The 57,671-nt window shown below is 36.0% G+C and carries 59 protein-coding genes and 2 other annotated features (1 of these 61 running past the window's edge); of the genes, 48 read left to right on the forward strand and 11 right to left on the reverse strand.

The features are described from left to right. Positions 1 to 19 precede the first annotated feature (19 nt). Together I7822_RS24195 and I7822_RS24200 are read right to left on the reverse strand one after the other, a co-directional pair. A complete protein-coding gene (locus tag I7822_RS24195) occupies positions 20 to 529 on the reverse strand; it encodes a helix-turn-helix domain-containing protein (protein WP_207981639.1) in 510 nt (169 codons plus the stop codon). Between the two features lie 89 nt (positions 530 to 618). Then, complete coding sequence (locus I7822_RS24200) at positions 619 to 1,107, reverse strand: LiaI-LiaF-like domain-containing protein (RefSeq protein WP_207981640.1); 489 nt, start codon at positions 1,105 to 1,107, stop codon at positions 619 to 621. A 467-nt stretch (positions 1,108 to 1,574) separates the two neighbouring features. Here I7822_RS24200 and hemA point away from each other — a divergent pair, with 467 nt between their 5' ends. The 8 genes from hemA (at position 1,575) to ysxE (ending at position 10,749) form a co-directional block, all read left to right on the forward strand. Continuing rightward, positions 1,575 to 2,933: a glutamyl-tRNA reductase gene (gene hemA, locus I7822_RS24205; protein ID WP_207981641.1), complete on the forward strand. Its 1,359-nt coding sequence runs from the start codon at positions 1,575 to 1,577 to the stop codon at positions 2,931 to 2,933. 62 nt (positions 2,934 to 2,995) lie between these two features. After that, a complete protein-coding gene (locus I7822_RS24210) occupies positions 2,996 to 3,826 on the forward strand; it encodes a cytochrome C assembly family protein (RefSeq protein ID WP_207981642.1) in 831 nt (276 codons plus the stop codon). 31 nt (positions 3,827 to 3,857) lie between these two features. Then, the gene (gene hemC / locus I7822_RS24215; protein WP_207981643.1) at positions 3,858 to 4,790 is read left to right on the forward strand and encodes a hydroxymethylbilane synthase; all 933 of its coding nucleotides are present in this window, start codon (positions 3,858 to 3,860) and stop codon (positions 4,788 to 4,790) included. Then, positions 4,790 to 5,575, forward strand: a complete 786-nt coding sequence (locus I7822_RS24220) for a uroporphyrinogen-III synthase (RefSeq protein ID WP_207981644.1) — start codon at positions 4,790 to 4,792, stop codon at positions 5,573 to 5,575. The genes hemC and I7822_RS24220 overlap by 1 nt, the downstream gene beginning before the upstream one ends. Before the next feature lie 13 nt (positions 5,576 to 5,588). Then, positions 5,589 to 6,572 carry a porphobilinogen synthase gene (gene hemB / locus I7822_RS24225; RefSeq protein ID WP_207981645.1) on the forward strand — a complete coding sequence of 328 codons (984 nt, stop codon included), beginning with the start codon at positions 5,589 to 5,591 and terminating at the stop codon, positions 6,570 to 6,572. Between the two features lie 46 nt (positions 6,573 to 6,618). Then, positions 6,619 to 7,905 (forward strand): glutamate-1-semialdehyde 2,1-aminomutase, encoded by a 1,287-nt coding sequence (gene hemL / locus I7822_RS24230; RefSeq protein WP_207981646.1) that lies wholly within the window; start codon positions 6,619 to 6,621, stop codon positions 7,903 to 7,905. Between the two features lie 202 nt (positions 7,906 to 8,107). Continuing rightward, positions 8,108 to 9,277 carry a stage VI sporulation protein D gene (gene spoVID / locus I7822_RS24235; protein WP_207981647.1) on the forward strand — a complete coding sequence of 390 codons (1,170 nt, stop codon included), beginning with the start codon at positions 8,108 to 8,110 and terminating at the stop codon, positions 9,275 to 9,277. 443 nt (positions 9,278 to 9,720) lie between these two features. Further along, positions 9,721 to 10,749, forward strand: coding sequence for a spore coat protein YsxE (gene ysxE / locus I7822_RS24240; protein WP_207981648.1), 1,029 nt, complete (start codon positions 9,721 to 9,723; stop codon positions 10,747 to 10,749). A gap of 268 nt (positions 10,750 to 11,017) precedes the next feature. Here the strand turns inward: ysxE and I7822_RS24245 are convergent, their stop codons facing one another. Then, positions 11,018 to 11,209 (reverse strand): YszA family small membrane protein, encoded by a 192-nt coding sequence (locus tag I7822_RS24245; RefSeq protein ID WP_207981649.1) that lies wholly within the window; start codon positions 11,207 to 11,209, stop codon positions 11,018 to 11,020. 236 nt (positions 11,210 to 11,445) lie between these two features. Then, positions 11,446 to 11,685, forward strand: a binding site (T-box leader). A 286-nt stretch (positions 11,686 to 11,971) separates the two neighbouring features. On the opposite strand from I7822_RS24245, the gene I7822_RS24250 reads away from it, so the two are divergent. From I7822_RS24250 to I7822_RS30505, 3 genes are all read left to right on the forward strand, one after another. After that, entirely contained in the window at positions 11,972 to 14,620 is a 2,649-nt protein-coding gene (locus I7822_RS24250) for a valine--tRNA ligase (RefSeq protein ID WP_207981650.1), read from the forward strand. A gap of 66 nt (positions 14,621 to 14,686) precedes the next feature. Then, a complete protein-coding gene (locus I7822_RS24255) occupies positions 14,687 to 16,006 on the forward strand; it encodes a bifunctional folylpolyglutamate synthase/dihydrofolate synthase (protein WP_207981651.1) in 1,320 nt (439 codons plus the stop codon). A gap of 85 nt (positions 16,007 to 16,091) precedes the next feature. Beyond that, the gene (locus I7822_RS30505; protein WP_207981654.1) at positions 16,092 to 17,801 is read left to right on the forward strand and encodes a GGDEF domain-containing protein; all 1,710 of its coding nucleotides are present in this window, start codon (positions 16,092 to 16,094) and stop codon (positions 17,799 to 17,801) included. Between the two features lie 173 nt (positions 17,802 to 17,974). Here the strand turns inward: I7822_RS30505 and I7822_RS24265 are convergent, their stop codons facing one another. From I7822_RS24265 to I7822_RS24280, 4 genes are read right to left on the reverse strand one after another with little or no spacing between them, the layout of a single operon-like run. Further along, positions 17,975 to 18,301 carry a hypothetical protein gene (locus I7822_RS24265; protein WP_207981655.1) on the reverse strand — a complete coding sequence of 109 codons (327 nt, stop codon included), beginning with the start codon at positions 18,299 to 18,301 and terminating at the stop codon, positions 17,975 to 17,977. A 1-nt stretch (position 18,302) separates the two neighbouring features. Further along, positions 18,303 to 19,253 (reverse strand): hypothetical protein, encoded by a 951-nt coding sequence (locus I7822_RS24270; RefSeq protein WP_207981656.1) that lies wholly within the window; start codon positions 19,251 to 19,253, stop codon positions 18,303 to 18,305. A gap of 38 nt (positions 19,254 to 19,291) precedes the next feature. After that, entirely contained in the window at positions 19,292 to 19,744 is a 453-nt protein-coding gene (locus I7822_RS24275) for a PulJ/GspJ family protein (protein ID WP_207981657.1), read from the reverse strand. Between the two features lies 1 nt (position 19,745). Further along, positions 19,746 to 20,201, reverse strand: coding sequence for a type IV pilus modification PilV family protein (locus tag I7822_RS24280; protein ID WP_207981659.1), 456 nt, complete (start codon positions 20,199 to 20,201; stop codon positions 19,746 to 19,748). 227 nt (positions 20,202 to 20,428) lie between these two features. Between I7822_RS24280 and I7822_RS24285 the strand changes: the two genes are divergently transcribed. From I7822_RS24285 to pheA, 28 genes are all read left to right on the forward strand, one after another. After that, positions 20,429 to 20,977 carry a hypothetical protein gene (locus tag I7822_RS24285; RefSeq protein WP_207981660.1) on the forward strand — a complete coding sequence of 183 codons (549 nt, stop codon included), beginning with the start codon at positions 20,429 to 20,431 and terminating at the stop codon, positions 20,975 to 20,977. After that, positions 20,978 to 22,306, forward strand: a complete 1,329-nt coding sequence (locus I7822_RS24290) for a VanW family protein (RefSeq protein ID WP_207981662.1) — start codon at positions 20,978 to 20,980, stop codon at positions 22,304 to 22,306. A gap of 15 nt (positions 22,307 to 22,321) precedes the next feature. Then, on the forward strand, positions 22,322 to 23,980 hold the full coding sequence (locus I7822_RS24295) for a GspE/PulE family protein (protein ID WP_207981663.1): 1,659 nt from the start codon (positions 22,322 to 22,324) through the stop codon (positions 23,978 to 23,980). A gap of 4 nt (positions 23,981 to 23,984) precedes the next feature. After that, the gene (locus I7822_RS24300; protein WP_207981665.1) at positions 23,985 to 25,040 is read left to right on the forward strand and encodes a type IV pilus twitching motility protein PilT; all 1,056 of its coding nucleotides are present in this window, start codon (positions 23,985 to 23,987) and stop codon (positions 25,038 to 25,040) included. After that, entirely contained in the window at positions 25,027 to 26,232 is a 1,206-nt protein-coding gene (locus I7822_RS24305; RefSeq protein WP_207981666.1) for a type II secretion system F family protein, read from the forward strand. Before I7822_RS24300 ends, I7822_RS24305 begins: the two co-directional genes overlap by 14 nt. A 108-nt stretch (positions 26,233 to 26,340) precedes the next feature. After that, positions 26,341 to 26,724, forward strand: a complete 384-nt coding sequence (locus I7822_RS24310) for a type IV pilin protein (protein WP_207981668.1) — start codon at positions 26,341 to 26,343, stop codon at positions 26,722 to 26,724. Continuing rightward, the gene (locus I7822_RS24315) at positions 26,714 to 27,472 is read left to right on the forward strand and encodes a prepilin peptidase (protein WP_207981738.1); all 759 of its coding nucleotides are present in this window, start codon (positions 26,714 to 26,716) and stop codon (positions 27,470 to 27,472) included. The genes I7822_RS24310 and I7822_RS24315 overlap by 11 nt, the downstream gene beginning before the upstream one ends. Positions 27,473 to 27,485: 13 nt before the next feature. Then, entirely contained in the window at positions 27,486 to 28,424 is a 939-nt protein-coding gene (gene pilM, locus I7822_RS24320; protein ID WP_207981670.1) for a type IV pilus biogenesis protein PilM, read from the forward strand. Between the two features lies 1 nt (position 28,425). Next, positions 28,426 to 29,052 carry a PilN domain-containing protein gene (locus I7822_RS24325; RefSeq protein ID WP_207981672.1) on the forward strand — a complete coding sequence of 209 codons (627 nt, stop codon included), beginning with the start codon at positions 28,426 to 28,428 and terminating at the stop codon, positions 29,050 to 29,052. Further along, positions 29,024 to 29,779, forward strand: a complete 756-nt coding sequence (locus tag I7822_RS24330; protein ID WP_207981674.1) for a hypothetical protein — start codon at positions 29,024 to 29,026, stop codon at positions 29,777 to 29,779. The genes I7822_RS24325 and I7822_RS24330 overlap by 29 nt, the downstream gene beginning before the upstream one ends. Positions 29,780 to 29,904: 125 nt before the next feature. Further along, positions 29,905 to 30,957 (forward strand): SPOR domain-containing protein, encoded by a 1,053-nt coding sequence (locus I7822_RS24335; protein ID WP_207981675.1) that lies wholly within the window; start codon positions 29,905 to 29,907, stop codon positions 30,955 to 30,957. A gap of 192 nt (positions 30,958 to 31,149) precedes the next feature. Then, on the forward strand, positions 31,150 to 31,728 hold the full coding sequence (locus I7822_RS24340; protein WP_207981676.1) for a Maf family protein: 579 nt from the start codon (positions 31,150 to 31,152) through the stop codon (positions 31,726 to 31,728). Between the two features lie 133 nt (positions 31,729 to 31,861). Then, positions 31,862 to 32,551, forward strand: a complete 690-nt coding sequence (gene radC / locus I7822_RS24345) for a RadC family protein (protein ID WP_207981677.1) — start codon at positions 31,862 to 31,864, stop codon at positions 32,549 to 32,551. A gap of 355 nt (positions 32,552 to 32,906) precedes the next feature. Beyond that, entirely contained in the window at positions 32,907 to 33,929 is a 1,023-nt protein-coding gene (locus I7822_RS24350; protein WP_207981678.1) for a rod shape-determining protein, read from the forward strand. A gap of 98 nt (positions 33,930 to 34,027) precedes the next feature. After that, positions 34,028 to 34,957, forward strand: a complete 930-nt coding sequence (gene mreC, locus I7822_RS24355; RefSeq protein ID WP_207981679.1) for a rod shape-determining protein MreC — start codon at positions 34,028 to 34,030, stop codon at positions 34,955 to 34,957. After that, positions 34,954 to 35,472 carry a rod shape-determining protein MreD gene (mreD, locus tag I7822_RS24360; protein ID WP_207981680.1) on the forward strand — a complete coding sequence of 173 codons (519 nt, stop codon included), beginning with the start codon at positions 34,954 to 34,956 and terminating at the stop codon, positions 35,470 to 35,472. Before mreC ends, mreD begins: the two co-directional genes overlap by 4 nt. Before the next feature lie 132 nt (positions 35,473 to 35,604). Then, the gene (gene minC / locus I7822_RS24365) at positions 35,605 to 36,285 is read left to right on the forward strand and encodes a septum site-determining protein MinC (RefSeq protein ID WP_207981681.1); all 681 of its coding nucleotides are present in this window, start codon (positions 35,605 to 35,607) and stop codon (positions 36,283 to 36,285) included. Between the two features lie 2 nt (positions 36,286 to 36,287). Then, a complete protein-coding gene (gene minD / locus I7822_RS24370) occupies positions 36,288 to 37,091 on the forward strand; it encodes a septum site-determining protein MinD (protein WP_207981682.1) in 804 nt (267 codons plus the stop codon). Positions 37,092 to 37,422: 331 nt separating this feature from the next. Beyond that, entirely contained in the window at positions 37,423 to 38,208 is a 786-nt protein-coding gene (locus I7822_RS24375; protein WP_207981683.1) for a M23 family metallopeptidase, read from the forward strand. Further along, on the forward strand, positions 38,201 to 39,067 hold the full coding sequence (locus I7822_RS24380; RefSeq protein ID WP_207981684.1) for a M50 family metallopeptidase: 867 nt from the start codon (positions 38,201 to 38,203) through the stop codon (positions 39,065 to 39,067). Before I7822_RS24375 ends, I7822_RS24380 begins: the two co-directional genes overlap by 8 nt. Positions 39,068 to 39,201: 134 nt before the next feature. Continuing rightward, positions 39,202 to 40,656: an Rne/Rng family ribonuclease gene (locus I7822_RS24385; protein ID WP_207981685.1), complete on the forward strand. Its 1,455-nt coding sequence runs from the start codon at positions 39,202 to 39,204 to the stop codon at positions 40,654 to 40,656. A gap of 256 nt (positions 40,657 to 40,912) precedes the next feature. Next, positions 40,913 to 40,992 (forward strand) — a sequence feature (ribosomal protein L21 leader region). 11 nt (positions 40,993 to 41,003) lie between these two features. Beyond that, on the forward strand, positions 41,004 to 41,312 hold the full coding sequence (gene rplU, locus I7822_RS24390) for a 50S ribosomal protein L21 (RefSeq protein ID WP_066334322.1): 309 nt from the start codon (positions 41,004 to 41,006) through the stop codon (positions 41,310 to 41,312). An 11-nt stretch (positions 41,313 to 41,323) separates the two neighbouring features. Next, positions 41,324 to 41,659 carry a ribosomal-processing cysteine protease Prp gene (locus I7822_RS24395; RefSeq protein ID WP_207981686.1) on the forward strand — a complete coding sequence of 112 codons (336 nt, stop codon included), beginning with the start codon at positions 41,324 to 41,326 and terminating at the stop codon, positions 41,657 to 41,659. A gap of 16 nt (positions 41,660 to 41,675) precedes the next feature. Continuing rightward, positions 41,676 to 41,966 (forward strand): 50S ribosomal protein L27, encoded by a 291-nt coding sequence (rpmA, locus tag I7822_RS24400; protein WP_066334328.1) that lies wholly within the window; start codon positions 41,676 to 41,678, stop codon positions 41,964 to 41,966. Positions 41,967 to 42,140: 174 nt separating this feature from the next. Continuing rightward, the gene (locus I7822_RS24405) at positions 42,141 to 42,692 is read left to right on the forward strand and encodes a sporulation initiation phosphotransferase B (RefSeq protein ID WP_207981687.1); all 552 of its coding nucleotides are present in this window, start codon (positions 42,141 to 42,143) and stop codon (positions 42,690 to 42,692) included. Positions 42,693 to 42,707: 15 nt separating this feature from the next. Continuing rightward, positions 42,708 to 43,991 carry a GTPase ObgE gene (gene obgE / locus I7822_RS24410; protein ID WP_207981688.1) on the forward strand — a complete coding sequence of 428 codons (1,284 nt, stop codon included), beginning with the start codon at positions 42,708 to 42,710 and terminating at the stop codon, positions 43,989 to 43,991. A gap of 420 nt (positions 43,992 to 44,411) precedes the next feature. Beyond that, on the forward strand, positions 44,412 to 44,855 hold the full coding sequence (thrR, locus tag I7822_RS24415; RefSeq protein WP_207981689.1) for a transcriptional regulator ThrR: 444 nt from the start codon (positions 44,412 to 44,414) through the stop codon (positions 44,853 to 44,855). A gap of 14 nt (positions 44,856 to 44,869) precedes the next feature. Then, complete coding sequence (pheA, locus tag I7822_RS24420; RefSeq protein WP_207981690.1) at positions 44,870 to 45,754, forward strand: prephenate dehydratase; 885 nt, start codon at positions 44,870 to 44,872, stop codon at positions 45,752 to 45,754. A 112-nt stretch (positions 45,755 to 45,866) separates the two neighbouring features. Here the strand turns inward: pheA and I7822_RS24425 are convergent, their stop codons facing one another. Next, entirely contained in the window at positions 45,867 to 46,406 is a 540-nt protein-coding gene (locus tag I7822_RS24425; RefSeq protein WP_372442219.1) for a transcription repressor NadR, read from the reverse strand. Positions 46,407 to 46,442: 36 nt separating this feature from the next. Then, positions 46,443 to 47,573: an IscS subfamily cysteine desulfurase gene (locus tag I7822_RS24430; protein ID WP_207981692.1), complete on the reverse strand. Its 1,131-nt coding sequence runs from the start codon at positions 47,571 to 47,573 to the stop codon at positions 46,443 to 46,445. Positions 47,574 to 47,696: 123 nt separating this feature from the next. Between I7822_RS24430 and nadB the strand changes: the two genes are divergently transcribed. The 6 genes from nadB to I7822_RS30015 all read left to right on the forward strand — a co-directional run bounded on the left by nadB (position 47,697) and on the right by I7822_RS30015 (position 54,495). After that, positions 47,697 to 49,250 carry an L-aspartate oxidase gene (nadB, locus tag I7822_RS24435; protein ID WP_207981693.1) on the forward strand — a complete coding sequence of 518 codons (1,554 nt, stop codon included), beginning with the start codon at positions 47,697 to 47,699 and terminating at the stop codon, positions 49,248 to 49,250. A 3-nt stretch (positions 49,251 to 49,253) separates the two neighbouring features. Next, positions 49,254 to 50,084, forward strand: a complete 831-nt coding sequence (gene nadC / locus I7822_RS24440; RefSeq protein WP_207981694.1) for a carboxylating nicotinate-nucleotide diphosphorylase — start codon at positions 49,254 to 49,256, stop codon at positions 50,082 to 50,084. A gap of 13 nt (positions 50,085 to 50,097) precedes the next feature. Beyond that, entirely contained in the window at positions 50,098 to 51,207 is a 1,110-nt protein-coding gene (nadA, locus tag I7822_RS24445) for a quinolinate synthase NadA (protein WP_207981695.1), read from the forward strand. A 559-nt stretch (positions 51,208 to 51,766) separates the two neighbouring features. Next, the gene (gene safA, locus I7822_RS24450; protein ID WP_207981696.1) at positions 51,767 to 53,068 is read left to right on the forward strand and encodes a SafA/ExsA family spore coat assembly protein; all 1,302 of its coding nucleotides are present in this window, start codon (positions 51,767 to 51,769) and stop codon (positions 53,066 to 53,068) included. A 227-nt stretch (positions 53,069 to 53,295) separates the two neighbouring features. Continuing rightward, positions 53,296 to 54,045: a YhcN/YlaJ family sporulation lipoprotein gene (locus I7822_RS24455; protein WP_207981697.1), complete on the forward strand. Its 750-nt coding sequence runs from the start codon at positions 53,296 to 53,298 to the stop codon at positions 54,043 to 54,045. Between the two features lie 261 nt (positions 54,046 to 54,306). Then, complete coding sequence (locus tag I7822_RS30015) at positions 54,307 to 54,495, forward strand: DUF8096 family protein (RefSeq protein WP_243459664.1); 189 nt, start codon at positions 54,307 to 54,309, stop codon at positions 54,493 to 54,495. Between the two features lie 82 nt (positions 54,496 to 54,577). On the opposite strand, the gene I7822_RS24460 is transcribed toward I7822_RS30015, so the two are convergent. Together I7822_RS24460 and I7822_RS24465 are read right to left on the reverse strand one after the other, a co-directional pair. Continuing rightward, the gene (locus I7822_RS24460; protein WP_207981698.1) at positions 54,578 to 54,763 is read right to left on the reverse strand and encodes a hypothetical protein; all 186 of its coding nucleotides are present in this window, start codon (positions 54,761 to 54,763) and stop codon (positions 54,578 to 54,580) included. Between the two features lie 425 nt (positions 54,764 to 55,188). Further along, positions 55,189 to 55,389 (reverse strand): cold-shock protein, encoded by a 201-nt coding sequence (locus tag I7822_RS24465; protein ID WP_066334390.1) that lies wholly within the window; start codon positions 55,387 to 55,389, stop codon positions 55,189 to 55,191. 372 nt (positions 55,390 to 55,761) lie between these two features. On the opposite strand from I7822_RS24465, the gene I7822_RS24470 reads away from it, so the two are divergent. The 3 genes from I7822_RS24470 to ruvB form a co-directional block, all read left to right on the forward strand. Further along, a complete protein-coding gene (locus I7822_RS24470) occupies positions 55,762 to 56,295 on the forward strand; it encodes an intercompartmental signaling factor BofC (protein WP_207981699.1) in 534 nt (177 codons plus the stop codon). Between the two features lie 375 nt (positions 56,296 to 56,670). Continuing rightward, positions 56,671 to 57,279 (forward strand): Holliday junction branch migration protein RuvA, encoded by a 609-nt coding sequence (gene ruvA, locus I7822_RS24475; protein ID WP_207981700.1) that lies wholly within the window; start codon positions 56,671 to 56,673, stop codon positions 57,277 to 57,279. A 10-nt stretch (positions 57,280 to 57,289) separates the two neighbouring features. Next, positions 57,290 to 57,671: the 5' portion of a Holliday junction branch migration DNA helicase RuvB gene (gene ruvB / locus I7822_RS24480; RefSeq protein ID WP_207981701.1), read on the forward strand. It continues 623 nt past the right edge of the window; only the first 382 of its 1,005 coding nucleotides appear in the window; its start codon is at positions 57,290 to 57,292; the stop codon falls past the right edge of the window.

Below are 57,671 nucleotides of genomic sequence, written 5' to 3' on the forward strand. Positions count from 1 at the left end.
TCATGCCTTAATTCATAGATTACTTGGGCTTTGTCTTTTTCTGAGACTTTGCCTTTGCTTGAATTAAGGCTTGTAACTTTTTTAAATACGCATTCTCCATACGTAATCGCTCATTTTCAGCTCGTAACGCTTCTTCTGATCCTTCTATTGGATGATTTTTCCTAGATTCTTTTTTCATGGATGGACGCCCCTTCTTTTTCGGTTGAAGAGCGTCGAATCCTCTTGTTTCTACGAGATATTTCCACTTCCAAACTGTTTGAGGGGAAGGAATATTGAATTTCGCAGCTGCTTCTAAATAGGACGCTCCTGTATCGTTCATATAACTAATTACGTCCATTTTAAAGCGAATATCATAGTTTGTATACCTTGAAGTTAATCCTTCCGTACCTTGTTCTTTATACTGTGCTACCCAAGTTTTTAAAGCCGTCAAAGTAACACCAAAGAGATTCGCTGTATCTTTAAAAGAGCTAGTACCCTTCATGTAGTGCTCTACTGATGAAATTTTTGTTTCAAGTGAATACTTTGTCATAAAAAAACTACACCTCCAAATGTTAGTTGTGTCTAACATTTGGGGTGCAGTTCAATTGTTCAGCCTCTTTTTGTGTGGATATAAGTTTATTATTTTTTTCTTTTGAAAAAAACTAGGAATGCTCCTATTAAAATCAATAAAAATGACCAATAGGTTTCAATAAGCTGAACACCATTTTCAACGACAGAGAAAGAGTGGATGATCTTTTGAAAAAAATGAAGAAATAATCCAATCAAAAGTAATACTATTCCTTGAGCATAGCCTGATTTAGTTTTAATAGCAGTAAGTAGCATTCCTAAGGCTAATATAAAAAGAAATGCAGCTGCATGGTCTGGCCAGGAAGGGAACTTAGGTTGATAGATAAAGTGAATGCCAAGCCCGGCTAAAATGATACCAGGTAGGATAGCTGTATTGTCTTTTTCAAAATGTCCACTAATTAAGTAAGCAGTTCCTAATAGAATCAGTAAGGCTTGCCAACTCGTTTGATTTTCAAATAAATGAATATTTAATTTTTGGATAGAATAAAAAGTGCCAATCCCTAGTAAGATAATTCCAGGTAATAAAGATATTTTTTTCATAAGGAACACCTCTTAATATAATGATTTCTGTATGATACTTTGTTTGTATCTTTTATTACGTGAATCCTCTTCTCGAAGTCAGAGGACAAATGTCAATATTAATTGACTAAGTTAACAAACTGATAACTTGATTAGCAGCTTAATATTTGTTATTGTACTGAGTGGAGAGCATGAGGGATCATGTCAAATTGTGTAGATATCCTGTCATATTTTATGACTAATAAATTTACTTTTAATTAACTTAGCAGTACAATTAATAAATCTTAATTATCCTATCATAAATCATAGCATTATGGATGATAGGATAATAAAATGTAAGGCTTCGTCATGAGACATGATCATAAGTCTTAGTTTTTCTAATCATATCATAGGATTCAAATACTGTTCACATTTTATCTGCGTGAATGAAAAATGTGAGTGGTATACTATAACTAAAGAGATCTTTGCATGTGGGGGTGTAAAGGGAAATGCATATACTTGTTGTCGGCTTAAATTATAAAACAGCCCCTGTTGAAATTCGCGAAAGGCTTACTTTTCAACCGAACGAGCTTTCTGATGCGATGAAACAGTTAAAAGACCAAAAAAGTATTTTAGAAAACGTAATTGTATCAACATGTAATCGAACAGAGATTTATGCGGTTGTCGACCAATTGCACACAGGACGTTATTATATAAAAGCGTTTTTAGCAGATTGGTTCGGTATAGATAAAGATGAGATTACACCGTACTTAACCATATTTGAACAAGATGGTGCATTAGAGCACTTATATAAAGTTGCGTGTGGATTAGACTCGATGATACTTGGAGAAACACAAATTCTAGGACAGGTTCGCTCTAGCTTTTTGCTTGCACAAGAAAACGACTCAATAGGTACTATCTTCAATCAACTATTTAAACAGGTTATTACACTAGCAAAGCGCTCCCATTCTGAAACAGATATTGGTGCTAATGCTGTTTCAGTTAGTTATGCTGCAGTAGAATTAGCGAAAAAGATCTTTGGGGACTTAAAAACGAAGCATGTGCTTATTTTAGGTGCCGGAAAAATGGGCGAGCTTGCAGTGCAAAACTTACACGGGAATGGCGTAGGGAAAGTTACTGTTATGAATAGAACGTTGCAAAAAGCTGAAGAGCTAGCTAATCGTTTCAATGGGAAAGCTAAAGGGATCAATGAGCTACAATGTGGATTAGTTGAAGCAGATATTCTAATTAGCTCAACTGGAGCAAAGGATTTTGTAATTTCGAAGGAAATGATGTCACAAGTTGAAAAGCTAAGAAAGGGTCGACCTTTATTTATGGTTGATATCGCAGTTCCTCGTGATTTAGATCCAAAGCTTGCTGAATTAGATGGTGTGTTTTTATATGATATCGATGACTTGCAAGGAATCGTTGAGGCGAACCTACAGGAACGAAAAGTTGCTGCAGAGAAAATTGAGCTAATGATTGAAGCTGAAATTGTTCAATTTAAGCAATGGATTAACACACTAGGTGTTGTACCTGTTATCTCTGCGCTTCGTCAAAAAGCGTTAACGATTCAAGCTGAGACAATGCAAAGTATTGAGCGGAAAATGCCTGATTTAACTGATCGTGAGAGAAAGGTACTTAGCAAACATACGAAAAGTATTATTAATCAATTACTAAGAGATCCCATTGTGAAAGTGAAGGAACTTTCAACTGATGCAAATGCTCAGGAGTCATTAGAGTTATTTATGAAAATATTTAACATTGAAGATGCTGTTGAGGAGCAAGTGCAAAAAGAGAGAGCTGAAAAGCAATTAAATCTTTCAAATGAGCAAATGCCAGATCTTCGAGCTTCACTGCAATCGTAAGTGTGATGTAATTATTCCTTTATTATAGTTGTTGGCGTCAGTACGTCATAGGAGTTTTTTGTATGGAGATGAGTTTAACTAGAATCAATGAAGTAACCATTATTCTTTATGCATTATGTGTACTTTTATATTTTATAGATTTTCTTAATAATAACCGGAAGGCGAAACAAGCTGCCTTCTGGTTACTTTCTATTGTTTGGCTTTTGCAAACAATTTTTTTATTTGCTCGTATGTTTGAAACGGGAAGATTTCCGGTATTGAATGTGTTTGAAGGATTATATTTTTACACATGGGTACTTGTCACTCTATCTCTAGCATTAAATAAATTTTTACGAGCAGAGTTTATTATATTTTTTACAAACGTAATTGGCTTTATCATGATGGCATTACATACCTTTGCACCAGCACAATATGAGTCGGCAGCGGTTTCAAGTAAGCTTGTTTCTGAATTGTTATTGATTCATATCACAATGGCAATACTTTCATATGGTGCCTTTTCACTTTCGTTCGTTTTTTCAATTTTATATACGATTCAATATAATTTATTGAAAAAGAAGAAGTGGGGAAAACGTCTTCTGCGCTTAGAAGATTTATCTAAACTTGATTATATGTCATATGTATTAAATGTCATTGGTGTACCGATGCTGTTATTAAGCCTTATATTAGGAATTATTTGGGCTTACATTAAAGTTGAAAAATTTCATTGGTATGATGCAAAAGTTCTTGGGTCTTTTATGGTGTTAATCACATATAGCGTTTATTTATATATTAGAATTGTTAAAGAATTGCAAGGGAAATCGGTCGCATTATTGAATATTGCCTCCTTTCTTGTCTTATTAATTAATTTTTTCTTATTCGGCAGCTTATCAAGATTCCATTTTTGGGATTCATAAAATCATCAGTAGAATGTAGTAGGAGGATATCATGCGTAAAATTGTTGTAGGTTCAAGACGAAGTAAACTGGCATTAACACAAACGAACTGGGTGATAAATCAACTAAAATCCTTTGGTTTACCTTTTGAATTTGAAGTAAAGGAAATTGTCACAAAGGGTGATCGGATATTAGATGTTACCTTGTCAAAGGTTGGTGGGAAGGGACTGTTCGTTAAGGAAATTGAGCAAGCAATGATCGATGGTGAAATTGACATGGCTGTTCATAGTATGAAGGATATGCCAGGAGTATTGCCAGATGGTTTAACAATTGGCTGTGTTCCTAAGCGAGAGGATCATCGAGATGTGTTAATTTCGAAGGATCATAAAAAGCTTGCAGAGCTACCGCAGGGATCAGTGATCGGTACAAGTAGCTTAAGAAGAAGTGCACAGCTGTTAATCGAGCGACCAGACCTTGAAATTAAATGGATCAGAGGAAATATAGATACACGTCTAGAAAAACTTAAAACAGAAGAGTATGATGCGATTATTTTAGCTGCAGCGGGGTTATCGCGAATGGGCTGGAGCAAGGAAGTTGTTACTGAATTTTTAGAGCCTGAAGTTTGCCTACCTGCTGTAGGACAAGGTGCTTTAGCAATTGAATGTCGTGAAAATGATCATGAATTACTAGACTTATTGGGAAAATTTACAGATAAAGCAGCACAATTAGCCGTAAATGCAGAGAGAACCTTTCTTACGAAAATGGAGGGCGGCTGTCAAGTACCAATTGCAGGATTTGCAACAGTTGACGAAAATCACGAGATTACATTTACTGGTCTAATCGCGTCACCAAATGGTAAAGAAGTATATAAACAGCAACTTACAGGTAAAGACCCTGTCGTATTAGGTGAAGACGTATCAGCTATTTTAACTGAGCAAGGTGCGAAAGCCCTAATTGATCGAGTCAAAGCGGAGCTTGATCAATAATGGCAGCAGGCCTTCCTTTACAAGGCAAGCGAGTATTAATAACAAGGGCACAGGCTCAAGTGCAAGAGTTTATTGACAGAATTGAATCAGCAGGCGGAGTAGCAATTACTGCTCCGCTTTTGGAGATTAGAGCTAATGATTTAAATGAGCAAGTGATTAAGTCAACAATTCAAAATCTCAAGAACTATGACTGTATTGTGTTTACAAGTGCAAATGGTGTGACTTTTTTTCAAAGCTATTTAGATAAATGGGACATTTCTTATAAAAAGTTAGATCATTTACTTGCTGCATCTGTTGGTAGAAAAACAAGTAAGCAAATGGAAAAATTAGGGTTAGCTGTTTCGATTATTCCTGAGGAATATGTCGCAGAAAAACTGACAGAAAGTATAACCAAAAACCTTCCAGCTCATTCTAGAGTTTTGGTTATCCGTGGAAACCTTGCACGCCCTGTACTGGTAACTGGGCTAAAACGAAATGGTTATAATGTGACAGATCTCGTTGTCTATGAAACGATACATAATATGAATGAAGCTGAAAAATTAAGAAAATATGTTCAAAATGATAAACTAGACTTTATTACATTTACTAGCTCTTCAACAGTTGATAGCTTTATGAACGTATTAAAGCAAGATGAGCTACATGAGAACTTAAAGAAGGTGACCTTTGTTTGTATTGGGCCAATAACGAACGATACATTAAAGGAATATGGGTATGAAGGAATAATGCCGGCTACTTACACAATTGAAGATATGGTAAAGCTAATGATCGAGCTTGAACAGAGATGAGGAGGATTTACTAATGGATATTCAATTTGCAAGACATCGTCGCTTACGTAACAGCGCAAATATGAGAGCTATGTTAAGAGAAAATCATCTTCGTGTAGAGGATTTTATCTACCCAATTTTTGTTGTTGAGGGAGAAAAGAAGAAAAACGAAGTCTCGTCTATGCCAGGGGTTTTCCAGATTTCATTGGATTTATTAAATGAGGAAATTGAAGAGGTAGTTTCTTTAGGAATCAAGTCAATTATATTATTTGGGGTTCCAGATTCAGATCATAAGGATGAAGTAGGTTCTGGTGCGTATCATGATCATGGCATTGTTCAATTAGCAACGAGACAAGTGAAAGAAGCTTACCCAGATCTTATAGTTGTTGCTGATACTTGTCTTTGTGAATTTACAGACCATGGCCATTGTGGAATCGTTGAAAATGGTCAAGTACTTAATGACCCATCACTTGATTTATTAGCGCGTACTGCAGTGAGTCAAGTTAAGGCAGGAGCTGATATCATTGCCCCTTCTAATATGATGGACGGTTTTGTTGCAGCGATTCGCCATGGATTGGATGAGGCAGGCTTTGAACATATTCCAATTATGTCTTATGCAGTAAAATATTCAAGTGCTTACTATGGTCCATTCCGTGATGCAGCTCAAAGTGCTCCACAATTTGGTGATCGTAAAACCTATCAAATGGATCCTGCTAATCGTGAGGAAGCATTACGGGAAGCAGGGTCTGATCTTGAGGAAGGAGCAGATTTCTTAATTGTTAAACCAGCCCTAGCTTATTTAGATATCATTCGCGATGTCAAGAATACCTTTAATGCTCCGATTGTTGCTTATAATGTTAGTGGGGAATATTCAATGATTAAAGCAGCTGCTCTAAACGGCTGGGTTGATGAAAAAACAATTGTTATGGAAACTTTAGTAGGGATGAAGCGTGCAGGTGTGGATTTAATTATCACTTACTTTGCAAAGGATGTTGCTCGCTGGTTAAAAGAAGAGTAGGAAAAAACCTTTTATATCATTACGAGAGTGAGAAAGGGGAATACATATGAAAAGCTATGTTAAAAGTGAACAAGCGTTTCAAAAAGCACAGTCGTTAATGCCAGGAGGAGTAAATAGTCCTGTCCGAGCTTTTAAATCAGTAGGAATGAACCCAATTTTCATGGAACATGGTAAGGGTTCTAAAATAACTGATATTGATGGAAATGAATACATCGATTATGTATTATCATGGGGACCACTTATTCATGGTCATTCACACGATACAGTTGTAGAAGCTATTAAAAAGGTTGTTGAATCAGGGACAAGCTTTGGGGCGCCAACATTAATAGAAAACGAATTAGCTAGTCTTGTGATAGAGCGTGTGCCATCAATTGAAATTGTGCGAATGGTTAGCTCTGGAACTGAGGCTACAATGAGTGCATTACGCTTAGCACGTGGATATACAGGACGTAATAAAATAATAAAATTTGAGGGCTGCTACCATGGACATGGTGACTCATTATTAATAAAGGCAGGATCAGGAGTGGCTACACTAGGATTACCAGATAGTCCAGGAGTTCCAGAAGGTGTTGCTAAAAATACAATTACAGTTCCTTATAATGATCTTGAAAGCGTTCGTTATGCATTTGAGCAATTTGGAGAAGATATTGCAGGCGTCATCGTTGAGCCAGTTGCTGGAAATATGGGGGTTGTACCACCACTGCCAGGCTTTTTAGAGGGCTTGCGTGAGGTGACTGAACAATATAGTGCCCTTCTCATATTTGATGAAGTGATGACAGGCTTCCGTGTAGATTACGGCTGTGCACAAGACTACTTTGGCGTAACACCTGATATAACATGCTTAGGGAAAGTAATAGGCGGCGGACTCCCTGTAGGTGCTTATGGCGGTAAACTTGAAATAATGCAGCAAATTGCACCAAGCGGTCCCATCTACCAAGCAGGAACATTATCAGGAAACCCGCTTGCAATGACAGCAGGTTATGAAACATTAAAGCTACTGACTAGGGAATCGTATATAGAGTTTAAGCGTAAAGCTGATCGTCTTGAAGATGGTTTGTCAAAGGCTGCAAACGAATATGAAATTTCTCATACGATTAATCGTGCAGGGTCTATGATTGGCTTCTTCTTTACGAATGAAAAAGTAACAAACTATGAAGAAGCAAAAACCTCAAATCTCGAGTATTTTGCAAGCTACTACAGAAGTATGGCAAATGAAGGAGTGTTCCTACCTCCTTCACAATTTGAAGGCTTGTTCTTATCAACAGCTCATAGTGATGAGGATATTGATTATACAATTGAAGCAGCAAGAAAGGCATTTGCTGCGTTGAAATAGAATGAGAAGGGTTTAACACAAATTAAGGTGTTAGACCCTTTTTTCAGTATTCCAACAAAAGATAGAAAAGCAACCTCACTTCGTCCTAAAAATTTCAATTCATATCCAGAATATAAATAAAATAAACATATTATCCTCCTTTCATACATACATCTGTAATGTCATAGTAATTTGTTAGGCTATTTGAAAGGAGGAATTATTTTTGTCACAGGAACAACAACAACTACGTTTTTCTGTAGAAGAATCAGTCTGGTTTCAAAAAGGACAGGAAGTATCTGAACTTTTAACAATTTCTCTAGATCCTGATATCTCAATTCATGAGCATGATCAGTACATTTCAATTCGAGGTGCACTTCAACTTACGGGTGAATACAAAATAGATACAGAAGCAAATGTGCAGGATCAATTTGAATATGCAAATGTACGGTATGTAAATGAAATTTCTACCCGAGAAGATGGTGTAAGTATAATCAATCACCGTTTTCCAGTTGATATCACGATTCCTAGAAATCGAATCCAAGATTTAGATGAAGTTTATGTATCAATTGAATCTTTTGATTATGAACTCCCAGAACTGAAATGCTTAAAGCTTGTTGCTGACTTATCAATAAGTGGTATTTCAAAAGAAGAAACCGAGCCTACTGCTGCTGATGTAAGTGAAAGACCGGAAGAAATTGAAGAAGAAGTATTTGAACCACTTTACAGAGGGCAACAGTCACAACCATTTGCTAATAAGGATGATACATTTACATCATTCGAACAAAGTGGTGCACATCCTTTCTCATCATATTATCAGGAATCTGATACGGTTGAAGAAGACGTGGACAAATTATCACCTGTTAAAACAGAGGCTCCTAGTCGTGAAGTTGAAAAAGTGAGTGAGGAAGAAAAAGAAGTTGAAGTTGTTTCTACACCAGTCCTTGAAGAAATTGACGAAGTGGACAGTGAAAACCAAGAGGTTCAGGAAGATCAGCAAGATCAACAAGAAGATCTTTACGATCCATTTGTTGTTGAGGTGAGGAAACAGGAAGAGGAGCCTGTTGAACCACAGGAGGTACAATATTCCTTCTTCTCTAAATCTGAAAGTCTTGCAAACGTCAATAACAAAGCGGAAGCAGAAGAAGAGAATGAACGAGAAGAAAATGATCCTAAAGATGCCCATTATTTAACAAGTCTTTTCGCTCGTGATGAAGAAGAGGATTTTTCTAAATTGAAAATGTGTATTGTTCAGCAAGGTGATACAATTGAGCTTATTAGTGAACGATATGAAATTTCAGTTCAACAGCTTCTTCGCGTAAATGAATTTCATGCAGATCAAGATGTTTATGAAGGACAAATTCTATACATCCCTGCATATTCAACGAGCAAATAATCGATATTTTGCATTGCTTTGAAAAACAGCAGAGGGATATTTACCTCAGCTGTTTTTTTGAAAGGCTCTGTTAAATCTCACTGTTGATTTTAGTAAATATTTTTTGAACTTTTTTCTAGCTCTAGCAGTTTTGTCTTTGTGAAAGGCTGTTTTCGGGCAAACTTTGTTACTATTAACCAAGTAAAGCGGTGTGGTTGATTGCAGCGAGAGATGCTCGCTTTCCGCGGGGCGGGCGGTGAGCCTCCTCGGCGTAAACGCCTGTGGGGTCTCACCTGTCCCGCTGCTCCGGCAGGAGTCTCGCACTTCCGCTCCAATCAACCTGAATTAGTTATTGTTTTAAAAGCAACAATATCTTAGAAAAGAGACTTGTTAAAAGTCCTATGCTAAACGAGCAAAACAAGGCACTTGCGCATTTCGTTAGAAGATTTGAGGTGTCATCTACATTGGCGATACAAGTTGATGGAATAAAGCCATTATTAAGAAATTATGATATCCAGCCTGAATATACAGAAGAAATTAGTCGTAAAGCAATAAAAATTTACACAAATAATGGAACATTTGTGTTAAAAAAGCTTTCAAGAAAATTCAATCCTACTTTTGCTGACTTATTATCACACTTAGACCAACAACGATACACTAATTATGTACCAATTAAGAAAAACAGACACCAGCAATTCATTTCACAAAATAGCAATGAATATTTTTATCTTATGCCTTGGCTGCCAAATGAAACAGACGATGAGATAGATGCACGACATCAATATTTATTCAAAGAAGTCGCTAAACTGCATAGCCGTACAGAAAAAGAAATTAAACTGAACGGTCAAGAGGTAGAAAAGCATTATGATGCGATCACAAAGCATTGGGAAGAGACAAAGGTATATTATGAAACATTTGTTGATCAATGTGAACAAAGATTGTATCTTTCACCATTTGAATTACAAGCAGTAACCTATTTTATTGAGGTTAGTCGTGCGATCGATTTCTCCAAAAAGAAATTAAAAGAATGGTCTGAGGAAATGGCAGAAAAGGAGAAGACTCGAATAGTTTTAAATCATGGAAAGATTTCGGCCCATCATTTTTTATATGATGAAAATAACGCAGGGTACTTAACGAATTTTGAACGTGCAAAATATGCTTCACCGATTGATGATTTCCTATTGTTCATGAATCATACAGGAAAGACTTATCCTAATCAATGTAATGACTGTGTAAATTGGTTTTATACGTATCAGAAAAGCTATCCTTATACAGAAGGAGAAATGCTGTTATTTCTTAGCTATCTTGCCTATCCAGATCGAATTTGTCGTATCATTAAGAACTACGTCCATAATGATAAAAGGCAATCTGAGTTAGTAAGAAACAAGCAATTATTAAAGGCTTATTGGCATTTTAAAAACATTGAATACATCGTGATGAAGATATCCGAAATTGAAGAGAAAAAGAAAATGCAAGAAGAATCTTCAAGTTAGGACGATGTGGTAGTATAAAGAGGCTAACACTTTGTGTCAGCCTCTTTTTTAAAAAGAAAAATAGGAGATTAATCTATAGCAACTGTATTTTAATTTAGGTTCTGTTATAACTCACTGTTGATTTTGGACTTTGTTGATTGGAGCGTAGCGTAAGGCGTGAGACTCCTGCGGGAGCCTTCCGGACCGCACTGGAAAGCTACCGCCTGCAGCGGAAATAAACAACCAAGTTTAACAGATCATTAATTTATCCAAAGGAACTATCAAGACTTTAAATCCAATCATAACGAAATGCAATAGCTAACAAAATTAATAGAGCAAGTAAAAGTACATCAAAGGATGTTGGAAAGAAAACTGTTCGAATACCTTGAAAAATTGTTAACGGAATAATAATTTGGATACCAATTTCTCGTACCTGTCTTACCCATGGCGGGAGCGTGTAAGGATTATACCGCCTCTTCATGTCACAACTCCTCCTTGTTTTATGCCTTCTCTAATAAGTAAATTCTTATCTCTCTCTATGGAAAATGAACGAAAAATTAACAACGAAATATGTGTTTATACTTGCAGGAATCTACGTACTATAAAAATATGCATAACAATCGGGATATGTGCCTGTATATTAGCAGATAAAAATGGTGAAGATATTGACGAAAAAAAGATTTTTTTAGTAATATAGAATAGATCAATATAATAAATCGATAAACGTTGAATGGGAAGAGTACAATTGCTATCTCGTTACAGAGAGAGAAATCATTTGCTGGAAGATTTCTTACGTAGATAAATTGGAAGGTCGCCCAGGAGTTGCTTCTTTGAATCGAGTAGGAGAAGCCGGTGTAGACCGTTATAAATCTTGAGTGCATAGACTATGCTTACGTATTTCTTTTTAGTCTATGAAAAAAGGTGGTACCGCGAAAATTTTCTCCTTTCGTCCTTTTAGTGGATGGAAGGAGTTTTTATTTTGTATGAAGGTAAGGCACCAAAAGTGATTTGTACTCGTTTAGGAAATTATAAAATTCTTGAACTGTGGATAAGCGCACGACATCCAGCTCCAGCGCCTAGCCTCTCTTGGGTCTACAGCTAATTTAGAATTGAAGGCAAAGAGCGCCTTCTATTCTAAATCATCTTATTTGCCCGAGGCTGATCAAGGCGTTTGCGCTTTTGTACATAACGTTTTCATTTCAACAAGTTATGAAAAACTTAATTATATTTAGGAGGAAACATAATGGGAAACAATGAACACCAGCATGAATTACCAACAAAGTATGATCCAAATACAATCGAAAAAAACCGCTATTCATTTTGGCTAGAGGGAAAATATTTTGAAGCAACGGGTGATGAAACGAAGCAACCTTATACAATTGTTATTCCACCACCAAATGTTACAGGTAAACTTCATTTAGGTCATGCATGGGATACAACACTACAGGATATTGTTACTCGTATGAAAAGAATGCAAGGCTATGATGTTCTATGGCTTCCAGGAATGGATCATGCGGGGATCGCAACGCAAGCAAAAGTTGAAGCAAAGCTTCGTGAAGAGGGAAAGTCCCGTTATGATTTAGGTCGTGAAAAATTTATTGAAGAAACTTGGAAGTGGAAGGAAGAGTATGCGGAGCATATTCGTGAGCAGTGGGCAAAGGTAGGCCTAGGCTTAGATTATTCACGAGAGCGTTTTACACTTGATGAAGGCCTATCAAAAGCTGTACGAGAGGTATTTGTTACGCTTTATAATAAAGGGCTTATTTACCGTGGTGAGTATATTATTAACTGGGACCCACAAACAAAAACAGCTCTTTCAGATATTGAAGTTATTTATAAAGATGTTCAAGGGGCCTTTTATCATCTGCGGTACCCGTTAGCCGATGGTTCTGGATCAATTGAAGTTGCAACAACACGTCCTGAAACGATGCTAGGTGATACCGCTGTAGCAGTTCACCCTGAAGATGAGCGCTATAAGCATTTAATTGGGAAGAAAGTTGTATTACCGATAGTAGGTCGGGAAATTCCAATTGTCGGGGATGATTATGTTGATATGGATTTCGGTTCAGGAGCAGTGAAAATAACTCCTGCTCATGACCCTAATGACTTTGAAGTTGGTAACCGCCATAACTTAGAACGAATTCTTGTTATGAATGAAGACGGTACTATGAATGCAAAAGCGGGTATTTATAATGGTTTAGATCGATTTGAATGTAGAAAGAACATTGTGAAGGACCTACAAGATCAAGGAGTTCTATTCAAAATTGAAGAGCATATGCATTCTGTTGGACATAGTGAAAGAAGCGGTGCAGTTGTTGAACCTTATCTTTCAACACAGTGGTTTGTTAAAATGCAGCCATTAGCTGATGAAGCAATAAAGCTACAAGAAGATGAAGAAAAAGTAAACTTTGTTCCAGATCGTTTCGAAAAAACATACTTACGCTGGATGGAAAATATTCGTGATTGGTGTATTTCGCGTCAGCTTTGGTGGGGACATCGAATTCCAGCTTGGTACCATAAAGAAACAGGGGAAGTTTACGTAAATCAGGAACCACCAGCAGATATTGAAAATTGGGAACAAGATCATGATGTCCTTGATACATGGTTCAGTTCAGCGCTATGGCCGTTCTCTACAATGGGCTGGCCTGATACAGAGTCAGCTGACTTCAAACGTTACTATCCAACAGATGTTCTTGTAACAGGATATGATATTATTTTCTTCTGGGTATCAAGAATGATTTTCCAAGGTCTTGAATTCACTGGCAAACGTCCGTTTAAGGATGTCTTAATTCATGGCTTAGTACGTGATGACCAAGGTCGTAAAATGAGTAAGTCACTTGGTAATGGTGTCGACCCGATGGAAGTTATTGATCAATATGGTGCTGATTCACTACGTTTCTTCTTATCAACAGGAAGCTCACCAGGTCAGGATTTACGTTTTAGCTATGAAAAAGTAGAATCGACTTGGAACTTTGCGAACAAAATTTGGAATGCTTCACGTTTTGCGTTAATGAATATGGACGGCTTAACTTATGAAGAAATTGATTTAACAGGCGAAAAATCTGTTGCAGATAAATGGATTTTAACACGCTTAAATGAAACGATTGAAAATGTTACAAAGCTTGCTGATAAATATGAATTTGGTGAAGTTGGAAGACTTCTTTACAACTTCATTTGGGATGACTTCTGTGATTGGTATATTGAAATGGCAAAGCTTCCTTTATACGGGGAAGATGAAGCAGCGAAAAAGACAACACGTTCAATTCTCGGCTATGTACTTGATAACACGATGAGATTATTACATCCGTTTATGCCATTTATTACAGAAGAAATATGGCAATCATTACCACATAATGGTGAATCAATTACTGTTGCAGCGTGGCCTACGGTAAACGAGGAGCTAACCGACAATCATGCAGCATCTGAGATGAAGCTATTAGTTGAAGTAATTCGAGCGGTTCGTAATATTCGCTCAGAAGTAAATACACCTATGAGTAAACAAATTGAAATGCAAATAAAGGCAAAAGACGAAGATGTGTTAAATCAACTTGAAACGAATCGTGCATATGTAGAGCGCTTCTGTAACACAAGCACTTTAACAATTGCTACTGATCTTGCGTCTTCTGAAAAATCAATGACAGCTGTTGTCACTGGTGCAGAGATCATTTTACCTATTGAAGGTTTAATTAATATCGAAGAGGAAATTAATCGTTTAGAAAAAGAACGTGAAAAGCTTGATAAAGAAGTAGAACGCGTGCAGAAGAAATTAGGTAATGAAGGCTTCTTAAAGAAAGCTCCTGAAAAGGTGATTGAAGAAGAAAAAGCAAAAGCAAAAGATTATCTTGAAAAACGTGACATCGTTTTAGCGAGAATTAAAGAGTTAAGAGGATAAGTATGATGACTCGGGTGGTTATTTTAAGCTCACCCGAGTTTTTGTATACCTGAAGGAGGTACATAAATGTTTGAGCATTATAGCGAAGCAGTTAATTGGATTCATAGTCGGTTGAAATTTGGAGTAAAGCCTGGCTTGAAAAGAATGGAATGGCTTTTAGCAGAATTAAATCATCCTGAAAAAAACATTCCGATCATTCATGTTGCTGGAACAAATGGTAAGGGCTCTACCATTTCATATATGCTACATATGTTAACAGAGGCTGGATATAAGGTTGGGAGCTTCACGTCTCCATATATAGAAACCTTTAATGAACGAATCAGTGTAAATGGTATTCCGATTTCTGATCAAGAAATGCTTGAACTCGTCAATGAAGTAAAGCCATATGTAGAAAAAATTGAGGAAACAGATCTTGGTGGACCAACTGAATTTGAAATCATCACAACGATGATGTTTGTTTACTTTGGAAAATACAATAAACCAGACTTTTTATTACTTGAAACAGGCCTAGGTGGACGACTTGATTCAACTAATATCGTTTCACCACTATTGTCAATAATTACAAATATTGGCTATGATCATATGAATATACTTGGGTCAACAATTGCTGAAATTGCTGCTGAAAAAGCTGGGATTATTAAACATGGAGTACCAATTATGACTGCAGTAGAAAACGAAAGTGCCTTACACGTAATTACTGAAACTGCACAGCTTCATGCTGCAGATTTATTTACTTTAGGAGAAGAAATTAACATTATTAATAAACAGCATTACAATCATGGTGAGAAGTTTTCCATTCAGACACCATTCAATACTTTTAAGGATTTGGTCATTACAATGAAGGGTCAGCATCAAATAAAAAATGCAGCATTAGCCCTCTCTTCAATTGATTATTTGGTACAAATGAACAAAGTAAGAATGACTGAGGAACAAATTCGCAAAGGGCTGGAGAAAACCGCTTGGAAAGGGCGATTTGAGCTTGTAAATAGCAATCCAGAAGTCATAATCGATGGAGCCCATAATCAAGAAGGAATTGAAAGCTTAATTGAAACTTTATCAAGGCATTATCCCAGAAAGAACATACACATTCTGTATAGTGCATTAAAAGATAAAGAGTATGCTGAAATGATTAACCGTCTATCAAGCATTGCGACATCTATGCATTTCACATCGTTTGATTTTCCAAGAGCAGCAACAGGATATGAATTATATTCTGCTTGCAAGCTAAATGAAAAAACATATTCAGAGTCATGGCAGTCCAAATTGGACGAGCTCCTCACAGCTTATCATGATCAAAAAGAAGATATAGTAGTAGTTACTGGATCATTATATTTCATTTCACATATTCGAGAATATTGTCGAGAAATAAATAGACGTTATAGGTGAAAAGTATGAGGTTGTTTATGACAATACTTTGAAAATTTGCTAAAATAATACGTATCTAACAGAAATAAAGTAAGGGGGCCAGACAGTGGACAAGAAGGTACATGTAGCATTATGGATATGTTGGATCATTGCTACACCCATTTTTTTAACGGTAGCCTTCGATATTTCACCTCCAGCCTTTAAGGGGTATGAGTGGGATATAGCCGCCTTTCTATTATTAATGTGTCTTGTCTCCATTTGGCCAATCATTATAAATGATACCTCTATTTTTTATGTCCAAGGTGTTTCATTGGTTGTGTTTTTATTTTTTGGTTTATTTATAGAAATGATTCTTACACAAATTGCTGTTATTGTTTTGTTGCTAAAAGTGCGCGTGGGTTTTAAAGACCTTTATCGCTATCCTTTGAACGCACTATTGTTTTACTGCATATCCTTAGGTGGGGCTGGTGTTTATTATTTAGTTGGAGGAACACATGGGCTCCTAACATTTAATGAAGATTTTTTAGCCATTATCGCGTATGGATTATCAGTATTTATCATCAACCAATCATTATTAAGTTTCTTTCAAGTTTTTATTTTTAAGATGAAATTTAAATTTTTAACAAGAGGCTTTTTATGGGAGTTATTTACTTCACTCCTTGTGTTTCCGATGGGAATTGGACTATACTTCCTTTATCTTCAGGCTGGAATGAAGGCAATTTTCTTTGTCGGAATACCTTTGCTAGGATTATCTATTTTTCTAGCACTTTATTATAAAACTCAGCGCATAAATCATTATTTACAGCAAGCAAGCGAGATTGGACATCAACTAACAGAAAGATTACAAAAAAAAGATGTTCTAGATATCTTTATGGAAAAAGTAACAAACATGATTCCTTTAGAAGCTGCTTATATTATCGATGTGTATGAAAAGGACAAACTAAGAATCGTTAGGAAATTTGAGAATGGTAAAATCCACGTTAATGTAGAAGAAGCCAAATCTCCTGATCGAGGAATATCAGGACATGTCTATATTATGAGAGAGAGTGTCATATTCCATAGAAGAAAACAATGGAAACATATCCACAAATCACAGCTACCAGAAACTGTGGAGAGTGTTATCGGTGTACCTGTCATTAGAAATCAGGATTTAGTTGGAATTGTAATTCTTGCCTCCAACAAAAAACACGCTTTTGATCGTGCTCAGCTTATGATTATTGATCTATTGTCAGCTTACTTAGGTGTTGCAGTTGAAAATGCAAAAAACTATGAAGAAACACGAAGACAAAGTGAGCACTGTCCACTAACTGGCTTGTATAATTATCGATACTTAGAACATAAGCTTGATCGGGAATTTAAGCATCTGCAACAAAGGAAACTCGATACGCTTACCCTCATTTTATTAGATATTGATCATTTCAAAGCAGTAAATGATACATATGGTCATCACGCAGGAAATGAAGTTCTTATCCAACTATCAAAACGGCTTCTACAGTATGTTAGGAAAAAAGGTACCGTTGCTAGATATGGTGGGGAAGAGTTTGTCATACTCCTCCCAAACTTTGAAAAGCAAAACAGTGTGGCATTTGCTGAAGAACTTCGTCAGTTAATTGCTAACCAGCCATTCGAAATTGAGCATTCATTACAAAACAACAACAGTAGAACTATTTCTGTCTTTATAACGGCAAGCTTTGGGGTGGCTACAGCACCAATCGATGCAGATGATACATTTTCGCTCATTCGACATGCAGATCGAGCAATGTATATTGGTGCTAAGAAAGCTGGAAGGAATAAGGTAGCTGCGTATGTGAGTTAAGGGATACACAGGCTGTAGGGAATAAGTATTATTTCCCATGGAATAATACTCGTTACTGTATTGTATCTAGTTGGATTAATATCACAGTAAAATAATTAAGAAGTTAAACTAGAAAAAGCTGTTAGCACACAATTTGCTAGCAGCTTTTGTAGTAAGGTGGTTTACTAAACAGCTTAATTATTATTGTAATTAACATTTACAAAAATTGATTCTAACTGTACAAGGATATCATCATAAGAAAGCTCGCCAGTACCACTAATACAGTTATTGTTAAATGCTGATAAGCTCGTAGATGGAGAATAAATGTTATAATTTTGATTAGAGGGAAGACCCGATACTAAGCCTCTAACACATATTTTTGCAGATGAATCAAAGCTATTAATATGTTTATTATGAAAATTTGCGTTACCTTGAACATAAATGGTCGAATCACTGAATCCATTTATATTATCATTAAAATCAACAGAACCCTTGATGAAAATTGTTGAATTATTCCTCATATCATTTATGTTCTTTAATTGAGCGTCGCCACCAATATAAAAAAATTGCATTGTTGTCTAATGTAATTGGTTGATTAAAATTAGCAGAACCCATAATTACAAGGGTAGAATCAATGATTTTTTGATTGATATTAGAAAACTCAGCATTGCCTCCTACATAAAGCTTTGAGTAATGAATACCACTTATCGGTTCCTCGAATGATCCATTTCCCTTTATATATAAAGTAGAATCGATAATTCCCTTGTTAAATGTCTTATTACCTTCTAAATGACCATTTATGACAATCAGTTTATTTTCGAAGTCTTGAACTGGATTATTTAAGTGAACAATTGAATCTGTATAAGAGCAATTTTGTGTACCAAACTCAACATTACTAGATATACAAGATAGTAGGTCTTTTGGTTCGGTAATACTAATAGTATAATCAATCCCGTTTCCTAGGTCTCCCTCTGAATCAGTGGGATTAATTGTGAAATTCAAAAGAGAGACATTAACATTACTAGAAATTGTTTTTTTTGAGTTATTCTGACTGCTACCTTCACTATTTAATGTAATACTTAATGAATGATCTGAATTTTTGTTAATATCTTTAATGATAATCGAAAATTTATCTTCCTTAGAAATGTTAAAACTCTTTGTTAATACCGAAGGATTGCTGTTGAATTCTTGAATTTTATCTATGAAAATGTCTATTGTTTTCTCTTTGTATTGCTCTGGTGCTTGTAATTTACCTAACCTCGAATCTTCTACGATTATTTTTTTAACTTCTGTAATAGTTGATTGTGCTAAATTATCTAAAACGACATCATAATATGTAATACCCATCTCAGCTAAATCAACGGTTTTTACGTTTTGTTCGGTAGTGATAATTTGTTTTGTGTTATTGAGTGAAAATCCAAGTACTAATAATCCTAGTATTGTAAAGATGGTGATCGTTAACAAAACAATCATAAGTGCCAATCCTTTAGTATTCTTAATATATCTCAAAATTAATTCACATCCAATTTGGATAATGTCGTTCTTATTTCGTATTTAAGTTCAGGATTATCTGTTGGGGAGATCACTAGCTTAAAAGAAAGTGTATCTGACAAATGAATACTTTGATTAAGTAACTGATCAGTTCCAGTACTTGTATCATAAAAAGAATAACGAAATTCAGGATTTGAAATGATTTCCTCTTTATGATCGGGAAAAATAACTTTTATTGGATTTTGATTAAACATAATTGTATATGAATCATATGATTGATGAATTTTCGTCAATTTTGTAACAATTAAATTTGCCTCTTGTTGTAATAAAACGGTCTCTTGAGCTTTTTTTGAATAATTAAAACCGTTTAACAAAACTCCCCAAATTAGCACCAATAGTGTCGAAAGGATAGCAAGTGTAGCTAATACTTCAATTAAAGTTAATCCGTTTTGATGTTTTAGCGATTTTTGCATCTTATGTTCCTTCCTCTTTTAAGTAAGTATAAGATTCAGTTATTTTCTTATCGTTATGGTAAACTTCGATTGTTGAAGGATATAAGCTTGGGAATTCTGGATCCCTCATTACGGTAATCGAAACTTCATAATCAAGATAGATAAAGGAAAAAACATATGCATTATTTTTTAACGTCACATTTTCAGTATAGGTGGTAATATGTTTACATTTATCGTCTGTAAAAATAGGGTTTTTGAATGCGTTCATATTTTTAATGAAGTTTGGGTTTTCCTTAAAACAATTTTCAACATCATGAATAATATTAACCGACTGTAATTTAGTAGATGACATAGAGTTATACTTAAATGAATTTGTGAAAAATGACATAAACGTTAATAGCACGATAGCTAGAATAGTTATTGATGCAACTAATTCAATTAATGTTAGTCCATGATTATTAAAAAGGTGTTTCTTCAAAATATCACCTACATATCTATTTGTGTTCTAGCAAGAATGATTTTTATAGGATTTTTTTACTATACTTACCTTTTGAAAAGATACAAATATTACATATAATAAACAAAATTTCTTTGTTTTATTAATTATGTACCTATTATACAATGAAAATGTCGAATGATATCTAAAATTGAGCAGATATGTGCATGAAAATATTACTAAGGTGATTTAAATATGGAGGTTTTTCTGTGGAACAATTCATTTTTGGATTTATTGGTTATACTATCGTCCTAATTTTATTGTTTTTATTACCAATAAACGCAACAGCAAAAAATAAATCTATCATTGCAACACTTTCATTATTTATTTCATATGTTGGGATAATAGCATCACAAACAATGAATACCATTTCCTCCTGGGTAATCGTTTTTTTGTTATCAATAGTAGGAGGATATCTTATTTTCAATAAATTGAACTTTTTTTCAAATAGTGTAAATGTTAGCCCATTTGTGGAAGGAAATTTAGAAAATAGTAATACACAACAGTTAACAAAGGATTTTTTTAAAATAGAACCTAATATTCAAAACAAACGAATGAAAATAGAGGATACTAAAACACAGGAACGACCAGAAGAAGAAATTGATTTTTTAAGTAAAAGATTATCAAATAATGCCTTTGAGGATCGTATAAAGGGACATGCTTTTCACAAAAATAGCTCCACAAATCCTTCAGAGGAAATCGAAATTGATTTTGAAAAGATTTTATCCCAAGAGCCTTTTGGCAAAGGAGAGCAATAGATGCAATGGAATAATCAAACGAAGGGACTACTAATTCTCTTGCTGTGTAGTTTGTTTATATATGGATTTTCACAACTTGGGTCTTCTGCAAATAAAGCTTTTTTCAATAAAGGTACATATACAAAAGAGACTAAAGTTGCTTCCATCACAATTGAAGGATTGACAAAGGAACAGGCTTTACAGTCTTTATTCAGTGAATTATCAAAATGGCAGGAAAAAACGACAATTATCCTTGAATACGATCATGAGGCAATACTAGATAGTGCGTTATTTCAGTTTCAACCGGAAACAACGTTAAATCAGGTAAAGGATGGAACAATTACAACTGTCGAAGTAGTCCTCGAAGAAGGAGAACTTGAACGTTTTTTGCAGAGAGAATTTCCTTCAGTGTATAGTGCGATCAATCTTCAACAGCTAACTAATGATATCCAAACTGTAGCGAAAAATCTTGACAGAGGTATTTTTAAGTTTGATTTAAATGAATATATTCAAATGGATCAGTTAGAGAAAACGGTCATTAGTGAAGCAAGCATTTCTGTAGCTGAAAATTCAAATATTGATTTTAAACAAAATGAAATTATCGTTTCGATTGAACCTGGTACAACATTTTCTTTACAAGAATTTCTTACAGAGAATCAGTTTTTAGATATAGATAACGAATCTGTTAGTAAATTAGCGACAGTTCTATACAAAGCGATATTATCCTCACCTTTTGAGGTAATAGAACGGCATATTAGTTCTGAATTACCAGATTACGCAGAGCTTGGAATGGAAGCTGCATTTATACAAAACCAATGGGATTTTAAATTTCATAATTCACAAGATCAAGCATATGACCTTTTTATTACTAAAACGAACGATCAAATTGTTGTTAAGATTAAAGGTTTCCAATCGGAAGAATATAAACTTGAAATGAAAGATGAAAAATCCTATCCAACACGGACGATTGTTCAGTATGATCCATCACTAGCTCCATCACAAATGCAGGTAATGAATAAAGGAAAAGATGGTCGATCCATAACAGTTGTTCGACAAGTGTACGTGAATGGAGAATTTCAAAATGAACTGACAATCTCAGAGGATTACTATCCACCTGTTTATAAAAGTGTAAAACAAGGTCTTAAGTCAGGCTTGAATGAAATCTCTAATGATGAGCAAGAAAATGAGGAAAATAAAACAGAACAACTCATCCCGCCTTCTGAGGACCTAGATACTGATAATGTCCAAACGGATAAGGAAAACGAAGATTCATCAAATAATACGACGGGATCTAATGACAAAGAAAATCAAGATGAAGAGCTATGGGAAACGCCTGAGATTATGAAGTGAGGGGATAAGGATATTATGAATCAAGCACGTAAACGGTTAGGGGATCTTCTTGTCGAAACAGGCTTTATTACTGAGGAACAGCTACAAACGACTTTAAAAGAAAAGACCAACACTCAAAAATTAGGAGATGCCTTGCTCCAACGGGGCTATATCACTGAACAACAATTAATAGAAGTGCTGGAATTTCAGTTAGGTATACCACATGTAAGCTTGTATCGATACCCTTTTGATGTGAAGCTTTTAAACCTTGTACCAAAAGAAGTTGCAAAGCGTAATTTACTTATTCCTATTAAAAAAGAGGAGAATAAGCTTTTTGTTGCGATGACTGATCCATTAGATTTTTATTCAATTGATGATTTACGTCTATCAACAGGGTTTCAAATTGAAACGGTAATTGCCACAAAGGATGATATTTTGCGGGCGATTCATAAATATTATGAACAGGAAGATGATATGGAAGGTTTATTCTTATTTGATGCTCCTGTTGAGGTAAAGGAAGAGCAGATGACTGACGCAGATTCACCTGTTATAAAATTAGTGAATCAAATGATCCAAAATGCTGTTCAGCAAAGAGCAAGTGATATCCATATAGACCCAGATGAGGCGAAGGTCTCAATTCGAATTCGAGTGGACGGGCTTCTTAAAACCGAAAGAGTTTTACCAAAGCATATGCAGAGTATGTTGACAGCAAGAATAAAAATAATGGCGAATATGGATATTACAGAAACTCGGATACCGCAAGATGGTCGGATAAAAACGACAGTTGACTTCCACCCAATTGATTTACGTATTTCAACACTTCCGACTGTTTTCGGAGAGAAGATTGTCATGCGGATTTTAGATTTAGGAAGTACGCTTAATGATATTAACCAGCTTGGTTTTCATAAAGTGAATTTAGAGAGATTTTCTAAATTAATTGAACGACCTTCAGGCTTAGTGTTAATAACTGGACCGACTGGCTCAGGAAAATCATCGACATTATATGCCGCGTTAAATAAATTAAATACCGAAGAAGTAAACATTATTACTGTTGAAGATCCAGTAGAATATCAATTAAGTGGTGTAAACCAAATTCAAGTTAACACAAACGTTGGTTTAACGTTTGCAAAAGGCTTAAGATCGATTTTAAGACAAGACCCTAATATTATTATGGTCGGTGAAATTCGTGACAAAGAAACAGCTGATGTTGCTGTTAGAGCTTCGTTAACTGGTCATTTAGTTTTAAGTACATTGCATACAAATGATTCATTAGGAACAATCACTCGTTTAATGGATATGGGTGTGGAACCATTTTTAGTCGCTACCTCGCTTTCAGGTGTTGTTTCACAGCGACTTGTTCGTAAGGTTTGCCGTGATTGTGCAGTACAAGTGGAACCTACTGTTAGAGAATGTGAAATTTTTGCGAGCAGAGGGATTGTTGCTGATAAAATCACAAGAGGAAAAGGCTGTGGGACCTGCAATATGACTGGCTATCGAGGTAGAATCGCAATTCACGAGCTGCTTGTAATAACAAACGATATGAAACGTGTCATTATGAATGGCGAACCTTTTTCAAAGCTTAGGGAGCTTGCAATTAAAAATAAAACGATTTTCTTAATTGATGATGGTCTTTTGAAAGTGAAGATGGGCTTAACGACAACAGAAGAAATCTTACGTGTAGCAACGATGGAGTGAGGAAATGAAAAATAAAATTGAAGAATTAATGTGTGCAGCATTTCATTTGAAAGCATCCGATATTCATCTTACTGTTGGGATTCAGCCTGCTTTTCGTGTGAATGGTGATTTGAAAAAATATGGAGATGCTGTTTTAACACCTGATGATACGTTGAATATGGCAAAAGCAATTGTTCCTGCAGCTATGTGGGGGAATTTTCAAGAAAAAGGTGAATTGGACTTTTCCTATGGGATTCCAGGGGTTTCAAGATTTCGGATAAACATATATAGGCAGCGAACATGTGTCTCAATGGCGATTCGCATCATTCCAACAATGATTCCAACATTGGATGAATTGCAGCTACCACCTATTTTGAAAAAAGTAGCAGAGAAGCCTCAGGGCTTAGTGCTTGTTACAGGACCAACTGGTAGTGGAAAATCAACAACCCTAGCTGCAATGATTCATTATATAAACCAATCGATGAGTAGGCATATCATAACCTTAGAGGATCCGATCGAATATTTACACAAGCATGGGACAAGCATTATTGATCAGCGTGAGGTTGGCTTTGATACACTGAATTTTTCCAACGGTTTAAGAGCAGCCTTACGTCAAGATCCAGATGTAATTTTAGTTGGAGAGATGCGTGATTTAGAAACGATTCATACTGCAATAACGGCTGCAGAAACGGGACACTTAGTATTTGGAACTCTTCACACTTCAAGTGCGCCAGCGACAATCGATCGTATTGTTGATGTATTTCCGCCAAACCAGCAGGTACAGGTAAGAATTCAATTAGCATCTGTTTTAGTTTCAATTATTTCACAGCGCTTATTTCCAACACCAAACAAAGATTCCAGAAGAGCTGCATTTGAAATTTTGATAAATAACTCGGCAGTGGCGAATTTAATCCGTAATGAAAAAAATCATCAAATTCAGAATGTGATGCTAACAAGCCGTGCCCTAGGGATGATGACACTAGAGGCAAGTATACAGGAGCTTGTCATGAAAAATGCAATATCCAGGGAATTCGCTGCACCTTATTTAAGGGAGAATAGTACTCAATATGGCGAAATTTAAATACGAAGGTAGAGATGCCTCAGGAAAAACAGCTGGGAAACTGACAAGCACATCGAAAAGAGAAGCAATGCTAAGGCTGAAGGAAAAAGGCATTCGCGTTACACATATCGAAGAAATTCCGGAAACTCTCTTTACAAAGGAGATTGTCATCGGAAATCCAGTAAAGCTTAGGGATATGGTCATCTATTTACGCCAATTTGCGACATTATTGAAAGCTGGAATATCTGTTGTGGATGCAACTGGAATTCTTGCTAAGCAAACAACAAGTAAGTATTTAAGTAAAGCTCTATTAGATATTGATGAAGACCTTCGCTCTGGAAATCCATTGTCATCTGCTGCAGCTAAGCATAAAAAAATCTTTACATCCATGTTTATCAATATGGTAAGAGCTGGTGAAGCGAGTGGGAATCTTGATGATACGTTAGACAGGCTTGCGATTCATTATGAAAAACAACATAAAACAAGACAAAAAGTAATTTCTGCATTAGCTTATCCTGCAGTAGTAGGAATCATTGCCATAATAGTAATTATTTTTCTTCTCGTAGCAATCGTCCCTACGTTTGTCGATATGTTTGAGGATTTTGGGGCGGAACTACCTCTTATTACTAGGTTTGTGCTTAATTCTAGTGAATGGATGCAATCGTTTTGGTGGGGTGTAATCCTTGGAATGGGAATTATAACAGCACTATTTATGTTTTTAAGAAGTAGGAAAGAAACAAAATATTATCTTGATTATCTCTCGTTAAAAATACCAATTTTTGGTAGTGTGTTGCAAAAAGCGGCTTTAGCAAGAATGACAAGAACCTTAAGCTCGTTATTTTCAAGTTCGGTGCCAATTCTCCAAGCCATCTCCATCGTTGAAAATGTCGTAGAAAACGAAGTGATCTCCCGCGTCTTAACGCAATCACGTGATTCTCTAGAAAAAGGCATTTCCTTAACAGAACCTATGAAAAACCATTGGGTGTTTCCGTCACTAATTGTCCAAATGATTGCAATTGGAGAAGAAACAGGTGCACTAGATGAAATGCTCGGAAAAGTAGCCGATTTCTATGAGGATGATGTTGAACAAACAACAGATCGATTAAAGTCATTAATTGAACCGCTAATGATCGTTTTCCTTGCCGGAATTGTCGGTACAATCGTCACTTCTATTATGGTTCCAATGTTCGATATTTTTAATCAAGTTCAATAAATTTTGGTAACTAAAAAATGCTACTCATAGCATAAATGGCATGCTATAATCAATCTAGTCAAATGAACTAGGACTAATAAACCACTTCCCAAACAGGAGATGTTGTATATGTTGAAAAAAATGTTGAAAAACCAGCGTGGGTTAACTTTAATTGAGTTACTAGCTGTTATTGTTATATTAGGGATTATTGCTGCGATTGCGGTTCCTTCGATTGGGAATATTATTGAAAATTCTAGAGATAAAGCTACTGTTTCTGAAGCTATTCAAATTATAGATGCAGCTAAAATTGCTAGAGCTGAAAATCCTGAAAATAACACATATGATGAGACTTCCTTAGCTCCTTATTTAGATAAAGTTAAAGAAGGAGAGTATGATGTAGTATATAATGAAGGGTTCACTATTTCAAACCATGAAGCATGTAGTATAGTTGGAGACGCGCAAACTGATAGTATAAGTGAAGAGGAATTAATTGATTTCATTGATGGAAATTAATGCTATTTCAATGTTCCTCTACGGCCTCCTCCTAGGCTCCTTCTACAACGTAGTCGGCCTAAGAGTCCCGATAAAACAATCAATTGTTACACCACGGTCAGCTTGTCCGAGGTGTAACCATACTCTAACAGCAGTGGAATTAATCCCTGTTGTTTCTTTCCTTTTACAGAGAGGAAAGTGTCGAAAGTGTGGCACTCGGATTTCATCTCTTTATCCGTTTGTGGAGCTAATGACAGGGCTACTGTTTATGGTTTCGCCAATGATTGTTGGCTGGAATTATGAGCTGATGATTGCCCTCACATTAATATCATTATTTATGATTATTTTCGTTTCAGACATTTCCTATATGATCATTCCAGATAAGGTCATCCTCTTTTTTCTCGTTCTTTTTATCGTTGAACGAGTGATTTATCCATTAGATCCTTGGTATGATTCTATTATTGGGGGAGCGGTTGCGTTTGGCTTACTGTTACTTATTGCCTATGTGAGTAAAGGTGGCATGGGTGGCGGAGATATTAAGCTATTTGGCTTATTAGGGATTGCATTAGGATTAAAGCTTGTTTTACTTTCATTTTTCTTGTCTACGCTTATCGGGACGTTTGATGGAATACGTCGTATCTTGATAGGTAAGTATAAAAAGAGAGAACCTATTCCGTTTGGACCTTCGATTATTGCTGGTACATTACTTGCATATTTTTTCGGAGATTCGCTTATTGGGTGGTATTTATCATTAATTGGCTTTAAGTGATGGGGGTTTTAAAATGGTTTTATCGTTTAATCGTAAAATCGGAAACATAATCATAAAGGATTATGCTATTCGATATGTTGAAATAAAACAAGGTAACCCAGTCATTTTGAGCAAATGTGAAGAAAAAATCATTCCGCCAGGACTTATTGTCGATGGGAAAATAAAAAATGCTGACACACTTTCATTAATTTTAGATGAATGTGTATCTGATTGGGGGATAAAAGGAAGACGCGTTCGTTTTAATGTCCCTGACTCCCATGTAGTTATACGTAAGGTGCAAATTCCAATAGATGTGAAAGAAGACGAAATTCGTGGGTATTTATATGTTGAAATGGGTTCGACAATTCATTTGCCATTTGATGAAGCTGTTTTCGATTATGTTATTTTGTCTAAAAGCGAGAAAGTTCAAAATGTCCTTTTGTTTGCATCATCAGAAGAACTTGTGCAAGATTATACTGATATTCTCATTGACGCGCACTTGAAGCCGGCTGTAGCTGATATTTCGTCATTATGCTGCTACCGTTTATATGATCGAAATACGAGTGGTCATAAGGATCTAACATTACTGATCCAGTTTGATTTGTTTTCTGAAAACCTAGCGATATTTAAAGATGATAAACCAGAGTTTATGAGACAACTTTTAAAAGAGGAATGGAATGAAGCAGAATCTTCTAAAGAAAAATGGCATGCTAGAGTTGAAGAAGTAATCAAGGAAATTGAGCATGTGTTAAATTTTTATCGTTTTTCAATAAACAAGAAAAACGAAGAGGTTCGTCACTTTATTATTACAGGTGACCATCCTTTACTCGAAGATTTCTTTAACATACTTAAATCACGCTTACAAGGCACAGTTCAGCTTTTGCCAAATGAGATTGCATGCTTTCCAGATCATTCTCCAATTCCTTTTTCTTTTCATCTAGCAGCAGGATTAGCACTTAAAGAGGTGGAGTAATATGCTAGCAGAAATTAACCTACTCCCGAGAAAAGATTTAAAAAACCAAGCGAAACGATTGGTTTTTCTTGTGATTCTGATAATAACAATAATCGTTATTAGCCTTTTTTTTCTTCAAGCACGTTCTCTTAGCAAAGCAGAAGAAGTCGCTGAAAATAACAGGATAAAGCTACAGGAACAATTGGAGAAAAAGCTTCAGGAAGATAATCAAGTATCTGGGAAAAGCACGTCAGCTGAGAAGCTTCAAACAGCAGTGAATTTTGCAGAATTTGCTTCAAAGGATATGATTCCAGTCTTAGAGGAATTAACTCAACAATTACCTGAGCGCGGGTATGTTCTTATATTTGAACAGATAGACTTAGGGACAATTAATTTAGTTGTTCAATTTGATATGAATCGAGATGCAGCATACTATTTAACAAGATTAAAGGAATCAGCGACCTTTGAACAGATTCTTCTCCAAAAAATTGAGACGAAAAATGAAGAATCAGAAGGAAATAACAATCTATCAGATTCAGAAAGTGAAATAGAGATACCACGAGTGGAAGCAACTTATCAAATAAAAATAAAAAATAGTGTTGATGGAGCAAAAAACGGCGGTGAAAACAATGAAGATTCAGCTTCATAAAAAACATATAATTCTTTTGATATCATTTATTGTTTTCATAAGTCTTCTTTATATGGGAGGATATTTTCTTTACTTAAAACCAATAAAGGAAAGTGCAAGTAGTATTGACGACTCTGTTACGATGCTACAAAAGCAGTTAGACCAACTAACGATCCCAAACGAAGAAAAGCCGGTTTCAAACACATTTTCACTTCAACAAAAAGTTCCAATTACCCCGTTAGTGGATCAATTTGTACTAGACTTAGAAAAAGCAGAGATTATATCAAATAGTACGATTCAGTTAATCGAGTTTACTGAGGGTGGTATACTCATTGATACAGAAGCAGAGGCTAACCAAGGTATTATAACGGAAGAAATTGATGCTGTTGTTGAACAGGGGACACAGGAAGAAGTCGTAGAAATACCTGGTGCACCAGAGGGATTAGAACAGCTTACAATAACTGTAACTGTACGCTCGGATAATTTTTATGATTTGAAGAAATTCGTCGAAACGATCGAACAACAAACTAGAATAACAATGGTCAATCAGCTTTCCTTTCAAGGACCACCTGAAGTCACTCAAAGTGATCAAGTGATGAATCCACTTGAATATAAAGTACATCTTACTGCATTTTATATGCCGACATTGACTGACTTGGAAGCAGAAACACCTTCGATTAAGGCACCGCAGCCTAGCAAGAAACATAACCCTTTATCACCTTATATACAAGAAGGTAATGACGAATAATCATATTATTTGACGAAGGTTTTTAAGGATGAGACGACAAATGTCTTGTTCTTTTTTTTTACCTTTCTGTTAACATGATAAGCAAAATGATCGCACGTGTTTTGCAAAAGAAGGGTGGTAGGCACATGGACAAGCAGACGTCAGATACAATCAAAATAAAAATAAACGGCAAGGATCGCCCTATGTCACAAGGTGAAAAAACGGGAGAGGTCATACCGTTTTCAAGCTGGGAAGAAAAGCTCGATGCTGAAAAAGAGATTGCTTCAGCAAAGCAAACGGTGGAAGAAGAGGATGAATTTCCTTGGCTTTTACCTGATGAGGACGATACAGTTTTTAAAGATGATCCAAAGGTAGTGACAACTACAAAGAAAACAAAACTATTTTCCAATCAATCTGTCACACCTTATCAATATTCGAACAAGAAAACGCGCAATAAGAATATTGTAGCTTTTCCATTAAAAAAGTTTATGACAATTTTTTTATTAGCCATTGGTTTAGGCGTAATGTTTGGTTTTATCGCCTTAAATTTTTTATCTAATGAAGATATGCCAACTGCGGGTACAACAAGTGAGAGTACAAACGAAGAACAGGCTACCGGGGACACTTCTGATCAAGCTAAAGGTGATACCGAAGAAAAAGCAGGCGGGGAAGCGGGATCTGCTACTACTTCTGCAAATCTTCAGTTATATGCTGTTCAAGGTGGTATTTTCTCGTCCAAAGAAGCAGCTAATATTGTTGCAGATAATATAAAGGAAAAAGGATTTGCATCGATTGTGATGGAAACTGATGGTTCTTATACAGTGTTTGCTGGATTGGGAATGGATAAAGCTGAAACAAGTGCACTAAGTGAGGTATATAAACAGCAAAACTTTGATGATATTGAGTTTTGGGGTGGGAAACAACTTTCTCTTACAATTTCAACAATTAGTGCAGCTGATCAATGGGCTAGTACGATCCAGGAGTTGTCTTCACTGGCATCTGCAGCATCTAACGGCGAAAGCGTAAACCAAGAAGCAGTGAGTAAAATAGAGTCAACGATTAACGGGATAAAAACAACAGATGAAACTGAAAAGTCATTAGTGGAAAAGCTTTTACAAGCAGCTGATAGTGTGAAAAATAATCAGGGCTGGGACGCACAACAACATATATTAGAAGTAACGAACCAAATAACGAGCTGATTAAGAGAATGATAATAGGCTTATCTCATAGACATTACCGTAGAATATGAGATGAAAGCTTATTGTCATTTTTTTTGAATTGGTAATAACCGTACTGAAATTAAAAATCAATTTTAGAAAATTGTCCAATTTCATTTCGTTTGGTAGGATAGACATGTATCTTCTAATCTGAAACGAAAGGATGAAAACATCATGAATTCAAACCTCATTTTAGCTTCAGCTTCTCCCCGCAGAAAAGAACTTCTTGAACTACTTCAAATCCCTTTTGAGGTGATCGTAAGTGAAGTTGAGGAAATTGTAGACGAAAAGCTTCATCCTGCAGAAATGGTTCAATCACTAGCACAGCAAAAAGCATTAAGTGTCGCAAAAACAAATCAAACCTCTTTTGTCATTGGTTCAGATACTCTTGTTGTATATGGAGGTCGAATGCTAGGTAAACCAACTAATAAAAGCGAAGCAATTGAAATGCTTCAAATGCTTTCTGGGAAAACACATGACGTTTTTACTGGGGTCGCCATTATAAACGGTGAACAAGTTCACTCCTTTTTTGAGAAAACAAGTGTTACGTTTTTTTCACTTTCACATAAGGAAATTGTGGATTATGTATCAACAGGTGAGCCAATGGATAAAGCGGGGGCTTATGGAATTCAAGGCTATGGGGCATTGTTAGTTGAAAGAATTTTTGGTGATTACTATTCTGTTGTCGGTTTACCTGTTGCACGTACACACCGAGAACTGTTAAATATGGGATTTAAACATTGCAAGAATTAGATGAAATCATTAATAAAATGTACCCCAGTGTCATTAGTAATCAAATCCGTTTTCGTAGAATAAAACGGCAAAGTAGGTTCATTATATAAATACACATTTCTTTACGAGCAGAAAGGGAAACGAAGGAGGCTAAATGTCAACATCAACCTTTAAAATTCGTGATTTCCCTGAAGACGAGCGTCCAAGAGAACGCTTGTTAAATGAAGGACCTGATAAGTTGTCAAATCAAGAACTTTTTGCGATTCTCCTTCGAACAGGTACAAAAAAAGAATCTGTTTTGGAGCTGTCACAAAATCTCCTTAAACATTTTGAAGGAATAAGAATGTTAAAGGATGCATCTGTAGAAGAAATTACCGCGATATCAGGTATCGGTAATGCAAAGGCGGTACAAATATTAGCAGCCCTCGAACTGGGGAGAAGAATGAATCGACTTACGTATGATGATCGATATGTAATTCGTTCCCCACAGGATGGTGCTAATTATGTGATGGAGGAAATGCGGTTTTTAAGTCAGGAGCATTTTGTCTGCTTGTATTTAAACACAAAAAATCAGGTTATCCATAAACAAACAGTGTTTATTGGTAGTTTAAATGCATCGATCGTCCATCCACGCGAGGTATTCAAAGAAGCATTTAAACGCTCTGCAGCCTCAATTATCTGTATTCATAACCATCCTTCTGGAGACCCATCTCCGAGTAGAGAGGATATAGAAGTAACTAAGCGGCTAACAGAATGTGGAAAGGTTTTAGGTATAGAACTTTTGGACCATCTTATAATCGGTGAACAAAAATATGTGAGTCTAAAAGAAAAAGGCTACGTCTAATACTTTTTTTTTTGTGTAATTACGATATAATAAGGTTTATGAGTTTTTTTCGGATTGGCTCTGTTAAAGATCATTGTTGATTTTGTCACACTTTGTTGATTAGAGCGAACGCCTGCAGCGGAAATCAACAAATAAGTTTAACAGAACCTTTGGATTAAAAAAGCTCAGTATTAAATTCGGGAAAGATGATGAAGCAGTTTCTTAAAAACTAACCTCATTGATGTAAAACCAAGAACAGTTCAGTTCATTTACTGAAGGTAGTCTAACCCTCAAAATGAAGAAAGTTGTATTCTGTCAATTTTCCTAAAAATAATTAAAAAGTATATATTTCGTTTCAGAAAGGAAGATACACCCTATGTTCGGTATTGGTACAAGAGACCTTGGAATAGATTTAGGGACCGCAAACACACTTGTATTTGTTAAAGGAAGAGGAGTTGTCGTTAGAGAACCTTCTGTTGTTGCTCTACAAACAGATACAAAACAAATAGTTGCTGTCGGTAATGATGCAAAAAACATGATTGGTCGTACACCGGGAAATATTGTTGCACTACGTCCAATGAAAGATGGAGTTATTGCTGATTATGAAACAACAGCGACAATGATGAAATACTATATTAAACAAGCAACTAAAACAAAAGGCATTTTCTCTAATAAGCCTTATGTTATGGTTTGTGTCCCATCTGGGATTACAGCAGTTGAAGAACGAGCTGTTATTGATGCTACTAGACAAGCTGGGGCAAGGGATGCTTATACGATTGAAGAACCATTTGCAGCTGCAATTGGTGCGAATTTACCAGTTTGGGAACCAACAGGAAGTATGGTAGTTGATATTGGTGGCGGTACAACAGAGGTGGCAATTATCTCTCTTGGAGGTATTGTTACAAGCCAATCAATTCGTGTTGCTGGTGACGAAATGGACGAGGCTATCATTACATACATTAGAAAAACATATAACTTAATGATTGGTGATCGTACATCCGAAGCGATTAAAATGGAAATCGGTTCAGCTGGTTCTCCTGATGGCGTAGATAATATGGATATTAGAGGTAGAGACCTTTTAACAGGTTTACCTAAAACTATTGAAATTACAGCAGCTGAAATTGCTGACGCGTTAAAAGATACAGTATACACGATTGTCGATACTGTTAAAAACACGTTGGAAAAAACACCTCCAGAGCTTGCAGCAGATATCATGGATCGTGGTATTGTATTAACTGGTGGTGGTGCATTGCTTCGTAATCTTGATAAAGTTATTGGAGAAGAAACGAATATGCCAGTGTTAATTGCTGAGGATCCATTAGATTGTGTTGCAATCGGAACAGGAAAAGCACTCGAGCATATTCACTTATTTAAAAATAAAGCAAGAGATAGTAGATAATTTTGTTTTAGCCTTTGCTTATTGAAGTCTTTTATATCTTTTAATGTAAGCAAAGGCTATATGTTGAAGTGGAAATTTGAGTTAAGAGGGTGTTCATCATGCCACAGTTTTTCCTAAATAAACGCCTTATCTTGTTGCTAGTCAGTATAATTTTTTTAGTGGCATTGATTGGTTTTTCCTTAAAGGAAGATCGGAAGTTGACTTGGCCTGAGCAATTTTTACAGGATTCAGTAGGTGTTTTTCAATCGATATTTCATAAGCCAGCTTTATATATATCTGGTTTTTTTGAAAACGTAAGTGACTTAAAAAATACATATGAAGAAAATGAGTTGCTAAAAAGCAGACTTGACGAATATATGCAACTAGAAGCAGATCTTCAAGAGTATAAAGTTGAAAATGAAAAATTATTAGCCGAGTTAGGTAATGTTGCAAACTTAAGAGAGTACAATCCGATCTTTTCTACTGTTGTTGGTCGTAATCCTGATAGATGGTATGATTACATATCAATTGATAAAGGTGCACAGGATGGGATAGAGCCTAATATGGCTGTTGTAACGGCACAGGGTCTTGTTGGAAAGGTCAAGTCTACTTCTCAATTTACTTCTACCGTTCAACTTTTGAGTGCAACTGACCTTAAAAATAGAATTTCAGCTGAAGTTCAACCGGCAGAAGTGAAAGTAGAAAGTGAAAATAGTGATGAAGAGAACAAGCAAACAGGTGAAAAGGTAATGGGATTAATAGAAGGTTATGACGAGGATAAAGGTGCACTTTTACTTCGTCGAATTGAATCTGATGTAAAGCTTGTTGAAGGACAAAAAGTCATTACATCGGGAAAAGGTGAAGTTTTCCCAGAAGGAATTCTAATCGGTGAAATTATCGAGATTGAGCCAGATTCATATGGGTTAGAACAAATGGCATATGTTAAACCATCAGCTAATTTTTATGATATAGATCGTGTATGGGTAGCCGAGCGTGTAGCTGAATCAGAGGACCCTGTAGAGGTGTTAAATGAGGAGGAGGAATCGTGAGACGTTTCATCCTTCCTTTTCTGCTCTTCTTTATTTTTATAAGTGAGAGTATCTTCGCTCACTTAGTTCATATTCCATTTGCCTTAGAAGATCAACTATATATACCTCGATTTATGTTAATCGCATGTATTTTCGTGACAGTATACTTAACACGCACACAAGGAATGCTATTTGGAATTGTGTTCGGATTACTCCATGATATTGTTTATATTGAAGTGATCGGAATCTATTTATTTGCATATGGAATCCTAGCTTATTTGATCAATAAAGCAATGAAAGTTCTCCATGGTAATGCTCTAATTGTGCTATTTCTGACGATTTTATCGATCGCTGTACTTGAATTTTATGTGTATGGAATGAATTATTTAATTGGGACGACAAAAATGTCATTATATCATTTTACAACCTTAAGGTTATTACCTACGCTTGCTTTAAATTCGGTTGTTGCTATTCTGTTAATCTATCCTATGAAAAAGTTCCTTACGAGAATAAAATTAGATGAGTCTGATGATTAGATTGAATAAATAAGAGATACGCTATAAAGCTAGGCAATGAGCTGTCCATGAAAAAAAACTAATACTTTATTATCAATTTAAAAAGGATTTACAGCATTTCTGTCGAATAGTAAAGTCGTTGAGGTGAACGTCGTGAAAGTCCAAAAACAACAATATGTTACGATTAAAGGCACAAAAGATGGCTTAACGTTGCATCTCGATGATTCGTGTTCTTTTGATCAATTGCTCCATGAACTCGAGGAAATGCTATCTTTAAAACAATATATACAATCAGGTCCAGTTATTGGTGTAAATGTAAAAGTTGGAAACCGTTTCGTTAATAAGGATCAACGAGTAAAGCTAGAATCAGTAATCAAACAAAACCGTAATCTCATGGTTGAGACAATTGAAAGCAATGTGATGACAAAGGATGAGGCGCTTAGGATTAAGAGAGAAACTGAAGTCGTTTCTGTTGCTAGGATTGTTCGTTCTGGTCAAATTTTAAAGGTCAAAGGTGATTTACTGCTAATAGGTGATGTAAATCCAGGTGGAACAGTTATTGCTACTGGCAATATCTTTGTTCTAGGTGCGTTAAGAGGAATTGCACATGCCGGTGCAGATGGTAACGGGCAGGCTGTTATTGCTGCTTCTTTATTAAAACCAGCACAGCTTCGCATAAGTGAAATCATTAATCGTGCTCCCGATCATATACCAAGTGAAGGTAATGAGATGGAATGTGCTTTTATAAATAATGACGATGAAATGATTATTGAGCGATTGCAGCAACTTACTCATTTACGACCTAATTTAACAAGGTTTGAAGGGGGAATCTAACTATGGGTGAAGCAATTGTCATTACCTCAGGTAAAGGTGGAGTTGGTAAAACAACAACATCTGCAAATTTAGGGACAGCTTTAGCTATATTGGGCAAACGTGTTTGCTTAGTAGATACAGACATCGGTCTTCGAAACCTAGATGTTGTAATGGGATTAGAAAATCGGATAATCTATGATCTAGTAGATGTAGTTGAAGGGCGCTGTAAAATGCACCAAGCGCTTGTAAAAGATAAACGATTTGAAGATTTATTATATTTATTACCTGCTGCACAAACAAGTGATAAAACAGCAGTAAAACCGGAGCAAATCAAAAAGCTAATAGATGAACTTAAACAAGATTATGATTATATTGTTATTGATTGCCCAGCAGGAATTGAACAAGGTTACAAAAATGCAGTAGCTGGTGCAGATAAGGCTGTAGTTGTTACGACTCCAGAAATTTCAGCTGTTCGTGATGCAGATCGAATTATTGGTTTACTAGAAAAAGAAGATATTGAGCCTCCGAAATTAGTGATTAATCGTATTCGTAATCATCTTGTTAAAAATGGAGACATGCTAGATGTTGATGAAATCGTTACACATCTTTCGATCGACCTAATCGGAATCGTAGCTGATGATGATGATGTTATTAAAGCATCTAACAATGGTGAGCCTATTGCAATGGATCCTAATAATCGTGCAGCTATTGCGTATCGAAATATTGCCAGGCGTATCCTTGGGGAATCTGTTCCATTACAATCATTAGATGAGCAAAATAAGGGTGTATTAACAAAGCTGAAAAAGTTTTTTGGAGTACGTGTATAGCTTTGTAAAAATAGATTATTAAATTAAAAGACTAGTGTTTGATTACCGATGTACTTCGTGAAACATCGACTTTCAGCCCACTAGTCTTTTTTGTAGTATCAGAATTTATAACTTTTCTTACTCAGTTTTGGTGTCTAGCTCCAGCACCTAGACCCTCGGGGTCATAAGCCACTCAGGAATTGAAGACAAAGAACGTCTTCTATTCCTGAGCGTCTTATGCCTGTCGGGTCTGATCAAGGCGCTTGCGCTTTTGTTCTTTAGATTATTTTTTAATCATAACCTTTAAGGACAAGGCATAAACTTGTACAAACTGACAAAAGGATTGATGGGGATGAGTCATCGAGCGGATGAAGTGAGGAAAAGAATTGCGAAAAGAAAGCGAGAAAGAGGATTGTCAGAGACAAGTGAAACATCAAAGCCAACGTCCTTGTTTTTAAGTGATGAAGAGAGGTATGGTGTGTATTCTCCACCAACATATGAAGGTGGACCGAACAAAGATAATGGCGATCATCCACTTTTTCGTACAGAAGTATTCATGTTCAAAGTATTATTTTCAGCAATTATCGTGTTAGTGACAGCGATCGTGTTTAAAAATAGTGCACCTATCTTTCAAGATGTGAAGTCAACCATTACATATTCACTAGAGGAAGAATTTCAATTTGCTGCTGTTTCTTCCTGGTATCGAGATCGATTTGGGGAACCACTAGCTCTTTTTGAAACAAAGACAGAGGAAAGCAAGGATTCAGAAGGTGCTACTCAAAGTGCTGAATTTGCTGTCCCGGCTAATGGTAAAGTGCTCGAAACGTTTGAAGATAACGGCCAAGGTATTATGGTTGAGACTGATCGACCATCTGTAGAAGCGATGAATGAAGGAATTATTATCGAAGCAGGTGAAAAATCAGACACAGGTCTGACAATTGTTCTCCAGCATGCAGATGGGACAAAATCGTGGTACGGAAATTTAGATAAAATTGATGTGGCCCTTTATGATTTTGTCGAAAAAGGGAAAGAGCTTGGGAAAACAAAATTAAGTGAAAATCAAAAAGGTACTTATTATTTCGCTATTAAAAAGGGTGATGCTTTTATTGACCCAATCCAGGTGATCCAATTTGAATAGATACTTCATACTCTTACAAAAAATCCACATTCATCCATTACTATGGGTAATGATTGGAATAAGTATCATTACCGCTAACTTTAAATCATTATTAATGTTAATGCTGATTGTATTTATACATGAAATGGGCCATGCAACAAGTGCTCATTTTTTTTCTTGGAGAATCAAAGCAATCATGCTTCTCCCATTTGGAGGGGTTGCTGAGGTCGATGAGCATGGGAATCGCTCGTTAAAGCAAGAATTGATTGTCGTGTTATCAGGTCCAATACAGCATATTTGGCTTCAAGGTGCAGCCTATCTACTACAAGCAACCAATCTTGTAAGCTTGGCAGATTATCAATTGTTCACCTTATATAATGTATCCATCCTACTTTTTAATTTGCTGCCAGTCTGGCCGCTAGACGGTGGGAAGCTTTTATTTATCCTCTTCTCACATTATTGGCCATATAAAAAAGCGCATTTTTACATGGTAGCGACGTCTATTTTTTTCTTATCCATTTATGTTTTAGCTATTTTGGTCTATTCACCGAATCATCTGAACATGTGGTTTATCACAACCTTTCTCATTTACAGTTTATACCATGAGTATAAAAATCGAATGTATGGTTGCTTGCGATTTTTGATGGAGCGGTATTACGGTAATCAAGATACTATTTATCGGTTAAAGCCGATTGTCGTCGATGAGTCAGAGTTAATCTATCATGTATTACTTCAATTTCAGAGAGGTTGTAAGCATTTAATCGTTGTAGAGCGAAATGGTGCAAAAGTGTCGGAAATGGATGAAAATGAATTACTCCATGCCTATTTTGCTAACAAACTTACTGACTCAAAGGTCGGGGATTTAATGTATGCTTATTGAATTTTTTAATCTTCAAGGTTTCAATTTAGTACCACTTCTATGATATAGTATACAAAGATATTTTTAGGAATTGAAAGATAAGTCGAACTAGGGCTTAGATCCTTGTTCCTTTTCATAGAAAGAGGAGAAAACAAGTGCGTAAACTGATAATAAACGAAAAAACGAAGGAAGTTCGCTGTGCAGTCTTTGAACATGATCAGTTATGTGAACTACATCAAACCTATTCCTTTGATAATGAAATTATCGGAAATATATATATTGGTCGTGTAACAAAAGTTCTACCAGGCATGCAGGCTGCTTTTGTTGATATTGGAATAAATCAAAATGGCTATATACACCGTAATGATTTAATTTCGTTTCAACAGAATGAGAATAAAGTCTCTAAACCATCAGTCTCCCATTATGTAACAGAAGGTGAGCAATTGCTCGTTCAAGTAGTAAAAGAGGGGACAGATCAAAAGGGGCCAAAGCTAACAACTAATATCGAGTTTGGCGGAAAGCTTCTCGTTTACATGCCCTACGGTAATTATGTAGCTGTATCGAAAAAGCTGTCAGATGAAAAAGAGAGAAGTAGATTGTTACATATTGCTAATGAGCTCCAAGAAGAAAAAGAGGGGCTTCTTTTTCGTACAGCAAGCATCCATATATCAAAGGAAGAGCTAAGTGAGGAGTATAATAAGCTAAAAAAGCAGTTTCAATCCTTAAAAACAACAAATCGTAAAAAACCTGAATGTCTATTTGAAGCAAAAAGCTTTGTTGATCGCATTTTGAATGAGTTGGCGATTAAACCTGAAGATACAATTATTAGTGATCAAATAGAGCGGGTTCAGGATCTAAAACAGCAATTTCCTACTTCAAAGATTATGTACCATGACCAAAAGGAATCCATTTTTGCTACATATAAAATCGAGCAAGAAATTGAAAAACTCTTAAAAAGAATTGTTTGGTTAAAGAATGGCTCCTATATCATAATTGAACAAACTGAAGCAATGACGATTATTGACGTAAACACTGGAAAATTTTCTGGGAAATTATCTATGCGTGATACAGTGCTAAAGACAAATCAAGTTGCTGCGATAGAAATTGCAAAGCAAATACGCTTAAGAAATGTAAGTGGCATTATTTTAATTGATTTTATTGATATGAAGCATAAAGAAGATCAGAAAATGATAGAAGAAACCGTTATTCGTGAGATGAGGAAAGATCGTGTTCAACATAAGGTTATAGGTTTTACAGAACTTAATATTTTGCAAATGACGAGAAAAAAAGTACGTCAACCGATTGAAGCAAGTCTAACAGACCGCTGTCCTACTTGTAATGGAACAGGGCGAATTCCGTCTGCTGAGGCGATAGCATATCAGCTAGAAAGAGAGCTTTGGGAGCATCAATTTATGGATGAAGAAGCGATTTGGATCGAAGCAACAGCTGATGTGATCGAATTATTAAACGGAGAAAACGGGGAGCATCTTAAACAGCTTGAAGAAGCTTTAAAATACAAAGTAATCTGTTCAGAATATCTTAATTCTACTCCTAGCTACTTTATAAGGCATTTCGGTAAAGTGAAAACGATTATGGAAAGACTTAAATGAATGGCCCTGGTAAAGCTCACTGTTGATTTTGGCACTTTGTTGATTGGAACGGATATGTGAGACTCCTGCGGGAGTGCGAGTTCAAGGGAGACTCACACAGGTGCAAAGCACCGAGGAGGCTCCCGGACCGCCCGCGGAAAGCGAATGCCTGCAGCGGAAATCAATAACCAAGTTTAACAGCGCCAAATGAATAAAATAATTGTTGCATATTTCATGGGTATTTGATATTATGTTTAATGTTATGGTTTGTAGCGCACCCGTGCTACAACCGCTCAGAATGAGGTTAAAGCAATGTTTGATAACATTCACCTTATTTTGGCGAGTCTGAGTTTATAGGAGGTGCAAGGATGTACGCTATTATTGAAACTGGTGGAAAACAAATTAAAGTTGAAGAAGGTCAAGTTATCTACGTTGAGAAGCTTGGTACTGATCAAGGTGAAACTGTTACGTTTGACAAAGTTTTATTTGTAGGTGGAGACAATGTTAAAGTTGGTAGCCCAACTGTTGACGGAGCGACTGTAACTGGTAAGATCGAAAAACACGGTCGTCAAAAGAAAATCACTGTCTTCAAATATAAAGCTAAGAAAAACTATCGTAAAAAACAAGGTCACCGTCAGCCATACACTAAAGTTGTGATTGACAAAATCAACGCGTAAGGCTATTTGAAATGATAAATGCGAAAATTTATCGTTCAAATGAGGGACTTATAACTTCGTTCGTCTTATCTGGACATGCCGAGTTCGATGAACATGGCAAGGATATTGTTTGTGCTGGAGCATCTGCTGTTACCTTTGGTGCTGTTAATGCAGTGCTGACTCTGACAAATATTGAGCCACAAATTGATCAAGGTGGAGATGGCGGTTATTTACATGTTAAATTACCTTTAAATCTCGATAAATCAACAAGTGATAAAGTTCAATTATTGTTAGAGGGTATGCTCGTTTCATTACAAACAATTGAAAGAGATTACGGACAATATATTTCAGTAACAACAATGAACTAAACAGGAGGTGAACTTCATGTTAAGATTAGATCTTCAGTTCTTCGCATCTAAGAAAGGGGTAGGGTCGACTAAAAATGGTCGTGACTCTATGTCTAAACGTCTTGGTGCAAAGCGTGCAGATGGACAATTGGTATCTGGTGGTTCAATTCTTTACCGTCAACGTGGTACAAAAATTTACCCAGGTGAAAACGTTGGCCGCGGCGGTGATGATACGTTATACGCAAAAGTTGATGGTGTTGTTAAGTTCGAACGTTTCGGACGCGACCGCAAAAAAGTTAGCGTATATCCAGTAGCACAAGAAGCATAAGTTCATGTGAAAACTCTAACCTAACTTAGGTTAGAGTTTTTTTATTGGAATAAAATCAGTATTCTATGAATAGCTCTTATGTTCCAACACAATGTTTGTTATAATTCTTATTACAGCCTAAAGAATTGCTCCTTTATGAAAATTATTTTTTTAGTTGAAATAGGAGAAAATAGTATGAAAAATAAATCGAAAAAATGGGATACTGTTGATATATTAAGTCATTCACGACATGATTGGATGAATAAATTACAATTGATTAAAGGTAATCTTTCTTTGCAAAAATATGATCGTGTACATGATTTCATTGAGGAAGTAATCATAGAAGCGCAACAGGAATCTAAACTTTGTAATTTAAAAATGCCCTCGTTTGCTAGTTATCTTATGACATTTAATTGGAGTAACCACCATTTTGTACTTGAATACGAAATTTTAGGAAATGTGTTGTCTTTAGAACCATATGATGATTCAGTGACCCAATGGAGTAAGAGCTTTTTGGATCAACTAGATAAAGCAGTTGATTTTGCAAGTGAAAATCATTTAAGTATTACAATTGATATAGGTTCAGAAGCTGAAGGAGTTCGTTTCTTTTTTGACTTTAATGGCATAATAAAGAATACAGAACAATTAAAAGAGTGGTTAAAAGCTGTTAATCATTCTCAATTGATTGTAAATGAATTTCATGTTAATACATATGAATTAACAACTGTTATTTCACTTGGGATTTAGAACGGAGGAAGACAAATGTTTGTCGATCAGGTCAAAATATATGTTAAAGGTGGAGATGGCGGAAACGGTATGGTTGCGTTCCGTCGTGAAAAGTACGTGCCAAAAGGAGGGCCAGCTGGCGGTGATGGTGGAAATGGTGCTGACGTTATTTTCGAAGTAGAAGAAGGTTTAAGAACGTTAATGGATTTCCGTTATAAGCGCCATTTCAAGGCTCCTCGTGGTGAGCATGGTATGTCTAAAAACCAACATGGTAAAAATTCGCAACCGATGATTGTAAAAGTTCCCCCGGGAACGGTTGTATCAGATGAAGAAACAGGTCAGATTATTGCTGATTTAACTGAGCATGGACAACAAGCAGTTATTGCTAAAGGTGGTCGTGGAGGCCGTGGTAACTCTAGATTTGCGACACCAGCAAATCCTGCTCCTGAGCTTTCTGAAAATGGTGAACCAGGAATAGAGAGAAACGTAATTTTAGAATTAAAGGTATTAGCTGATGTAGGACTAGTTGGATTCCCAAGCGTTGGTAAATCAACACTCTTATCTGTCATTTCCTCAGCAAAACCAAAAATTGCAGAATACCACTTCACTACACTTGTTCCTAATCTAGGGATGGTTGAAACGGAAGATGGGAGAAGCTTTGTGATGGCGGATCTTCCTGGGCTAATTGAAGGTGCACACCAGGGGGTTGGCTTAGGTCACCAATTCCTTAGACATATAGAAAGAACGCGGGTTATCGTTCATGTGATTGATATGTCAGGGTTAGAGGGAAGAGACCCTTACGAGGATTATGTAACAATTAATGCAGAATTAAAGGAATACAATCTCCGTTTAACGGAAAGACCACAAATAATTGTTGCCAATAAAATGGACATGCCAGATTCTGAAGAGAATTTAGCAGGCTTTAAGGAAAAGCTTAAAGATGATCTGAAAATTTTCCCGATTTCTGCCATTACGCGAGAAGGTGTACGCGAGCTGTTATTTGAAGTTGCAGATGCAATTGAACGTACACCAGAATTTCCGTTATTTGAAGAAGAGCCAGCTGAAAACAGAGTTGTGTACGAGTTTAAGAAGGAAGAACCGAACTTCGCCATTACTCGTGATAGCGATGGATCTTATGTGCTTTCAGGTGAAAAGATTGAGAAACTCTTTAAAATGACTGAATTCTCACGTGAAGAATCTGTTAGACGCTTTGCAAGACAACTTCGTGGACTAGGTGTTGATGAAGCGTTAAGAGAAAGAGGAGCAAAAGACGGAGATATTGTGAAGTTACTTGAATATGAATTTGAGTTTGTTGAATAAAATCTGCATTCAGTTTGGGTGCTAATTAATAGTAAGTTGTGAGAGCTGATCATGAGCTCTCTTTTTTATAGGATTCATTTTAGGTCGAAATTGTTTTCGTAACCATTATTTAGATGACGGCTTTTAATTTTTTTTGTAATGCTATATAAAAATGGTACTGTTAAAGATCACTGTTGATTTTAACACTTTGTTGATTGGAATGGATACATGAAGACTCCTGCGGGTGTGCGAGTCCAAGGGAGACCCCGCAGGTGCAAAGCACCGAGGAGGATCCCGGACCGTCCACGGAAAGCGAATGACTGTAGCGGAAATCAATAACCATGTTTAACAAAGCTTTAAAAATAAATAAAGAAAAAGGAAGAAATTTAGCTAATATTGTGATAAATTATCTACATTAAGAAAAAAGATGGGAGGGAGTAAATGAAAGACGAAACATTTTTTTTAGTTCGAGAAGATATTTTGCCTGAAGCAATGAAAAAAACACTTGAAGTAAAGAAGCTAATTGAAAGAGGAAAAGTTGATTCTGTTGCTGAAGCTGTTCAACGTGTCGATATGAGCCGGAGTGCTTTTTATAAATATCGTGATGCCGTGTTTCCGTTTCATACAATGGTGAAAGAAAAGTTAATCACTCTTTTTTTTCATCTTGAAGATCGTAGTGGAACTTTATCTCAATTGTTATCAGTAGTGGCAACAGCTGGATGTAACGTTTTAACCATCCACCAAACCATTCCAATCCAAGGCCGTGCAAATGTAACACTATCGCTTAATACGAATGGAATGACAGAGGATATAAACCGATTAATGACCAAGCTTCGCAGATTGGAATTTGTCGATAAGGTAGAGATATTAGGTCAAGGGGCATAAGGAGTTGAAGTTAGTTGTCAAAAAGGATAGGATTTTTAGGACCGAGAGCAACATTTACCCATTTTGCTGTTCAATCTTTTTTTGGGGATGAAGTCGAACAGGTACCATATACCACGATTCCACAATGTATTGATGCAGTTGCAGATGGTGAGATTGATTTTGCTGTCGTACCTACCGAAAATGCATTAGAAGGCTCGGTTAATTTAACATTTGATTATTTAATACATGAACAACCATTATACATAGTTGGTGAGATTGTTTCGCCGATTGAACAGCATTTTATGGTACACCCTTCAAGAAAAAATGATTGGGAAAATGTTACTCGCATTTATTCTCATTCACATGCGATTGCACAATGTCATAAGTTTTTGCATCAAACGTTTAAAGGTATTACGTATGATTATGCAACATCAACTGGAGCTGCAGCAAGTTATGTTAGTAAACATCCTGAAGAGTCAGTGGCAGCAATTGCGAACAATCTAGCTGCAAAGGAATATGGGTTAGAAATTGTCAAAGCGAATATTCATGATTACCATTACAATCATACTAGATTTGCAATATTACATCCTTCAAATAAGGCAGAATATGATAGCCCATACCTTACTCCTGATAAAGAAAAAACAACGTTAATGGTCACACTGCCATCAGATCAATCTGGGGCTTTACATCAAGTGCTATCTGCCTTTACTTGGCGAAAGCTTAATCTCTCGAAAATCGAATCAAGACCGATGAAAACAGGGTTAGGTAACTATTTCTTTATTATTGATATTGATATGATAGTTGACGAGATTTTAATACCTGGGGCGATAGCTGAGCTCGAGGCCTTAGGCTGCAGTGTTAAATTGCTTGGTTCTTATGAAGCATATTCAATTAACCAGCATATTGAAAAAGAAGTTTGATTTAAAAACAGGTGACTTGGGTAGTGTGTCACCTGTTTTCTTTTACCTAATCTTAATGGCAGTAATCCTCAAAGCAAGAAGAGAAGTTTGGGGAAACTGTCTGTTAAGATCGCTATTCCTTTACTAAAAATCCTTCTTCATCAAGTGCTTTACAAGCAAGATCTATTTTATCTAGAGAATCAGCTTGTAAAGTATGCAAATGTAGACCACCAGTTAACTGTGATAAATATGAGGCATTATAACGATTTATTTTTTTTATAAATTCGTTCACATCATTACGATTTCCTACCATGATTGAAGCAGTTAATTCTCCATATACTTGATGCTCAACAATGACATCCTTAACAAATACCCCATGGTCAACAAGTATAGATAATTCTTCTTTTGTTTGTTCAGGAGCATGCTTACAAGCGATAATCCGTTCGACTAATTTATTTTGATCATGCTGATTGTTTAAAAATACATAACCTTGGCTTGTAGCCATTATTGGATAATTTTTAGCTTTTAACAGTGATACGTCTTGGACGATGACCTGTCTACTCACATTTGTTGTGCTTGCCAGCTCTCCACCTGTAATCGGCTTGTCTGCTTTAGATAGAATATCTAACAAGAGATTTCGTCTCTCTTCTCCTAATATTTTTTCAGTCTTCACCGATACCATTCCTTTCGATCTTGCTAATTTGTGTTTTCAAAAGTTTTCAATGATGTTAATAAGTTGCTTTGCAAATGACTGGACTTCCTCACTCGATGTTTGAGTACCTAATGATATTCTAATATATTGCTTTGCTTTTTGCTCATCATAACCTAAAGCTAGGATCGAACGAGAAGGTGCTTGCATTCCAACTTGGCAAGCACTCCCTGTTGAAATTGCAAAACCGAATCGATTACATTCTAACATCATATACTGACCTTCAATCCCATCTACAAGCAATGAAAGAATGTTTGGGAGGGTGTTTTCGTTATTTTCATTTAATAGCGTTATTCTGTCCTTGCAAGGCTTTAGTAAATCAATAAATTCTTTTCTAAGTTTTAGATAATGTTCAATGTTCGTATGCATGCTCGCTGAAATATCTTTTGCGGCAGTAGCAAACGCAGCTGCTCCTGGGACATCAACTGTACCAGGCCGAAAACCTGACTCATGGGTTGTCCCTGGGATAACAGGCTGCCAAAAAACTGATGGATTGATATAGGCAGCTCCAATTCCCTTAGGTCCATAAATTTTATGGCTAGAAATTGAAATGGCATCAACATGAATTTCCTCTACATTTATTGGAAGCTTCCCAAAGGTTTGAACACAGTCACTGTGGAATAAAACACCTCGATTTTTTAATAATCGTCCAATTTCCTTGATAGGCTGAACAACTCCAATTTCGGAATTTCCGTGCTGAACTGAGACTAGTCCAGTATTAGGTTGTAACAGGCTAGTAACATCATCAATAGAAATAAAGCCTTGTTCATTTGGCTTTAAAAAACTAACCTCATAACCTCTAATTTGTAGACTTTTAAAAAATGTATAAAGTGACGAATGCTCAATTTGTGTTGTGATAATATGGTTTTTTTTAAGGTCAACACCATTTAACAACGACTGAACGGCCAAAATGTTTGCTTCACTACCACCACTAGTAAAATAAAGACCTTTTTCATTACCACCAATCATATCTGTAATTAGCTTCCTGGAAGCCTGTAAAGTCCTTGCTGCCATTCCGCCAATATCATGTAAACTACTACTATTTCCAAATGCGTTTTTAGCAGCCTTCATATATATAGTTAGGGCATTATCACTCATGGGTGTTGTTGCTGCGTAATCTAGATAGATCAATGATTTCACCTCTAGTTTTCTCAAAATCTATGAGATTGTTAGTAAAAAACTCTTGTCATTATTTTAAATGTATGTAAATATAGGTGTCAAGACAGGTGTAAATTTACAGGAGGGTACTATGTTATGCCTCAAACAGATGTCATTATTATCGGTAGTGGGATTGCCGCCCTTTCAGCAGCATACCACTTGCGACATAAACAAGTAACAATTATTACGAAATCTTCGTGGAAAAAAAGCAATTCAATGCTTGCTCAAGGTGGAATAGCCGCAGCAGTTCATACGAAGGATTCATGGAAAAATCATTATGAAGATACGTTAGTTGCGGGTTGTTATCATAATGATTTAAAAAATGTAGAACATCTCGTCCAAGATGGTCCAACTGAAATCTTAGAATGGTGTCAAAGAGGAATGACCTTTGACTGTGATCTAAATGGACAATTTCTTCTTGGGAAAGAAGGTGCACATAGTCAGCACCGAATCATCCATGCTGGTGGCGATGCTACTGGAAGAGAAGTAACACAGTTTTTATATCAGTCGATTTTACCCTCGGTAACTGTGATTGAAAACGAAATGGCAACAGATTTAATTGTAAATAATAGTGTTTGCTTAGGTGTTGCTACAATGTGTGCAAATGGAAAAATGAAAAGATACTTGGCAAGTAAAACAATTATAGCTAGCGGTGGGTGTGGGGCTATGTACGGTCATACATCAAACGCAGATATCATAACTGGTGATGGAATTGCCATGGCTTATAGAGCAGGCGCAAAAATAGCCGATATGGAATTTATTCAATTCCACCCAACAATGCTCAATATTGATGGACGTTGTGTTGGTCTCGTTTCGGAAGCAGTACGTGGTGAGGGTGCTTCATTAATAAATCAAAATGGTGAGGCCTTCATGGATAAGCTTCATCCTCAAGGTGATTTAGCACCAAGAGATGTTGTTTCTAGAGCAATTTATTATGAAATGAAAAAAGGGAATAACGTGTTCCTTGATATATCAAATCTTCCTAATTTTTCAACAAGATTTCCGACTATTTCTAAATTATGTGAGCAATATGGGATTAATTTAGACGAAGGAATGATTCCAGTTGCCCCTGGTATGCACTTTTTAATGGGGGGGATTCAGACGAATGATAAGGGTGAGACAAATATCCTCAATCTCTTTGCAGTAGGTGAAGCCGCATGTACAGGTGTTCATGGTGCAAATCGACTTGCTAGTAACTCGCTATTAGAGGGACTTGTTTTTGGGAAAAGAGTAGCGAATCATCTATTGTCTTTACCATTCGAGCAACCTGATAGAAGTGTTGATGTTTTGACGAATACCACTGCAGCTGATGAAGTCATCGAATTACCGACAAAAAAACAGATTCAAGAAATCATGACTAACTATGTTGGAATTCAAAGAACGCAAGCTGAGTTAACCTTAGCAGTAAATTGGTTTAAGTTTTATCAAAATCAATTCACTTTTTGGGCATTTAATGTGAAGAATTTCACAACTGAGCAAATTGAAATCATTAATATGTTAACAATTGGCTGGCTAATTTCAACCTCTGCATTTAATCGAACAGAAAGTAGAGGGGGACATTATCGCTTAGATTTCCCTGAAACAAATGATAAAGACTGGAGACAAAAGCAGCTTATTCGAATGAAAGATGAAATGTATGTGGGGGTATAAAGAATGAACGTGATTAAATTAAAAAAGAAATTAGAAGAATTTTTTCTAGAAGACTTGGGAGAATTAGACGTTACAAGTCAAACGATTTTTGGTGCTGATGCACGCGGAGAAGCTGTTATTATTGCTAAGGAAGATGGTATTTTAGCAGGAGTTGACGTTATTGCTACTGGTTATTCCTTATTCGATCAAAGGGTGGATGTATCCTTAAAAAAGCAAGATGGAGACGCGCTTAAAAAGGGAGATATCATTGCAGAACTTGAGGGACCTGTTGCCACTATTCTAAGCGGGGAACGAGTAATTCTAAACTTACTTCAGCGTATGAGTGGGATTGCGACATTGACAAATAAAACTGTACATCTTTTACAATCAAATCATACGAGAATTTGCGATACAAGGAAAACTTCACCAGGATTGCGAATGTTTGAAAAATACGCTGTCCGTTGTGGTGGAGGCTTTAATCATCGTTTTGGCCTATATGACGGTGTGATGATAAAGGACAATCATATAGCATTTGCGGGTTCCATTTTAAAAGCAGTTAAAGAGGTTAGGGCTAAAACTGGTCATATGGTCAAAATTGAAGTAGAAATAGAGAACGAAAAGCAGCTTCTAGAGGCAATTGAAGCTGGAGCTGACGTGATTATGTTTGACAACCGATCTCCAGAGGAGGTTGCAAAATTCGCTGAGCTCACACCAAAACATATTGTAACAGAAGCATCTGGCGGTATAGGTATGCATAATTTAGCAGACTATCGTGATACCAATGTTGATTATATTTCATTAGGAATGTTAACACATTCATACAAATCATTAGATATAAGTTTAAATGTAAAATAGGGGGGCCTGTAAAATGGAATTATTAGATATTCTTGAACACGATAAAAAAGAAATGATGCCAGAATCCTATAAGTCACTTTCAACTGAAGAAATGGAGAAGCGTGTACGAGAAATAAAAGAGAAATTTGGTACGAAGCTTTATATTCCAGGACATCACTATCAAAAGGATGAGGTTGTTCAATTCTCAGATGTAACAGGTGATTCATTACAATTAGCACAAGCTGCAGCAGCTAATAAGGAAGCAGAATATATCGTTTTTTGCGGTGTTCATTTTATGGCAGAAACAGCAGATATGTTAACAACTGAAAGCCAAAAGGTGCTGTTACCTGATATGAGAGCAGGTTGTTCGATGGCTGATATGGCTGATATTGATCAAACTGATCGTGCTTGGGAAAAGCTCCAAAACGTTTTTGGTGATACGATTCTGCCTTTAACATATGTAAATTCTACGGCAGCAATTAAAGCGTTCGTAGGAAAAAATGGAGGAGCAACTGTTACTTCCTCAAATGCAAAAAAAATGTTACAGTGGGCATTTACTCAAAAGGAAAGAATATTATTTTTACCAGACCAGCATTTAGGCAGAAATACGGCCTTCGATCTTGGAATCCCCTTAGATAAAATGGCAATATGGAATCCAATCACAAATGAATTGGAGTTTGAAGGTAATGTTGAAGATGTCATTGTCATCCTTTGGAAGGGACATTGCTCCGTACATGAAAATTTCACGGTTGCAAATATTGAACATTTACGAAAAACTGAGCCTGATATGAATATTATCGTCCATCCAGAATGCAGTCGAGAAGTGGTTGAACACTCAGATTTTGCTGGTTCGACAAAATATATAATTGACATGATCGAAGCAGCTGAACCTGGTACAAAATGGGCAATAGGAACTGAAATGAACCTTGTAAATAGATTAATTCAACAAAACCAAGATAAGGAAATTGTTTCATTGAACCCATACATGTGTCCATGTTTAACAATGAATCGTATCGATTTGCCACATCTTTTATGGGCTCTTGAAGGCATAGAAAAAGGCGAAGTCACAAATCAGATCATTGTTCCTGAATATATTACAGAGGATGCTGTATTAGCATTGGATCGTATGCTGGCAAATGTTTGATCTTTTTAAAAAGGCTCTTTTCTAAAAGATTGTTGTTTTTAAAATAGTTTCTTTGACGAAAACTGTTTAAAGTTTATTGGAGCGGATGGCAAGACTCCTGCGGGTGCAGCGGGACAAGGGAGACTCATGCAGGCGGTTTACTTCGAGAAGGCTCACCGCCCGCCCAGCGGAAAGTGAGCATCCTCTCGCTGTAATCAACCACTCCGCATTACTTGATAAATAGCAACAAAGTTTGCGAAAACAGCCTTAAAAAATGAACTATCTACAAAAAGGAACTAACAATTTATTGTTGGTTCCTTTTTGTATTGTACATAAATTAGTGTTAGCAAACATATGTATTTAAGTGAGATGTTAGGTTTATCCAATTTTTAATACGAGTTTAATCATAATTTTGATTTTTTCTTCATAAATTGTGATGAAGAATAATGACATCATGCTCATCGTTTATAACAGGTGAAACATAATCTTTTGCATCGATGAATCGATTATGTTCAGTAACCCATCAGTAATGAAACGTTTTCTGATGGTAGATCTATTTTTAAGCTTAGGAGGGAAATCATTGAAAATTCATATTGTTCAAAAGGGAGACACTCTTTGGAAGATTGCTAAGAAATATGGGGTTGATTTCGAACAATTAAAAGGGATGAACACACAATTAAGCAATCCGGATTTAATTATGCCAGGAATGAAAATAAAAGTACCTTCTGGAAATGTTGCGGTCAAAAAAGAAGCACCAATAAAGAAAGAAATGCCAATAGCTGAACACCCATTTGCAAAAGAAAAACCAAAAGAGGTTTTAGGTGTAGAGGATACAGCACCGAAGGAACCAATTACAGAAAAACCTTCAAAACCTTATATACCACCTGTACCTAATGTTCAGCATCCGGTATATACTGGGGTGGATATGAATAATTATTATACGGTGAATATGGCAATGATGCCACAAATGGCGAACCCACAGCTACCGCCAAAACCGGAAAATGTTTTGCCAGACATTACAAAAGATGTAGAGGATATGTATAAGGTACCTGCAAAAGAACAGCCATATTACGAATCACCGGCACAACAAGAGGAGGCTTCAAAAGATATGGCAAATATGCCAAATGTACCAAATATGCCAATGCCTGGGTTTACATCACCAGCGATGCACCAACCGCAATATTTAGCTCCGCAACACATGGTACCTGTTTCACCTGTATTACCTGGGTACGGATTCTGTCCACCGATGATGCCCTATCAGCCGATGGCGATGCCTTATGGTTATGGACCAGCAATGCCAAATCAGCCATACCCTACTGCAGTAAGCCCTGCTGAATATGATAACGATGATGATGAAAATGGAGCACATTCACCAAATATGCCTTACCCACAGGCAGTTGCTCCAGCACATTACGGACCAGGATTCCCAGTTAATCCATATGCAGGTGTTCCAGTGTCTCCAGTATTACCTGGATACGGATTTAATCCAAATCAAGTTTTAGGTGCGTATGGTGAAGCACCAGATGATGATGATTTTGATTATGATAACCAAGCACATTCACCAAATATGCCCTATCCACAGGCAGTTGCCCCAGCCTATACACAAAATGATTGTGGTTGTGGAGGAGCAGCACCTTATGTAAATCCTTATCAAGGTTATCCATATCAACAAGGTGTTAATTATGGCTATCCAATGCAACAACAATTTGGTGGTTATCCGATGCAACAACAACAATTTGGTGGTTATCCAACACAACAGCCGTTTGTTGCCCCGCAAGGCTACAATTCTTATGGTTTCAATCCTGGACAGATGCAAATGGCGCCAGGTAGTCAAATGTTTGATATGCCTAATTATGATGATCGAGAAGATGACGAGGATTAATATGCAAAACATAGCAGAGGTGACATTTCCTCTGCTTTATATTTTTATAATATTTACTTTGCTCACTTTCTTTATGTAATTATCGGAAAAATCTTTAGAAAAAAATTGACCAATATTTAAAGGTGTTACCGTTAACTAACAGATTGTTATCCCTCCCTATGGTGCAAGCTATTTAATGAGCAAATGTTATTGCTCTTTTTGAAAGTACCTACAGGGGGGTTTTTGTATTGAATAAAGGTAAAAAAGCTTCAGCGTTTACAGCTATCGCGCTTTTAACAACAGGTTTGACAGCTTGTAATGGGGATGAAGGCGCATTAGATACGAGGTATAATGATAACGCGCAACCTATGGGTTACTATTCAAATGAAAATGCAAACGTAGATAATGAAGGTCCTGTTACAGAAATGATGGACGGAATGAACAATGAAGATAATTATTTCCGTAAAGTCAATAATAAAAACAATAATCAAAATATGAGTAATCCTACAGTACCACTTGGTGATCGTGATGATGGTTTAGTGAGAGATAATCGCTTTAGCCGTAGTGATGCAAATTATCATGGACACTTACAAAATGTAGGTAACATTGATAATAATAATAACAGAATGAATATCACTAACAACAATAACCGTGATGATAATGAGATATCTCGAAAAGTTAGAACATCAGTTGAAAAAATGAACAATGTCGACAATGCTCGTGTATTGGTAACAGAGGAAAATGTTTTAGTTGCAGTTGATACTACTGACAACAATGATGCTTCCTTAAAAGATAAAATTTCGAATAACGTACGTAAAATGTCTAATGGTAGAAATGTCCAAGTAGTAACCGATGAAGGAACATTTACACGTGTTCGTAACATTGACAATGATATCCAAAATGGTGTTGATCGAAAAACAATTGACGCCGACATCAATAATTTGATGGATGATCTCGGAGATGCAATTCAACGTCCATTTAATGGTGATCGTGACTAAAGAAGCTAGGGGTGGTTCCCCTTGCTTTTTAGTCGTTTACCAGGAAATCATAAAATTCTTGAACTGTGGATAAGCGCACCACATCCAGCTCCAGCGCCTAGCCCTCGAGGTCATAAGCTAATTTAGAATTGAAGGCAAAGAACGCCTTCTATTCTAAATCATCTTATTTGCCTTAGGATGATCAAGGCGCTTGCGCTTTTGTTCTTTGTATTATTATGAAATGTGATATGATATAGAAAATAGTAGTTGTAGGTGATATTTATGGAAGACATCAAACCAAAACGAGAAACTAAAGGTATAGATACCTCTATAGTTTATGATTTTAAACAATACCCAGACGAAATTAGTGGTCGATGTGATAATTGCGGAAACACATTATTTAAGAGCTCTGTTAAGGATTTCATCTTTCTTAGAGAATGTAGTGAATGTGGTATGAAGAAAAGTATCTGAAAACTACTCAATAAACCTATTCTAAAAAAGTCACTCAGGTAAAGGGATATAAGAGAACTGAGTGACTTTTAATAGTATGAAACTATTTATTAAATAAATATCTTACGCCTTTATAAATGAGGACTAATGAGAAAACTAAAACTGTTAGTACACCCACCACTGTTGTAAATGGTGCCAAACTTGCTAAAAATGTACCAGCTAAAGGAACTTCAATTAAAGCAAAGCCTGATAAAATAGCAGCTAAAAATAAGAAAATCCAGCTATTCATTGTAACCCCTCCTTTTACTAACAATATATGTCCTAAAAGGAATGTAAGTTTAATGAAGTAGCCTATAATAAAAAAATAATTCAAGTGAAGATTTCCCTTGAAATAAATTTCAATCATTTACCAGCGATTTGATTTGATCAACTGTAACTTCTTTCTTGACTACTACTAAAAAAGTCATCCTCCACCGTAAAAAAAATGAGGGTAATTGATTCTATACAATTTTGCATTAAAAAAGTCCACATTTGTTCACACCTTAACCTTATTTTCAACTAAAAGAAGTTTTTTTCACTTCGTTTTATTGAACATAATAAATACAAAACAATGACAATTGTAGCGTAATATGGAATATATTAATTATTTTTGTTAAAAATTTATGCACAAAAAAAGGACTTCGTTTGAAGTCCTTTTTTGTGCATAAAAGTTAATTACGCTTTGTTAACGTTAACTGCTTGAAGTCCACGTTGACCTTGCTCAGTTTCGAAAGTCACTTTTTGACCTTCTTCTAAAGTTTTAAATCCTTCGCCTTGGATAGCTGAGAAATGTACGAATACGTCGTCTCCACCTTCGATTTCGATGAATCCGAAGCCTTTTTCTGCATTAAACCATTTTACTGTACCTTGTTGCATGTTTGTTGCCTCCCGTGTGGATATTCCACGATTTATTACTATCCTTGCTCAATTAGATATCAAAGGCGAAAAGTTTAAACACTTATTCTTTCCTTACAGACCGAACAAAAATAATTCTCCTTAATATTAACAGAGTATCCCTCGAATAGCAAATAGGGAATAATTGTTTTAAAAAATTTTTTTAAAAAATAGTTGAAATATTCTATGGTTAAAACTTCTATAATTGGTCACAATATTATCGAAACAGTAATTGTTAAGATGTGTTGAAATAATAAACAACTCTCATATATAGAAGAAGTATTTTTTTTCAATTCTGATTAGTTGACGTTCAATGTAATGATTGTACGAATTTAAATAAACGAGGTGAGATCGATGAGAAAGTTTCATCCAAGTCGCATCGTTACCGTTTGTTGTATAATTGCAGTAATCTTAAGTATAACCATAGCAAACGGTAATCAAGATAGTATTAAAGCAGAAGAAAAAATGGTTCAAGGTCCTTTAACTGTAAAAGTAGTTTTACAGCGAGTATATCTTGATGGAGAGTTAAGTGAAGAGGTAACAAATGAAACAATTCTTTCGATGGAAGATTTTTGGGCTGCCTATGATAGCTGGCAGTTAATTGATCAAAATGAAGAGAGAGTTGTTTTTCAAAAAATTATAGATGATATTTCTCCTCTATTAAAAACAAACGGCTATTTCGGAATTGATGGTAATGGTACGTTATCGATCTTTAATGGCAAGCCTGAGACGAATGAAGTCATTCAATCCTTCTTTCAAATTGATGTGAAAAAGCTGGAAAGTCGGAAGCATGATGAATTAATTCAAGGAATTAGAATACAATCGAGAGACCAATATTTAGAGGTCTTAAAAACTCTTGAAACATATTCAAAATCAGAGAAGAAATAAGAATAGCTAACTTAAAAGGTGAAAATCTTTTGGGTTAGCTTTTTTTACGGGATAAGAAAGTATAACGTATTTGTACTTCGTTTTAGTGTCTAGCTCCAGCACCTAGACCCTCTTAGGTCTAAGCCACTCAGGTATTGAAGACAAAGAACGTCTACTATTCCTGAGCGTCTTATGCCTATCGGGTCTGATCAAGGCGCTTCCGCTTTCCATAATAAGAAATCATTATTATCAGAAAAATACCTAATACAAAATTTTAATGGTAAAATAGATTTTAAGAACAATTGTACGTATTTAGATACATTGTAGTCAAAATCCCTTCTGATTAACCGCTTTTTTTGATACAATGGGTTACAGTCGCAAAAGAGGTGAATATCGTTGATAGAATTTATTAAAGGGTATGTGGACGATGTGACGCCAGAGTATATTGTCATAGATCATCGTGGTTTAGGATATCAAATCCATACACCAAATCCGTTTAGTTATAGGAAAAGCCAACAAGAAGAAATCATTATCTATACATATCAGCATGTACGTGAAGATATATTAGCTTTATACGGCTTTCAATCGAGAGAAGAAAAAGCATTATTTATGAAGCTGCTCAATGTAACTGGAATAGGGCCTAAGGGGGCATTAGCTATCCTTGCTTCAGGTAATCCCTCACAGGTAATTGAGGCAATTGAAAATGAAAATGATACATTCCTAGTAAAGTTTCCAGGGGTAGGTAAAAAGACGGCACGGCAAATTATCTTAGATTTAAAAGGTAAATTAGGCGATGTTGCTGCTTTGTATGCACCAGATTTATTTACACATGAAGAAATTTCAGAAAAGCATACTGCAAATCATGCCTTGAATGAGGCAATTGAGGCATTGAAAGTACTAGGTTATGCAGAACGTGAAATTAAAAAAGTTGCTCCTTCTCTTGCAGAAGAAAGTTTAACTACAGATCAATATGTAAAAAAAGCATTGCAAAAGCTATTGAAGTAAGGTGATAAACATGGATGAACGCCTTGTATCAAATGAAGCAGATTCACAGGAATCGTATATTGAGCAAAGCTTAAGGCCCCAGAACTTAGGACAATACATTGGACAGGATAAAGTAAAAGAAAATTTGAAGGTGTTTATAGAAGCAGCAAAAATGCGAAGCGAAACATTGGATCATGTTCTTTTATATGGTCCTCCAGGCTTGGGTAAAACAACATTAGCAACGATTATTGCAAATGAAATGGGTGTAAATATTCGTACAACTTCAGGACCTGCTATTGAAAGACCTGGTGATTTAGCAGCAGTTTTAACAGCACTTGAGCCTGGTGATGTATTGTTTATCGATGAAATTCATCGTTTGCATCGTTCAATAGAGGAAGTATTGTATCCAGCTA

Source organism: Metabacillus bambusae (assembly GCF_017497975.1).
GTDB lineage: Bacteria > Bacillota > Bacilli > Bacillales > Bacillaceae > Metabacillus > Metabacillus bambusae.

What these genes read in the sequence shown, in the direction of transcription:
- I7822_RS24220 (WP_207981644.1), top strand. Translation starts at nt 4,790, where the DNA reads ATGGCAGCAGGCCTTCCTTTACAAGGCAAGCGAGTATTAATAACAAGG.
- I7822_RS24265 (WP_207981655.1), bottom strand. Translation starts at nt 18,301, where the DNA reads ATGAGGAATAATTCAACAATTTTCATCAAGGGTTCTGTTGATTTTAAT.
- I7822_RS24350 (WP_207981678.1), top strand. Translation starts at nt 32,907, where the DNA reads ATGTTCGGTATTGGTACAAGAGACCTTGGAATAGATTTAGGGACCGCA.
- obgE (WP_207981688.1), top strand. Translation starts at nt 42,708, where the DNA reads ATGTTTGTCGATCAGGTCAAAATATATGTTAAAGGTGGAGATGGCGGA.
- rpmA (WP_066334328.1), top strand. Translation starts at nt 41,676, where the DNA reads ATGTTAAGATTAGATCTTCAGTTCTTCGCATCTAAGAAAGGGGTAGGG.
- I7822_RS24470 (WP_207981699.1), top strand. Translation starts at nt 55,762, where the DNA reads ATGAGAAAGTTTCATCCAAGTCGCATCGTTACCGTTTGTTGTATAATT.
- I7822_RS24310 (WP_207981668.1), top strand. Translation starts at nt 26,341, where the DNA reads ATGTTGAAAAAAATGTTGAAAAACCAGCGTGGGTTAACTTTAATTGAG.
- nadB (WP_207981693.1), top strand. Translation starts at nt 47,697, where the DNA reads ATGCCTCAAACAGATGTCATTATTATCGGTAGTGGGATTGCCGCCCTT.
- pilM (WP_207981670.1), top strand. Translation starts at nt 27,486, where the DNA reads ATGGTTTTATCGTTTAATCGTAAAATCGGAAACATAATCATAAAGGAT.
- nadA (WP_207981695.1), top strand. Translation starts at nt 50,098, where the DNA reads ATGGAATTATTAGATATTCTTGAACACGATAAAAAAGAAATGATGCCA.
- hemB (WP_207981645.1), top strand. Translation starts at nt 5,589, where the DNA reads ATGGATATTCAATTTGCAAGACATCGTCGCTTACGTAACAGCGCAAAT.
- rplU (WP_066334322.1), top strand. Translation starts at nt 41,004, where the DNA reads ATGTACGCTATTATTGAAACTGGTGGAAAACAAATTAAAGTTGAAGAA.
- mreC (WP_207981679.1), top strand. Translation starts at nt 34,028, where the DNA reads ATGCCACAGTTTTTCCTAAATAAACGCCTTATCTTGTTGCTAGTCAGT.
- I7822_RS24375 (WP_207981683.1), top strand. Translation starts at nt 37,423, where the DNA reads ATGAGTCATCGAGCGGATGAAGTGAGGAAAAGAATTGCGAAAAGAAAG.
- I7822_RS24300 (WP_207981665.1), top strand. Translation starts at nt 23,985, where the DNA reads ATGAAAAATAAAATTGAAGAATTAATGTGTGCAGCATTTCATTTGAAA.
- I7822_RS24395 (WP_207981686.1), top strand. Translation starts at nt 41,324, where the DNA reads ATGATAAATGCGAAAATTTATCGTTCAAATGAGGGACTTATAACTTCG.
- I7822_RS24305 (WP_207981666.1), top strand. Translation starts at nt 25,027, where the DNA reads ATGGCGAAATTTAAATACGAAGGTAGAGATGCCTCAGGAAAAACAGCT.
- nadC (WP_207981694.1), top strand. Translation starts at nt 49,254, where the DNA reads ATGAACGTGATTAAATTAAAAAAGAAATTAGAAGAATTTTTTCTAGAA.
- thrR (WP_207981689.1), top strand. Translation starts at nt 44,412, where the DNA reads ATGAAAGACGAAACATTTTTTTTAGTTCGAGAAGATATTTTGCCTGAA.
- I7822_RS24195 (WP_207981639.1), bottom strand. Translation starts at nt 529, where the DNA reads ATGACAAAGTATTCACTTGAAACAAAAATTTCATCAGTAGAGCACTAC.
- radC (WP_207981677.1), top strand. Translation starts at nt 31,862, where the DNA reads ATGTCAACATCAACCTTTAAAATTCGTGATTTCCCTGAAGACGAGCGT.
- I7822_RS24255 (WP_207981651.1), top strand. Translation starts at nt 14,687, where the DNA reads ATGTTTGAGCATTATAGCGAAGCAGTTAATTGGATTCATAGTCGGTTG.
- hemA (WP_207981641.1), top strand. Translation starts at nt 1,575, where the DNA reads ATGCATATACTTGTTGTCGGCTTAAATTATAAAACAGCCCCTGTTGAA.
- hemL (WP_207981646.1), top strand. Translation starts at nt 6,619, where the DNA reads ATGAAAAGCTATGTTAAAAGTGAACAAGCGTTTCAAAAAGCACAGTCG.
- I7822_RS24405 (WP_207981687.1), top strand. Translation starts at nt 42,141, where the DNA reads ATGAAAAATAAATCGAAAAAATGGGATACTGTTGATATATTAAGTCAT.
- I7822_RS24250 (WP_207981650.1), top strand. Translation starts at nt 11,972, where the DNA reads ATGGGAAACAATGAACACCAGCATGAATTACCAACAAAGTATGATCCA.
- I7822_RS24465 (WP_066334390.1), bottom strand. Translation starts at nt 55,389, where the DNA reads ATGCAACAAGGTACAGTAAAATGGTTTAATGCAGAAAAAGGCTTCGGA.
- I7822_RS24295 (WP_207981663.1), top strand. Translation starts at nt 22,322, where the DNA reads ATGAATCAAGCACGTAAACGGTTAGGGGATCTTCTTGTCGAAACAGGC.
- I7822_RS24270 (WP_207981656.1), bottom strand. Translation starts at nt 19,253, where the DNA reads ATGATTGTTTTGTTAACGATCACCATCTTTACAATACTAGGATTATTA.
- I7822_RS24210 (WP_207981642.1), top strand. Translation starts at nt 2,996, where the DNA reads ATGGAGATGAGTTTAACTAGAATCAATGAAGTAACCATTATTCTTTAT.
- I7822_RS30015 (WP_243459664.1), top strand. Translation starts at nt 54,307, where the DNA reads ATGGAAGACATCAAACCAAAACGAGAAACTAAAGGTATAGATACCTCT.
- I7822_RS24335 (WP_207981675.1), top strand. Translation starts at nt 29,905, where the DNA reads ATGGACAAGCAGACGTCAGATACAATCAAAATAAAAATAAACGGCAAG.
- minD (WP_207981682.1), top strand. Translation starts at nt 36,288, where the DNA reads ATGGGTGAAGCAATTGTCATTACCTCAGGTAAAGGTGGAGTTGGTAAA.
- I7822_RS24315 (WP_207981738.1), top strand. Translation starts at nt 26,714, where the DNA reads ATGGAAATTAATGCTATTTCAATGTTCCTCTACGGCCTCCTCCTAGGC.
- I7822_RS24340 (WP_207981676.1), top strand. Translation starts at nt 31,150, where the DNA reads ATGAATTCAAACCTCATTTTAGCTTCAGCTTCTCCCCGCAGAAAAGAA.
- I7822_RS24200 (WP_207981640.1), bottom strand. Translation starts at nt 1,107, where the DNA reads ATGAAAAAAATATCTTTATTACCTGGAATTATCTTACTAGGGATTGGC.
- I7822_RS24245 (WP_207981649.1), bottom strand. Translation starts at nt 11,209, where the DNA reads ATGAAGAGGCGGTATAATCCTTACACGCTCCCGCCATGGGTAAGACAG.
- I7822_RS24460 (WP_207981698.1), bottom strand. Translation starts at nt 54,763, where the DNA reads ATGAATAGCTGGATTTTCTTATTTTTAGCTGCTATTTTATCAGGCTTT.
- I7822_RS24275 (WP_207981657.1), bottom strand. Translation starts at nt 19,744, where the DNA reads ATGCAAAAATCGCTAAAACATCAAAACGGATTAACTTTAATTGAAGTA.
- I7822_RS24325 (WP_207981672.1), top strand. Translation starts at nt 28,426, where the DNA reads ATGCTAGCAGAAATTAACCTACTCCCGAGAAAAGATTTAAAAAACCAA.
- I7822_RS24290 (WP_207981662.1), top strand. Translation starts at nt 20,978, where the DNA reads ATGCAATGGAATAATCAAACGAAGGGACTACTAATTCTCTTGCTGTGT.
- hemC (WP_207981643.1), top strand. Translation starts at nt 3,858, where the DNA reads ATGCGTAAAATTGTTGTAGGTTCAAGACGAAGTAAACTGGCATTAACA.